The sequence below is a fragment of the Sphingomonas sanguinis genome (assembly GCF_019297835.1).
GTDB classification, from domain to species: Bacteria; Pseudomonadota; Alphaproteobacteria; order Sphingomonadales; family Sphingomonadaceae; genus Sphingomonas; species Sphingomonas sanguinis_D.
This window is the reverse complement of the sequence record NZ_CP079203.1, coordinates 115343-173013: the sequence shown is the minus strand read 5'-3', so window position 1 is coordinate 173013 and position 57671 is coordinate 115343. Positions and strand designations below refer to the sequence as shown.

Below are 57671 nucleotides of genomic sequence, written 5' to 3'. Positions count from 1 at the left end.
TCAGGACGAGAGTGGGTTGTGGCACACGCTGATCGTCGATCCGACCAGCTATCTGGAGGCATCCGCCACCGCCGGCTTCGCCTATGGCATCCTGAAGGCGGTGCGGAAGGGCTATCTGCCGCGCCACTATGAAGCCGTCGGGATCAAGGCGATCCGCGCCGTCCTCGCCAATATCGACGACAAGGGCGAGTTGAAGCAGGTCAGCTTCGGCACCGCGATGGGCGACACGATGCAGTTCTACAAGGACATCGCGCTGACCTCGATGCCCTATGGACAGAGCCTCGCCATCTGCGCGCTCGGCGAATTCCTGCGGACCTATATCTGATGTCCACCGCCGCCATCACCCCCGCCCGTCCGGTCCGCTGGTACAATTTCGCGGCCTATGGATCGAACGACATCCTCGGCGCTGGGTCGATGGCGGTCATCAGCACATGGGTGCTGTTCTTCTACACGACCTTTTGCGGCCTGTCGGCGGCACAGGCGACGCTGATCTTCGGCATCGCCCGCGTGCTCGACGCGGTAGCCAGCCCGACCATCGGCTATATTTCCGACCGGTTCGGCAACACCTGGGCGGGGCGCAAGTTCGGGCGGCGGCGGGCGTTCGTGCTGGCCGCCATCCCGCTGCTGCCGTCCTTTGCGATCATGTGGGTCGCGGGGCAGAGCTTCTGGTATTATCTCGTCACCTATGTCCTGTTCGAGCTGGTCTACGCGCTCGAGATCATTCCGTTCGAGACGCTGGCCGCCGAGATGGCCAGCGATTACCGGACCAAGGCCAAGTTCGCCGGTTGGCGGATCATGTGCGGGCAGATCTCGGCGATCCTTGCGGCCATCTTGCCCGGCCGTCTGATCGAGCATCTGGGCAAGGATTCGCCCGACACCTACCTCTATATGGGCATCCTGTTCTCCGTCCTGTTCATGGCCTCCGCGACGATGCTCTATCTCTTCAGCTGGGAGCGACCGCGCTCGGCCGAGACCATGGAACTGGCCCGCGAGCGGATGACGCCGCTGGCCGCGATCCGCGACCTGTATCGCAATCTGTTCTCGACCCTGCGCATCCGGGCGTTCCGACTGCATCTGGGCATGTATCTGGGTGGCTATATCAGCCAGGACATATTCAACGCGGCCTTTGCCTATTTCGTCGTCTTCGCGCTGGGCGGCACGACGCTGGCGGTGTCGAACCTGGCGGGTCTCACCTATGCGGTGCAGACGGTCGCGGTGTTGCTGGCGATCAACTTCGCGCTGCGTGCTTCCCCCGCCCGTGCCTATCGAATTGCGGTGGGTAGCTTCGCGCTGGGCGTGCTGCTGTTCCTGGGCCTCTGGTGGAGCGGACATGGTGCGAACGGCTGGATTTTCGCGCTACCGGTGGCCTTCGCCGGACTGGGCCGCGGGGCGCTCAACTACATCCCATGGGCGACCTATAATTACATGGCCGATGTCGACGAGATCGTCACCGGCCGCCGCCGCGAGGGGGCCTTTGCCGGGGTCATGACCTTCGTGCGCAAGATGTCGCAAGCCGCAGCGCTCATCATGGTCGGCCAGATCCTGCAAGCCTCGGGCTTCGTCACCGGTGCGACCAGCCAGTCGGCGCAGACCGTCCATGCGATCGTCATCGTCATGGTCGGGGGCACGCTGGCGCTGCTCGCCTTCGGCCTATGGGTGTCCCTGCGCTTCCGGCTCGATCCCGCGTCCCATGCGGTGCTGATGGACGAGATCGAGCGGCTGCGCGCGGGCGAACGCGAGCCCGCCAGCCCGCAGACACGCGAGGTGGTGGAGGACCTGTCGGGCTGGCGCTACGACCAGCTCTGGGGACGTAACCCGGTCCTTTGACCGGGTTACGTCGTCGCCCTCACTCCGCCTGATCGGACGGCTTGGTCATGCCCAGGTAGAAACCCGTATGCGGCGGCTGGTTATAGGCCGTGTTCTGCCACGCGATGCCCGCACGGTAGACCGGGTCCTGCAACAGCGTCGTGATCCGATGCGTCGTCGGCCACGGCGTGGTATAGATGTGCAACTCGCGATTGTCCGCGCTGCGCCACACCACCTCCTCGCGCCAGTCGCCGATCAGGTCGGCTTGCAGCGCTGGCGTCGCCTTGGTGCCGTTGTTCGACGCCGCACCTTCCGCGACCAGCAGCGGCTCGGCCTTGCCCGTCTTCCAGTTCCATTTGGAGATGGTCGTGCCGTCGAGCAGCTCGCGAAGCAGATCGCCGTCCCACCAGATAGCGAAATTGGTCTGCCTGGGATGCGGCCCGATGGCCTTGCCGTGCACGTCGTAAAGGTCGGGCTGGTTCGCGCCCCACATCTCCTCGCCGACATGACGCGGGTCGATATCGGCGCTAAGGCCGCGGCCCGTGTCCGTCTTGGCGGCCTTGGTCCACAGAATTTCGCCGGTCCGCGCGTCGAGCAGCGCCGAGCCGATCCCGCCATTATGCGCGATCTGTTCGTGCACGCCGAATTTCTCCAGTCCGGGCCGGGTCGGGTCGAGGTCGCCGACATGCATCGCATCGCCGTGATAGAGCGGCTGCGTCCATAGCCCCTTGCCATCGGCGCTGACCGCCATCGAGCCATAGATCACCTCGTCACGCCCATCGCCGTTCACATCGGCAATGCTCAACTGGTGATTGCCGCGATCGGCATAGTCCTGATTGCCCGGCTGGTCGGTGTCGAACAGCCAGCGCTCGGTCAGCTTGCCGTTCCGATAGTCCCAGGCGGCGATCGCGGTGCGGGCATAATAGCCCCGCCCGAAGATCATGCTCGGGTGCCGCCCGTCGAGATAGGCAACCCCGGCCAGGAACCGGTCGACCCGGTTGCCATAGGCATCGCCCCACAGCTTCGCCATCTGCGCAAAGCCGGGATCGTGGCGCGGCCCGCGCGGCGGATCATAGGGCGCGGTCGCCAGCGCGCGGCCCGTCAGCCCGTCGAATACCGTCAGATATTCCGGCCCGGTCAGGATACGCCCAGCGAGCTTGGCGACCATCCGCCCATCGGCGGTGACATGCGCCCCGGTCCTGTCGCCCTGCGGCACCTCGCCGCCATGTTCGCGCCAGTCGGCCTTCGCGTCACCGATCACCTGCCCCGTACCATCGATCGTGCCGTCGGCAGTCTTCATCGCCACCTCGGCGCGACCGTCCCCGTCGAAATCCTGCACCAGGAACTGGGTGTAATGCGCACCAGCGCGAATATTGATGCCCAGATTGATCCGCCACAGTCTCTTGCCGGCCAACGTATAGCCGTCGAGATAGACCGGCCCCGTATAGCCTGCCTGGCTGTTGTCATGGCTGTTGGTGGGGTCCCATTTCAGCACTAGATCCGGCTGCCCGTCACCATCCAGATCGCCCATCCCCACATCATTGGCGGTATAGCTATAGGCTTCGCCATCGGGGGTGACTCCACCCGGCGGCGGATCGAGCGGGATGGTCAGATAGCCCTTCGCCCAGACCGGCGCGTCGGGGGTGAGTGAGCCAGCAGCACCAGGTGCGATCATGCGCACCGCATAGCGACTGGCCGACGTGCCTGCCGTGTCCCTGAAATTGGTCGAATCGATGATGGGATGCGCCGTGATCTTTCGACCATCTCGATAGACGTCAAAGCCTATCCCCTTCACATCGGCCGCCAGCGACCGCCAGCTGATCAGGACGCCGCCACCCATGGCCGGAACCGCGACGACGCCCCGATCCAGCCTTTCGACCTGCCGGTTCTCATCGGGGGGCATCGCCATCAGGGGAAGCGCAGCAGCGATCGCAACCCATGACGCGATACCGCCGCGCAGCGCCTGTCCCATCCTCTTCCTCATCCGTCATCCTCCTAAAACGCTGTCTTTCCGGTCGCTTGCCACGCCATTTCGACCATGGACTCAAGGATAGCGACACCGAAGAAAATTCCAATCTATATGATTGCATTCCACATTGTGGTCATATACAAGTCTTTTATACGGTAAGGGGGCCCCAGAACCGTCAGCCGAGACACATCGGCGGCACCGGGGCGAGAGGGAGGACACCATGAACGGTTTCGTCGCCATCAGCGGATCGCATCAGGTCCATGGTCGGCCATTCCTGCGCGGCATGTTGCGGACATCGGCCTGGGGCGTCCTGGCCGCCGGGCTGGCGCTGGGCACTCCGGCCTTTGCGCAGAATGCCCAAGCAAACGGGCAGAGCGACAATAGCGGAACGAGCAGCCAGTCGTCCGACTCGCTGGGCGGCGCGAGCGCCGGCGACATCATCGTCGTCGGTACGCGCGCCTCGCTGCAATCCGCCATCGCACGCAAGCGCAATGCGGGGACCGTGGTCGACTCGATCGTCGCCGACGATATCGCCAGCTTCCCCGACAAGAATATCGGCGACAGCCTGGCCCGCGTCACCGGCGTGCAGCTCAGCCGCGAATTCGGCGAAGGCAATCAGATTTCGATCCGTGGTGTCGAGCCCGATCTCAACCGTGTCGAAATCAACGGCGTCGGCCAGTCCTCGGCGCTGGGAGCCCGCGCGGGCGACTTCCGCGAATTCGCCTCCGAACTCGTCAAGTCGATCGACGTCTACAAGGGCTATCAGGCCAAGCTGACCGAAGGCGGCTTGGGCGGCACCGTCCTGATCGAGACGCGCAAGCCGTTGGAGCTGAAAAAGGGGGTGGCGACGGTCAATCTGTCCGGCCAGCATCTGGAAACGACCAAGGATTGGCGCCCCCGTGCGACGCTGCTGGTGGGTACGCCCCATTTCCTCATCGACGGTCTCGGCGTCCTGGCCAATATCACCTACAGCGACGTGACCACGCGACAGGATTATGCCAGCAACACGAACTGGAGCCGCATCGCCGACTTCGACCGTTCGAACGAAAAGACGGTCGCCGATCCGAACTATTCCGCGTTCAACAGCTTTGCCAGCTGCGCTGGCGTCGGCGCGACGGCCAACCAGAGCGCGGCGACGCGTCGTACCGCCTGCGAAAGCCAGTTCTACGATTGGGCTCCGACCGTACCGCGCTATCGCAACCTCGTGCGTCGCGACAAGCGCCTGTCCGGCGACATCACGGCGCAGTATGAATTCGCGCACAACTTTCGCGCTTATGCCGAAGTGCAATGGAACAACCGCGACCAACGACTCCAGGATGTAAACTATTCGCTCGATATGGGCCGCATCCAGCGTTACCAATTGGCGGCGCCGAACACGGCGGTCATTCAGAACGGCACATCGACCGTCGATGCCAATCATGTCGTCACCAGCTATACGACGGCACTCAACTCGGTGAACATCGGCACCGCGGCCGTACCGAATTATAACGGCTCGTCCAACATTTTGGGAGTTCAGCGCCGCGACTTTCAGTACAACCAGAAGTCGCGTTACTACATCACCGGTTTCGAATGGATCGTCGATCGCCTGCGCTTGAAGGGGCTCGCCTCGCGCAGTGAGTCGCGCACGATCGGCAACACCAACCTGATTTCGCTCAGCACCGGCATCGCCGGCATGCAGGTCGATCGCAACAACGACCTAGGCGTGCCAGTCTTTATCTATCCCAGCAACGTCAACCCTGCCGATCCGAGCATCTATACCGACTACACGCGGACCGGAAACGTCATGCCCGCAGGCCCGACCGTCCAGTATCGTCCGAGCGATCAGGGCAATAGCGAGAACCAGCTGAAACTGGACGGGACCTACGACACCGATCTGGGGCCGCTGCGGAGCATCGATTTCGGCGGCCAGTTCCGCTGGGCGGACTATTACACCTATCAGGGCGGCGGCTCCCGCTTGCTGACGCCCGCGTCGGGTTCGACGCCCGCCGTTTATCAGACGAGCGCGAACGTGTCGTACAACACCCAGATCGTCGATGCGGCGACAGTGCCGCAGCGCTCGATCGGCAACACCTATTTCCTGACGCGCAACGAATATGCGAACCTCATCAGCGCGCTGGGTACGACGACCGGTGGCGCGCCGATGTTCACGGGCATTCAAGGCATTCCGTCCTCCATCCCGACCCGCCTGGCCTTTGCCAATTTCGATCCGAAGACCCTTGGGCAATTCTATGACCTGTCGGGCTTCAACCAGTCACTCGTGCGCCAGGCCAACGGCTTGCCGCAAATCCCGCAGGTGAAGATCAATGAGACGATCGCGGCGGGCTACGTCCAGGGCAATTTCGAACAGCAAGTGTTCGGCATGCGCCTGACCGGCAATGCCGGTGTCCGCTATATCTTTACCAAGGATGTCGGAACCGGGACCAATATCCGTCGCCAGACACGCCTGAACGCGGCAGGTCGGACCGAAACCGTGGTGCTCGGTGCGCAGCAGCTGTCGCTCGACAATAATTATGTCGACATCCTGCCCACCTTCAACCTTCAGCTGGCGATCACGCCCAACCTCGTTCTGCAGGGCAACTGGGCCAAGAACATGGCTCGGCCCAAGCCGACCAATCTCGTCCCCAACATCAACTGCCTCGACGATCTGACCATCGCCGCCGCGGACAGTGTCTGTTCCGCTGGCAACCCGGCGCTGCAACCTTACCGCGCCGATCAGTGGGAGGTGAACCTTGCCTGGTATCCCAACAAGGACACGCTGGTCAGCCTGGGCTATTACAAGAAGTATGAGAACAGCTTCGTCATCGAAAACATCGTACGCTCGGGCGTCGACCTGTTCCAGGACGGCGTAACCTATACCGTGCGACAGCCGGTAAACGGTTTTGGCGCACTGCTCGACGGGATCGAGGCGAGCGCGCAGACCGCTTTCACCTTCCTGCCCGCTCCGTTCGACGGATTGGGTGCTAGCGCGAACATGACCTATGCCCGTGCACTGCGCACCAATCTGACCAATGTCGCAACCGGTCAGCCGCTGAGCGATTATCCCGGCTTGTCGAAGTGGACGTGGAACGCCAGCATCTTCTACGACAAGGGATGGTTGAATGCCCGCCTGGCCTATAACTTCCGATCAGACTGGTTGCAGACGGTGGCCGATGCGAACAACGGCAACTTGCCCATCTATCGCAAGGGCGAAGGCTATCTCGACGCCAAGGTGACGTTCCGCTTCCCGCAATGGCATTACAGCCTGTTCATGGAAATGCAGAACATCAACAAGGAATTTGGCCGTACCTATATCAAGAATATCGGAACGTCCGAAGTCTTCTACCCGGGCCAGCGTTTCTTTGCTGGGCTCAGCCTGAAATTCTAAGATGGGAATGGCCGGATCAACGACGATCCGGCCATCCTTCGTTATCGGGGCAGCGGGGTGATCCGCATATGTCGCACCCGCAAATGGCTCCGCGTCGTGCGCAGGCCGAACCAGCCCTGGCGGTAGGGTGCAGCGTCCTGCATCGTGAACAACCGCCGCCCATCGCGCTCGACCGCGATATCGTTTCCGTTCGCGATCAGCCGGATATGCATCCAGCGATTGGGCACCAGCATCGCCGTCCTGTCGCCAAGATCATGTTCGGGCAGCAAAGGCCGGTCCCCTGCCCGTCCGACATAGCGGCGCATACGGGTGGTCGTGTTTCGGTTGCCGCCGATCCCGACATAATAGGTTTCCAGCCCATCATAGCTGGCAAAACGCCCATCGCGCGGGCGCGCCAGAACCGAGCCGCCGGATACCGCCGGGTCACGCGCCATCCAGAAGGCATTGACGTCACTGACCGCGTCATGTGGCCCACCGGCCTGCACCGCCATCACCTCATAGTCGATCGCCACCGGTCCGGTCAGCGCGCGGGCGTACCATAGGGTCACACCGTCCACGGCATCGATATCGAGGATGCCGTTTCGAGCGGAAATCCGTGCCCCCGGCTCCGCCTCGATCCGCCAGCGGGAAAGGTCGTTGCCCCGGAATCCATCCGCCTGCAAAGCCACGGGTGCCGCCACCGCGGCCAGTGCGAACAGGGGATGGATCACACGCTCCCCTCCAGCAAGGGTGCCAGCAGCACCAGATTGGCGGTCGCCGCCAGCCCCCATTGCGCGGCATCGTTTGTCGAGACATCGGCCAGTTCATCGACGGGCTTCAACACCGCAGGCGGCAGGATTTTCGTTACGCCCCGCCGCTGGTCGCGTCCAGCTCGGTCGCCCACGCCGGTGAACTCGGCCCAGGCGCGACGGGCGAGGACCGGATCGTGCCGCTGGACGGCAGCATAGGCGGTGTAGCGCGAATGCGCCTGGGTCAGCCCCCGCCCCTTGCCCGGCTCGCCCGTCTTTGCGCGGAACGCCGCCTCGGGCGCATTGTAGAAGGCGCAATAGTCGAGCCAGGCTTCGCGATAGGCGGGCACATCGACCAGTTCGAGTAGCTCAGCCATGGTCTCGAACACCCCGAACACGCCGTTCAGATGGCTCATGCTCACATGGTCTCCGCCGCCGATAAAGCGCCCGGACGCGAGGTCGAAGGGCGCCCCGCCCGCGAACCATTGTTTGGGCAAGGCGGCCAGCGACTGCATCCCCGCCACGATCCGGTCGCGCCAGCGTGTGTCGCGGGTGCGCTCCCACTCGGTCATCCATGCGGCGACCAGCGGCCCCCAAACCGTGCCGAACTGGACGAAGACCTGCCCCGGCGGCAACGGCTTGTCCGCGACGACCGCGCCCGTTCCGCCGGGCGGCGCGGCACCGCCCACGCGCGCCTCGACCTTGCGACCGATCTCGACATGGCGCAGCGTCTGGTCGCAATCGACCAATGCGTGCATCAGGTCGCCGCAACGCTCGTCGGCGGATATGTAATAGAAGATGCGCTTGAACGCGGCATTGGAGATGCGCGGCTGTTTCGAGCTGTCCCCCCAATGCTGCACGCCGTGGCGCGTGCCAAATCCCTTGAAACGGCCCAGGTGATAGACGTCGACCTCGCTCGTATGCCGGGTCATCGCCTCCGCCATGCGGAACACGTCCGCACGGCCGGTGCGCAGATAGGCGTACCAGAGCCAGAGATCGGTCGACAGTTCGCTATTGTCCCAGGCGAAGCCGCCAATGTCGTAGCGCCAGACATGGCGGTCGTCGTCATAGCTGTGCATGACGTCGCCGTAATTCCAGAACCCGTACCAGCGTCGCTGATCGACCTGCCCGATGTAGAAATCCAGCTCACGCGCCGCCCGCGCCTCGACCATACCACGCAGATCCGGCCCGACGGGACCCGCCCGGTCCCAGATGCCGAAGACTCCGGCGGCATGGATGGCGGCATTGGTGGGCACTATGCGCGGGGGTGTGGCGACCTGGGCCGCCATCTGGACCAGCCGTTCGCGCGACGGCGTGGCGGGCAGCGCCCAGAGCCGGAACTCGGTCGTCCGGGCGATCCCGGTCGCCTCCCCCCAACCCGGCTCATAATCCTCATAGGTGATGTCGAGGCCGAGATTCTGATGGGCATAGTCGGCCATACCCATCGTGTCGTGATAGAAGCGCAGGTCCATCGCCGGGGCGTCGGGCGCATGATACCACAGGCAGAAGCGCGCCGTGTCGCCCGTCGCACCCGTCACGTCCAGCCCGACCGGACAGCGCTGCCAGAAATCGTGCATGGCAAAGGCGACTCCGCCCCCCGCTCCACCGATATAGCCGAGGCCAGCCGCCCGTGCGCCTCCATCCACATCGATCCAGCCATGCCCCGATCCGGTCCGCTTGATGATCGCAAAGCCGTCGGCATTAGGCTGGCGCAGGCGGAAATCGCCCCAGGCTGGAATATAATCAAGCTTGTCGCGCACGGCGGGCGCCATGGTCGCGACGGGCGGAACGGCCCGCCCCTCGGTCTGCGCCTGCCGAAACGCCTTGCCCGGATCGCGCCGCAGCCCGGTCAGCGGCCGGACCGCCTCCGCCCATAGCCCCCCGTCCTGTCCGGCGAAGCGGACATGCCGATCGACCAATGCATCGCGCATCGGCACATCGCCTTGCAGGCCCAGCCCCCGGACGAACCGGCGTGCGGGATCGCCGTCGAAGATCAGGCTGTGGACGATCCGCACCGATGCCGCCCCGGCATGAAAATAAAGGCGTAGAGAAAAAGGCAGCCATTGCTCGCCTTCACCCTGATGCCGTCCCTCAAGGCGGATCACGGCACGGATCGGCCCGCTCTGTTCGGCCACCGCGCGCTCGATCTGCCCTGCATAGCGGAGCAACCGCGCCGGGTCCTCGCCGTCATCCTCCGACCGGTCGAGCGCCGTAGCGGTCAACGCGACGTTGCGCATCACGACGGTCCCGCCCGTCGTCGCCTGACGAATGATCGCCGAGCCCTGCCGCCCGACCGTCCAAATGGTGTCGCCGACGATGACGGTCAGCGCATCGGGCGTTTCGCTGACCTGCACCATGCTCGCCGATCCGCGCCCCCGCCCGGCTTCGACACGCAGTCCTTCAGCCCGCGCCGCATCGGCTGGCACCGCGTGGCCGGTCCATTTGATCGACCCGTCCGGCCACCATGCTAGGGGCCAACTCTGGAGCGCCTCCCCCGCTGCCAGCCGATAGTCACGCGCCATATGCGTACCGCGCGGCCAGGGCTGCCCCCAGGTTACACCTTCATGATGCTCCGGCGGTGCGCTGTCGAGCCAGGTCGCGCTCCCGATCAGTCCTGTCGTTTCGCGCACCGCCTTCGCGAGTGGTGCTGCGGCCGCGTTCCGCACAGGCATGACTAAAGCGGCCGAACTCGACATCAGGAATGCCCTGCGGCTCCAACCTATCATCGCCACACCTCCGCATTATGGAATGATTATTCAAAATATGAGAATTATTCCGGAGCGTCAAAGCGATACTTAAGGTTCAGCATCATGGCGTAATCCCAACGGGTCAGATGGCGCGGGCATACTGAAAACGCAGACGCGGCACCGCGCATTTTCAGACTATTTGAGCTGTACCGCTGTCGATGGCGAACTTGGTACCATCGAATGGCGGCGGCATGATTCGAGACCAGAAAGGCAACCCACTCAACAACGTCTGACGGCTCAGCGCCACGCCCTATTGAGATTCCACCGATCCACGCGATGACGGCGTGCCGCCCGTCCTCGTGCATGCCTTGCGCGACTAACCATTCCCCCGGTTTTAGCCCATCTTCAATGTCATGCGTCGGTCACCGATGAACCGCCGGGAATGAGCATCGACATCGGTCCTGCCATATTCGCATGTAAACATTGTCACATGGATGAAAAGTGCTGGTCATAAGGGGGCCTTCTTCCAACTCTCCCATGGAGGAATGCTTGAATAAGAACTGGACCGGCTTGGCCGGTATCGGTGGCGTGTGCCTGTGCGCCCTGATCCCTCAAATGGCATTTGCCCAAACGGCTGGCACCATCGCCGCCGAAGACCAGGCCAAGGACGATGTCATCGTGACTGCCGAGCGGGTGCGCAAGCCCGTGGTCATGGAACTGCCCAACTCGCCCAAAGCGCGGGCGATCGTCACGCAGGACTATATCGAGCACACCGTACCGGGACAGTCGATATTCAATGCGATCAACCTCGTACCGGGCGTCAACTATGTCGCGGGCGATCCTTATGGCGGCAATGGCGGCGGCATCCGCATGCGCGGCTTCGACGCCAGCCGTATCGCCTTCACCTTTGACGGCCTGCCGCTCAACGACGCGGGCAATTATGCCATCTATGCCAACCAGCAGATCGATCCCGAACTGGTCCAGTCGGTCAATGTCAATTTCGGGTCCACCGATGTGGACTCGCCGACGGCCAGTGCTGCGGGCGGTACGGTCAATTACCGCACGATCCTGCCGACCGAGACGCTGAGCGCAACAGCGGTCTATTCGCATGGCAGCGGCAACATGAACCGCGTCTTCGGCCTGATCAACACGGGCGATCTGACGTCCAGCGGAACGCGCGCTTGGGTTTCGGCCAGCAGCCAGAGCTACGACCTCTATCGCTACGCCAAGGTCCGCAAGAACCAGTATAATGCGCGGATCTATCAGCCGCTGGGCGGCAAGGATTTCCTGTCGCTGGCAGGTTTTTGGTATCAGCATCGCAATAACGGCTATGGCACGCCCTCGCTCGCCAATATCAACAGCGTGCTGGGTAATCCCTATCCGGCGTCCTCGAACGGACCGGTTCGAGTCGACCTGACCCGTGCCCAGTTCGACAAGCTGTTCGCCGACCAGACCAACAACTATCTCAACAGCGCCATCTGCGCGCTTCCGTCGCAGCTACAGGCCGCGAACGGCACGGTTCAGGATGACCGGTCGAGCTGCACCAATACGCGGCAGATCGGCCTGAACCCGGTCGATACTGGCAATATCCGGTTCAACAGTCTGTTCACCCTGACGGATCGTCTCACCTTCTCCATGGATGGCGGCTATACCTATACCCGCGCCAATGGCGGCGGCTCGACGGTATTTGCCGAAAGCGATGCCAATGCAGGCGCAAAGGGTGCCAATGGCAACCAGTTCGGGCGCATCGGCGCGGGCGTCGCCAACGGCCGCGATCTCAATGGCGATGGCGATACGCTGGACTATGTCCGTGCCTATTACCCGTCCAATACCATGACCCACCGCCTGATCGCGATCGCGGGCCTGCGGTACGACATCGATCCGAACAACCTCGTCCGCCTGGCTTATACTTGGGATCGCGCCCGGACGAAGCAGACCGGCGAGGCCAGCTATCTGCGCCCCGACGGCACGCCCTGGCTACCGTTCAGCGCCAGCGATGTCGACAATCCCCATGCGATGCTGGATGCCGCCGGGAATGTGCCCAACAAGCGCAATCGCCTGACCTATTCGATCCTGCATCAGCTGTCGGGCGAATATCGCGGCAAGCCGTTCGACGACTCCCTGTCGCTGACGGTCGGCCTGCGCGCGGCGCTGTTCCGGCGCAACATGAACAATTACTGCTACACCATTCCGGGTAGCAGCAACGAGGCCTATTGCACGTCGCAGACCCAGGCGCAGGTTCAGGCCGACAGCCGGACCCGGACTTTCGCGCCGCCCTATATGGGGCGCGTCAAGGAATATCGAGCGCTCCTGCCCAATGTCGGCCTGACCTGGCAGATGACGCCCGTGCTCAGCCTGTTCACCAGCTATACCAAGGGCTTCTCCGCGCCAAGCACCGAAGTCTATGCCTATGACGACAAGGTGATTCGCCCGCTCGGCGACGACGCGAAGCCCGAGCGAACCGACTCTTACGATCTGGGTCTTCGCTACACCATGGGGATTGCTCAGGCTCAGCTGGGCGGCTGGTACATCCGTTACGACAACCGCATCGTCAACGTGACCACCCCGGTCGAAGGCGGCGGGACGATCAGCATGGCCCGCAATGTCGGCGCGGTCGACAGCAAGGGTATCGACGCCTCGCTGTCGATCAGCCCGGCCCGCTGGTTGTCGCTCTACGGCTTCACCTCCTATATGACCGCGACGTTGAAGGATAATGTCCTGAACGCAGCGACGGGCCAGGTGGCCATCGCGACCAAGGGCAAGTCGCTGGTCGATACGCCCAACTGGCAATATGGCGGCCGGGCTCAGGTCAATCTGCCGTTCGGTGTCGTCGGCCTGTCGGCCAAGCATGTCGGCGACCGTTTCGTGACCGATGTCAACGACGTGAAGGTCGCGGGCTACACGCTGGTCGATTTGGACGCCCAGATCGGCATGGACTGGGTCGGCCTGAAGAAGACCTACGTCCAGATCAATGTCGTGAACCTGCTCAACAAGGCCTATTTTTCCAACTTGGGTACGACCACCAGCAATGGTGGCTTCTTCAATTTCGGCAATCCGCGCACGCTGATCGCCAGCGTTCATTTCCAGTTCTAATACAATCTTCGGAACTCCCCGGACGCAACGGAGCGAAAGCCTCGTCGCGTCCGGGCTTTGGCCATGAGGCGGAGGAACAGGTCATGACGCGCAAGGCGATACGGGGTGTGATGGCGATGCTGGCGGTCGGGCTCGCGCCAGCATCGTCCATGGCCGAACAGGCCAAGGCTCCGACGCTGGAACTGATCGGCGTCACAGCGATCCCCCATGACACCCGCTTTCAGGGTATCGCGGTAGGCGGACTGTCCGGACTCGATCGCCTGCCCGGAGGTAGCTATCTTGCCATTTCGGACGACAAGGGCGACGGGCGGCCGCCCCGTTTCTACCGGCTGTCGATTGCGCTCGATTCCAGGCGCCACCGAATGGAGGTAAAGGTGAATGCGCAGATATTGCTGCGTGACGCCCACGGCACGCCATTCCCCACCGATCGCTCGGTGGTCGATCCAGAAGCTATCCGTCATGCCCATGGGGACCATGTCTATTGGTCGTCGGAAGGAACCTGGAATGCGGACCCCGCCCGGCGCGTTCAGCCCGCCATCTATGAAAGCGATGCTGCTGGACGCATCCTGCGCAGTTTTTCGCTGCCGGCGACCTATCTCTATGTCGATAACCGAACACTCGGCGCGGTGTCCAACGGGGTGATCGAAGGATTGGCGGTCGGGCCGCGAGGGACGGTCTATGCGATCAACGAGGCCCCCGCCTATCAGGACGGCGCGACCGATGGCGGATCAGAGACGGTCATGCGCCACCGGCTGACCAGCTTCGACCCGAAGAGCGGCAAGCCGCTTCATCAATATATGTATGAGGTACCCGGCGGACGATATAGCGTATCCGAGTTGTTGGCGATCGATGACCGGCATTTCCTATCGATCGAGCGCATCGTTCCCTTTGACGCGCAGAAGGGTGTGATGGCCAGGATCGTTATGTCCGGCATCACCAATCGAACGACTGATATCCTGTCGTGTTCGGCCCTGACATCCTGCCCGGCTGTCCCAATGACCCGCACGGTGCTGCTCGACCTGCCGGAGCGGTATCAGGGCATTAAAATCGACAATCTCGAGGGTATGGCCTGGGGCCCGAGACTGCGGGATGGTCGCCGAACTCTCATCGTTGAGGCAGACGACAATTTCAGCAAGGCCGAGGTTTCCCAGTTCCTTGCATTCACGTTGAGCAACTAGGTTTGGAACCTATGCAAGCTGTTGAAGAAAAGATGCAAATACCGGCCTCTGATGCGTTCGGACACGAGCAGCTATGGCACGGCATCTGTTTTGGCTATCTGATGAGGCATGGGCGGCGATCGAGCCGCATCTCCCGCATGGCCGCCCCGGCAAGCCTCGCGTCGAGGATCGGACAGTGATCTTGAGCATTCCGCATGTTCTCAAGACAGGCTGCCGGTTGCGCGATGTTCCGGCGGCCTATGGACCGCCGTCCACCATCTACAATCGTTATAATCGATGGGCGTCACGCGGCATCTGGCAGCGGTTGTTCGAAAAGATCGCTGGTGCCGGGCCGGTGTCGAATGAATTGTCGATCGACGGCACACATGTGAAGGCCCACTGGCCAGCGGCCAGCCTGCCCAAAAAGGGTTTCTTTGCCGATGTATCGGGCGCACCAGGGGCGGTCTGAACTCCAAGCTGTATGCCATCTGCGATGATCGGGGCGCCCGCGCGTCATGCCGCTCACCGGGGGACAGATGAGCGGCTACAAGGGCACAGCCCTCATGTTCGAGGCGATACCGCCCGCTCCCATTCCGCCCGCCGATCCCGCATGATACCGCCCTCTAGCAGCGTCGCCACAGGATCGAGAACATGTTCGGCCGCCTCAAGGACTGGCGACGCGTCGCAACCCGCTACGATCGCTGCCCCACGGCGTTCTTCTCCGCCATCGCACTCGCTGCCACCGTCATCTTCTGGCTGTGATCAATGAGTCATCGTGTAATTTGTGGCTGCTTCCCCGGGCCGGCTGAGCGGCGCACCTTCTGGTTGTCGGACCTAAAGGAAGGAAGCAGCTATGAAGCACTATGCCGGAATAGACCTGTCGATGGAAACGTCGCACGTCTGCATTGTCGATGCCGAAGGGCGCAAGGTCGCAGCGCAATGCGTGGACAGCACGCCGGAAGCGATCGCCGCGCTGCTGGAACGCCATGGTCCGATGGAACGCGTGGTGATCGAGACCGGCCGGATGACGCCATGGGTTACGCGTGGCCTGCACGAGCTGGGCGTCGCGATAGTGTGCATCGACGCGCGCCAGGCCCACCAGAGTCTCAAGGCGATGAAGGCGAACAAGACTGATCTACATGATGCGGCGGGCCTCGCACAGTTGGCCCGGACAGGCTTTTACAAGGAGGTGCACGTCAAATTGCCGACGTCGCATGGGGTGCGCTCGGTGATCACCGCCCGCGCGCATCTGGTCGAAGCACGTGTCCGGCTCGACAACACCAGCCGCGGCCTCTGCGCCACCTTCGGGATCAGGCCGGGTGCCGGCCAGGGCGAGCGGTTCCTCGCGCGGGTGCAAGCCGCCATTGCTGTCCCGGGTCTCGGCGAGGCGGTGGCCGCACTGCTCCGGGCGCGGGTCGGCCTAGTTGATGAGATCCGCCAAATGGATCGCGAACTCAAGGCGATCAGCATCGCCTCTCCGGCCTGTCAGGCCCTGATGAGCATCCCTGGCGTCGGCGTGCAGACCTCGGCTGCGTTCGCTGCCGCCGTCGATGAGGCGGGCCGGTTCAAGCGGTCGCGCACGGCTGGTGCCTATTTTGGCCTCGTCCCGCGCCGGCGCCAGTCCGGCGAACTCGACTGGACAGGCCGGATCACCAAGCGGGGCGATGGCACCGTCCGCAAGCTGCTCTACGAAGCGGCCAACTCGATCCTGACGCGCACGCGCCAGACCTTCGCGCTGAAGACTTGGGCGCTGAAGATCGCCAAGCGACGCGGTCCCAAGAAGGCCTGGGTCGCGCTCGCCCGCCGCCTTGCCGTCATCATGCACGCCATGTTGCGCGACGGCACCTTGTTCGAGGCCTGAAAAGAGGTAAGCTCCCTTCGCCAGCGGTGATGCTCTCCAGCTGACCCGATGGCGGTGTCCCGCGAGGGAACGCAGGGACGGATGATCTGCGAAGGTTATCAGATGGGCTGCCAAGCCCGCTTCGGGTCAATGCAACGTCCGGCCTTGTGAGACCCGATACAGCACCACCGACCAACAGGTTGGTGAGTGCGGACATATCCTTGAGACCTTCAAGGGACAACCGCCGAGCGGAAGCAAATTACAGATCCTGAGCCTAAGGCAGAAGGCATTCAATAAAACTGTGCATTCTCACACGGCCTGATGGAGCCAACGGATTGATCCATCTGTTGAACGGCTATGAATGGAGCACGCATACCTACCGCTGTCGAAGAGGCCGACCATAGAATCACCTCAGAAGTGAACGACAAGCGCGATAGCTGGCCAGTGCGGCTGGTTGGCGCCGCCAGCGAGATCGGTGATCAGCCACAGATGCGGATGATCTGCGCTGCCGCGATCGCGGATGGTATTGCGCGACGGGATCTGCATCTGACCAGGACCGGCTTCAGAATGTTTGCGGCTCACACGCTTGCGACCTGGGTCAAGAGCCGCATCAAAGCCGTGATCAACCGTAGGCGCCCGAAAGACGGTGATGATCCACGCGTGCGGGAAGGTGATAGCGACCGTCACGAAGACAATTCGTTCCCGTCTGGGCACAGCGCCGGTGCGGTCGGGGTCGGAGAGGCGATTGCGCGGGCATATCCTGATCATGCGGTAGCTGCCCGTGGTGCGGCATTGTCAGTTTCCATCGTGCAGGTGCCCCGCGGGACGCATTATGCTGGTGATGTTCTAGCTGGGATAGCCATTGGCCTAATCGCTGAACGCGTGAGCGATGCGGCGATCGATTTAGCGGCGCGATGGGTGAGGCGTGCGCTTGCAGAGCCGCAGCATTCGATCGGTGGCGACGCCGGTCACTTGTCTTGCAGTGGTGCTGTCGTCGCCTCGGCTTCAGCACGATAGCAAGGACATGGGATCATCCCAATCGCGCTTTATTGACCTGAGTTTATTGCATTAACACACACTTGCGGCCCTTATGCCTCATGATGCGATGTACCCGCGAGGATCGAGCTATATGACGTCGTGCCTACACGTCTGCGAGACAAAATGGCTCGATGAGCTAGATGGGTGATACCGATCTGCCTGACGGCATCAAGGAGCGCCATGTGGCACCCGTTCGAGGGCTTCGGGCGCACGCCAGCCCACTCGCGTTCATCGTGCTAGGTACGGCTATGGCATTTGCGGCGACTGGACTTCTTGGCGGTGCACCTGCGCCCGTGACGTCTGTCTCTGCTCCCGCCGCTTCGTTGGAACTGAAGATCGCCCGGCCACTACGCAGCGGCTTGTTCTTCGAGACCCACATCCGGGTCACAGCGCGACAAGCCATTGCCAAGCCGGTGATCGGGGTGGACGCATCCCTATGGCGCGATTTGACCATCAACAGCCAAGTCCCAGCCCCCGCCAACGAGAGCTTCAAGGACGGGCAGTATTGCTTTGAGTATGGTTCCTTGAAGGCGGGGGAGACGTTGGAGGTCAAAATAGACGGCCAGACGAATCCGCCGTTGATCGGGCGCGTAGCAGGAAACGTCACGCTTCTGGACGACGATGCGCCGCTGACCAAGGCCCATGTCACCATCCCGGTCCTGCCATAATGGACATCGTCCTACGGGCTTCCGTCACATTCGCGGCGCTCTACCTGTTGCTGAGGCTGCTGGGGAAACGCGAGATCGGCCAGCTGACGCCATTCGAATTGGTGGTCATCGTGGTGATGGGCGATCTGGTTCAGCAAGGTGTCACGCATAACGACTTCAGCCTCACCGGATCGATCCTGGCGATCGCCACGTTCGCGTTCTGGGCCTTGGTAATGAGCTGGGCGACCTATCTCTCGCCCAGGCTGGAGACGCTCTTGGACGGTCGGCCGCAGGTCATCATTCGGGATGGCGAACTGATCAAGGCGAATCTCCGCCGCGACCGCATCACGCGCGCAGAGGTCGAAGCCGAGATGCGCCTAGCGGGCATCGCCCACATGAATCAGGTCGCCTGGGCAATCCTGGAGACACAGGGCAAGATCAGTTTCATTCGCAAAGATGGTGGTGAGGTGAAGCCCGACGACGACAACGCTGCTACTGCGTAACGCGATGCACGCCGTCACGATGGTGGAAACCCCGTCTCGGATAAATCGTTCGGCGGGGGTGTAGGAGAAGACCGATCGCCCATGCCAGCAATGTCGTCTATTGCGACGGACCGAACAGCCCCCACGCTTTCGACATCATCCCGCTTCAGCCGCGAAACGGGAACCTGGATGCGAAATGCCCGATTTGCCGGGGGTACGGGCAATGGAACACCGAGATCGATCTGGTCAGCTTCCGGTGCAAGCGGGCAATCTGCGATTATTGCCACGGGGCGGGGTGGATAGAGACCGGCAACGACCCGGTAGGGCATGCCGACATCACCGTGTCACCGGAAGGTTATCCGCAATGGGTGATCGCATACGAGCCGCATCAAGATCCGGATCGGCCTATCTCCGATCCGGCAGGTCCGCTATCGCCTAACCAGATCGATCGCCAAGCTGTCAAAGGGGGCTCCCGAGGCGGAAGACGAGACGTATTGGCGCATAGTCACATTCTTACAGAAAAGGGCAAGTCGGAGCCTTAAAGCCATACCGCCTAGATGGCATTACGAAGGTGCCCAAGTCTCGGTGGAAGTAGAACGACCAGATTTGGGCTTAAATGGCCGCCCTTCCCTTTTGTCGCACAGATCCAGAAACGGTCGTTCAGTGGCAGAGGGCCGCTTCCCACTTCCGCCGCTTGTTCATCCCGCCTCTATGGTCCTTCAGCGCGGATGCCGCGCTGAATGCGTCGTCGCGGGCCGCCTCACGCGGAAGGCGCCGTTATTCGACCTGCTACCGGAGTCAATTCGATCCGAGCTCGTTGGGCGAGCTCAAATTTGGCATATGCCCGCGATCGTCTTCAGCACTGTTATCATTCTCACGATGGACTATTGCTGCCGCGCTCCCACTCATCGCCGCGCCCGCATCGGGGGCAAAGCGGCTGTTCCAGATGATCGCCGAGGTGGAGATCACCGCCACCACCACGAAGGCGGCCGAGAAGCTGCCCAGCGTCGGCCCGTCCTTCCCCTCGACCAGCGTCCGCAGTTCCAGCACGGTCGCGGCGGTACAGATGCCTAGAGGCAACGTCAGTTGCTGGAAGGTGGCATAGAAGCTGGTCGCGGCGCTCGTCCGCTCCTTCTCGACATCGGCATAGGCGATCGCGTTGAACCCGGCGAACTGAAACGAGGTGAAGAAGCCCGACAGGGCCAGCACGAAGGTGATGAGCGGGGGCGGCCAGTCGGGACGGAACAGAACAGCACGCATGTCGCATAGCCCGCGCTGCTCACCGGCCCCGAGACGATCAGGCTGCGCCGAAAGCCCCAGCGGCGCAGGACACGCGGCGCGAGCGCCTTAATCGCCAGCGCCCCGACCGCGCCTGCGATGGTGATCGTTCCCGTCTTGGCCGCGCTGCGGCCGAAGCCGAGCTGGAACATGAGCGGCAGCAGGAATGGCTGCGCCCCTTGAGTGATCCGCGTCAGCGATCCGCCGATCACCGACAGGCGAAAGGTTGGCACGCTCCTCAGCGTGGGGTCCAGGATCGGATCATGCGTATGCCGCGCGTGACGGATATACAGCCAGCCGGACACCGCACCGATGATGAGCCGGACCAGCGCGATCCAGCCCGTCCCCGGACGGCTCGCCGGCTCGAACCCGAACAACAGGCGGCCCAGCGACACGCCCGACAGGACGAAGCCCGACACGTCGAACCGCGACCGCGCATCGCCGCGCACCTCGGGCACCGGCATCCAGGTATCGATGATCCCGATCGGGATGTTAAGGTAGAAGAACCAGCGCCAGTCTAGCCAGGTGACGATGAAACCACCCAGCGGCGGCCCCAGGATCGCCCCGGCAAGCGCAGGCATGACCAGCCAGGACAGCGCCTGGACCATATCCTCCTTGGCGACGCTGCGCAGCAGGACGAGCCGCCCGACCGGCACCATCATCGCCCCGCCAATTCCTTGCAGGAAGCGGGCGGCGATCAGGGTCGACAGCGACCCCGACTGGGCACACAGGATGGAGCCGAGCAGGAAGATGCCGATCGCCGATGAGAAGATGGTGCGTGATCCGACCTTGTCGGCCAACGTCCCGCTCGCCGCGATGAACCGCGCCGAGGCAACGACGAGCGCAATCACCCCGTAGCCGCGGGGCTAGGCGGACTGCGACCGGGGCGCGCCGCTGGCCACCGCCTCGACGCCGGGGGCCAGACCAGGTACTCCCAACTGCATCGCGTTCCATTCGTCATGAGATGGCTAGAATGCGATCTGCGCACGACCGAGCAGAGTTTGGCCATGATCCTTGACCGGTCGCTGGGCGACCGGGTTGGCTACCGACCAATCGATCGCGTTGAGCTGCAGGCGCACAAAGTTATTCAGGTACCAATTCACCCCCAGCGTCAGGGCAGTACCGCGTCCTGCGGTCGGATTGTCGCTGTAATCCAGTTCCTCGTAGCGGGTAGCGAACTCGACGGCCCCGCTACCGCCCGAGGTGAAGGGGCGAAGCACGCGAGGTCGACTCCACACGCCGCCCCGCGTCAGATAGGGAGGGGTTTCACCAGTCAGAAACCAACCGCCCTGCACCGCCCAGGCCCTCTGTTCGGTCGAGGCCCCCACGACATCGTGCAGCGTCCGCGCTCCATATTCGCCATAGGCCCAGAATTGCTTGTGGAAGGTCCCGAGTTCAAACCCATATCCATCACCCGACGCAGCGTTCGGGAATGATCCCGGCGCTATGCGCAGATTGTCGTTGAAGAAGCCACCCACCGCGATGCTGCGAGTGGGGCGGCTGGCGTCTGCGGCGATGCTCTCATGAAAGCCCCACAATCCCAGATGGACCAGCCAGTTCGACGTCTTTACCGGGTTCCAGTGCGCACGGGCGGCGATCGTCAGGCCGTCGCTCTGGGTACCGGGGTTGCTTATGTCGTCGCCCGACACCTGAACGCCGACATGCCAGTCATCGCCGTACACGCGTGCCGCGGCGCCCAATCCGAAGAAGCCGCGAACGGGAATGATGCCTTGGCCGACGAAATTCCGCTCCATAAAGGGAACCGAGATCGTTCCACTCGATCCGTCCAGGCCGCGATCATTCAGCCGGTTACCCAGTGCGAATTCCGTCTGCTGCCCCATGAACCGGGTGGTCCAGGCGACATAGGCCGACTTGATGGCCGGATCATTGTCGGCGAAATCCCCCTCGAGCAGATAGGAGAGATGTTTGCCGATCGCGCCCTCGAACCCGATCCGCAGTGATCGGGCCTGGGTCGCGACGATATTGCGCGTCGGTACCGCACTGCCCGTCGTACCCGCCCAGTCGACCAGGATACGTCCGCGCGGTCGGAAGGAGAATTTCCCATCGGCACTGGTGAATTCGGGCGTGCCCTTTGACCAGTCGACATGCACCTCATCCTTGCGCGCCTGCTCGATCCTGGCAAGCCGGGCTTCCAGCGAAGGGGGATGAGATTCGGACGGAAGCGCTTGGCCCAGCGGGAGAGGATTTCGTTGCGGTGCGACGGTCAACCTGGCGGAATTTGCAGGCAAGGCAGGTGGCGGCGGTGCAGCAGCCTGCCCCTCGACCGCAGCCAGGCGCGCCTCCAGCCGAGCGATCTGCGCCTGCTGCTGCTCGACCAGCCGGGTCAGCCTGCCGATATCGTCCTGTCCCGTCTGTTCGGCTGCGACGGGCATGGCGGTGCACAGGCCCATGGCAAGCATGGCTCCTCGATACATGATGGCATCCTCTCCTGGGGTGGGCGTGCGGATCGCGGCCGCCGCCTCATCGTTGGTCGCCGCGCCCGCCCGTCCGGATCGCGGCGACCGGTCGGCCCTTAGTTGGCCTCGCGCCTGGTCAGGCGCGATCCGATGACCAGCGCCAGCAGTGACAGCAGGGCAGCGGCGGCGCACCATGCGCCAGGGATCGCCTTGTCACCCGTCACCCCGATCAGCGCGGTGCTGATCGCCGGGGTGAAGCCACCGAAGATCGCGGTTGCCAGGCTATAGGCCAGACTGAAACCGACGGTACGGACATGCGCCGGAATGACCTCGGTCAAATAGACGATGAACGCGCCGTTATAGGTGGCGTAGATGGCGGCGAGCAGCAGCTCGACCGTCAACAGCCGCCCAAAGCTGGGCGCAGCGACCAGCCAGCTCATCAGCGGATAGGCAAGCAACGCGCCAAGGACCGTTGCGGCGATGAGCAGCGGTCGACGTCCTATCCGATCGGACAATGCGCCCATGACCGGAAGCAACACGAAGTTGGTCACGCCCACGCATGCGGTGACGAATAGTGCCGAGCCCGGCGTCAGCGACAGGACCTTGTTGCCGAAGGTCGGGGTATAGGCGGTGATCATGTAGAAGAAGACGGTCGTCATCACCGCCATCAGCGCACCCTGGAGCACGACACCCCAATTGCCGCCGATGGTCCGGATGATCTGCGATAGCTGGGGATGCTCCTTGCGCTGCAGGAAGACCTCCGTCTCTTCCATGTGACGGCGGATGACGAACAGGAACGGGATCATCACGCAGCCGATGATGAACGGAATGCGCCAGCCCCAGGCCTGCATCGTGGCGGGATCGAGACTGCTCGACACGATGAGCCCGATCACGGCAGCGAAGACCACCGCCGCCTGTTGGCTGGCCGACTGCCACGAACAGAAGAAGCCCTTCTTGTCGGGCGGCGCGATCTCATTGAGATAAACCGATACGCCGCCAACCTCGACGCCCGCCGACAGGCCCTGTACCAGCCGACCAAGCAGGATGATGACCGGCGCGGCGAGACCGATCTGGGCATATGTCGGCGTGGCGGCAATCGCGAGCGTACCGAAAGCCATCAGGCCTAGCGTCAGCAGCAATCCCTGACGCCGCCCATGCTTGTCGATATACGCCCCCAGCACCAGCGCACCGACCGGGCGCATCAGGAAGCCCGCGCCGAAGGTCATCAGGGTGAGCATCAGCGACGCGAAATCACTCCCCGTCGGAAAGAATGCCTTCGAGATGTAGGTGGCGTAATAACCGAACACCATGAAGTCGAACATCTCCAGGAAGTTGCCGCTGGCAACGATGAAGATCGACTTGAACGCCGACTTGCGGCGCGCATCGGAAACAGAGGCCACTGCGGGAGCAGCGGCCGTAGCGGCGATTGCCTGTGTCATGGCTTGGCCTTTTGCGATGGGGGTTCCAGTCCGCTGTCGCGGATGATTGGATGAGCTTTGGCCGAGGCGAGATAGGCGATCAGCGCCCTGGCCTCGGTTTGATGCGGGGAATAGGCGACGACGCCCGCGGAGAAAGGCGTGACCTTCTGGAGCGAAGCGGGAAGCAGACCAACTATGCGGATGCCCCGGACCGGCTTCAACTCGCTCAATTGCTGGAAGCCGATCTCGGCTTGGCCTCGAGCGACGATACGACCGACAGGCGTGGCGGGGATCATCCGGCCCTTGGGACGAACCTGATCGGCGATGCCCAGCTTATCGAGCATCGTCGACTGGATATAGACGCCCGACGCGCTATCGGACCATGCGACCGACTTGGCATGGATCAGCGTGTCGCGAACCGCGTCCGGCGTACTGATATTCGGAACTGGCGCGCCCGCCTTCACGGCGACCGCAATCTTGGACAGGCCGAGATCGGTCACCGTGTCGGCAGTCACGGTGCCGGCATGGGCCAGCTTGTCGAGGCCACTACGCGCCAGGATAACGACGTCGGCATCCTCACGTCGAGCAAGCCGGGCGGGGATCGCCTGCGGCGTGTCGCCCATGGACGGCCCATGTTCGGTAACGATATGGACGCCCGTTTCTCGCTCATATTGCTTGGCCAGCGCGGCGAACGCCGTGGTGAAGCCGCCCGAGGTCACGACGTGAAGCTCATGTATCGTGGCTGGCTTGGTATCCCGCGCGAAGGACGGACCGGTCAGCGTCGCAAGGCTCAGCAAGAGCGCGGTTCGGAGGCCCCTGCGTCGCACGCCGTATGGCGCAACCCCTGCCCAGGGCGCAAATCTTTCAAATCTCATCGGAACACCTCTCGTCCGCCCCGCTTGGCGCGGGTTCTCTGTTCGGTGGAGGCTTGAGCCACCACGCCTTGCGCGCCAATAAGCATTACCGGCGGTCAACCGATCAAATGCAATGATCGGTTCGTCTTATGCGTTAGGCGCATAATTAGGAGATTAACGTGCGCCTGTTCCGTCACCTGTACGTCCAGATGCTGCTGGGCATAGTCGCGGGGACAGCGATCGGATATCTCGCCCCGGTCTTCGGCCGCGACCTTGGCCCCTTAGGGATCGCCTTCGTCAAGGCGATGCGGATGATGGTGCCGCCGGTCCTATTCTGCACCATCGTTGAGGGGATCGTCCGGCACGGGGCCGCACGTGACACCGGCACGACGGTGCTCCGCAGTCTGATCGTCTTCCTTGGCATAACAATCGTAGCGCTCGGCATCGGACTGGCCGTGACACTGGTCATGCAGCCCGGTCGCGGACTCCCCCTTCCACCTTATGGAGATGCCGCTGGCGAGGTGCAGCGGCAACTCGCGGGAAAGCACGTTGCTGGCCCTGGCGATTTCCTGGTTCGGATGGTCCCCGATACGCTGTTTTCTGCCTTCACCGCAGGCGATGTCCTGCCGGTGCTGTTCGTCGCGGGGCTGGTCGGCTTCGGGCTGCTTCGCATTGGCGAGGTCGGCGCGCCGATCATGCGTGGGGTCGAGGCGCTGACGCGGTTGCAGTTCGCGATCTTCGGCTTCCTTATCCGCGCCGCCCCGGTCGGGGCGTTTGGTGCTATCGCCTATACCGTCGGCACCTATGGCATCGGCTTCATCGGTTCGCTCGGGCTTCTGTTCGCAACGCTTGCGGTGGCATGCGGCGCACTGATCGTCGGACTTGTCATCACCGTGCGGGTTGTGACGGGATTGAGTGGCGGCACGTTGCTGCGCACCTTCCGCGAAGAAATTCTAATCGTCCTCGGCACATCGTCGACCGAGGTCGTTCTGCCCCGCCTGATCGAGAAGTTGGAAGGGCTGGGCTGTCCACGCAGTATCGTCGGGCTCACCATACCGCTCGGCTATTCCCTCAACCTGGCGGGTACGGCCGTCTATCTGATCGTCGCAACCCTGTTTCTGGGCGAGGCGCTGAACGTCGCCCTCTCGCCTGAGCGCATCCTGGTCTACATGAGTGTCATGCTGATCACGTCTAAGGCCGCAGCAGGGGTGACCGGCAGCGGCTTTTCGGCGTTGCTGCTTACCCTGTCACTCCTTCCCGACATACCGATCGGGGCCTCCGCCATGTTGATCGCGATCGACCGCTTCCTGTCCGAAATTCGGGCTCTGACGAGCGGAACGGCAAACGTCGCGGCGTCGCTCCTCGTTACCCGGTGGAGCGGCAGGCGGCTATCGGTTGCCCCAGGCAGCGGCGAGCAACGCCATTAACCTCGATGCCGTCGGCGACAATGGCACCGAGGCGCGCCGCAATACGCCGATCGTCCTCACCACTTCCGCCCCCTTCAGAGGCCGCCAGACGAGATCACGCGGATCAGGCCCCTGACAGGCAAGCTGCGGCAGCACCGACTGCCCCAGCCCAGCCTGCACAAGTGCGAGCGCGGAAGTCAGACGCGTCACCTCATAGAACCAGCGTAAATCGATGCCGGCACGCGCTAGTCCGGCATCGAGCGTCGTTCGATTCCCACTGCCCATGTGAACTGTCACAAGCCGCAAATCGCTCAGATCAGACCAACTGGGGTCGGCCAAATCCGCAAGTGGATCGTCGCGGCGGCAGACCAGCCCATAGGGATCGTCCGTCAAAGGCTCGAAGGTAAGGTCTCCGTCGGATGTCACAGGCAGCGTGATGCCGAACTCCGCCTCACCTGTTCGAACCGCTTCGGCGCATTCGGTGGCGGATAGATCGAGTACGCGAACACGTACATTGCGATACTCGCGCCCGAATAGTTCGAGCACCTCTGGCAAGAAACGAACGGTCGCACTCGGGATACTGGCGATTGTCAGTCGGCCAGCTTGCCTCTCGCCCAAAGCCATCAGGCCAAGAAGGGAAGTGTCGAGTTCTTCAAGCAAACGACGCAATAACGGGACGACCTCCTCCCCGGCTGGGGTCAGTCTCACACTACGGGTCGTACGTTCCAGCAACGCCGTGCCGACCGTCAGCTCCAGCTTCTGGATACGACGGCTGACCGCAGGCTGAGACAGATTCAGCTGATCCGCCGCGCGCTGAAAGCTCTTCCCATCGGCGATCGCAATGATGGCTCGCAGATCGAGTATTTCGCAGTTCAGAGGAACCATGACTTGTCCGTCAGCTGAAATTGGCAAAATCGCAAGGCAAGAATCATCCCCCGGCCTCACAATCGCAAACAGCGTCCAAAATCGAGCTGAGAACCGAGATCAGTAGTCAGAGGAATACAAAAGGGTTGAGCATGCCCCACCGCCTGAGCGGACGTCCGCTTATCGCTTTCGGCACGCGGAGGCAGCCATTCCGCTATTCGCCACCGGCGGGCGCTGAAATTCCCTGCCCTGACGCCTGAACGAAGGTCCGCTTCTCCGCGATTGCTACTCGAAAGCGGCCATTCCAATTCCCTGAAGAGTTTCGGATGCCGGCAGGCGTACGAAAGTCTTGGAAGCCCGAACCCGCGGGCCGCAAGCGGTGCGCTATGGGGTTTTCGGTTTCCGGCCTGCTGGGGTGCGCAGCAACACGGCATATGTGGACGCGCCCCTGAAGGTGGACCGTCCGGAATCGGGTGAGCAGGATGGGTTCACCGGCGGGGACAGCCCGGTAACAGTCGACGTGGCCAGCGCTCTGGCGGCGGTCGGCGCGGATGGCACCGTCTCCGCGAGCACCGGCGCTGCGGGGTATGTTGCTCTCGGGCCGTGCCGGGTCACGACGCCTGCATCCCGGATAGAAGAGCATGGGCCGGCGGAGCGCGGGGCTGGCATTGGCGCTCGAAGGTTTCGACGACGACCATACGCCCGCCGCAACACGGGCATGGCGGTCGGATGTCGTCCGGTTCGACCGGAGCATCGGGCGCGACAGGCTGCACAACCCCAAGCAGTTCGCGGGCACGTTCGAGATGCGCCTTGCGGGTGGCGCCGGCGAGCAGGCCGTAGTGGCGGATGCGGTGGAAGCCCTTGGGCAGGACGTGGAGCAGGAACCGACGGATGAACTCCTCGGCGGCCAGCGTCATGACCTGCTGTCGTTCAGCACCACCCCGGCGGTAATCCTTGTAGCGGAAGGTGACGCCGGTCTCGTCTAAGCGCAGCAGCCGACTGTTCGAGATCGCAACGCGGTGGGTGTAGCGCGACAGATAGGCGAGCACCGTCTCCGGTCCGGCAAACGGCGGCTTGGCGTAGACCACCCAGCGCTTCTTCCGGATCGGTGCCATGTGGCGCAGGAACGCCCGCCGGTCGGCGAGGTGCGCGAGGCTGCCATGGAAGGCGAGCCGCCCGGCGTCGTGCAGGGCCATCAGCCGGGTCAGGAACAGGCGGCGGAAGAGCTTTCCCAGCACGCGCACCGGCAGCAGAAACGCCGGGCGTGACGACACCCAGCGGCTGCCGTCCGGCGACAGCCCGCCACCCGGCACAATCATGTGGATGTGCGGATGATGGGTCATCGCCGAGCCCCACGTATGGAGCACCGCGGTGATGCCGATACGGGCACCCAGATGCTTCGGGTCCGCAGCGATGGTCGTCATCGTCCCGGACGCCGCCTGGAACAGCAGCCCATAGACCGCCGCCTTGTTCTGGAGCGCAATGTCGGCGACCTCGGCCGGCAGCGTGAAGACGACATGGAAATAGCCGACCGGCAGCAGGTCGGCTTCGCGCTCGGCAAGCCACGTCCGCGCGGCCGCGCCCTGGCATCGCGGGCAGTGCCGGTTGCGGCAGGAGTTATAGGCAACCCGCCAGTGCCCGCAGTCGGTACAGGCTTCGACGTGCCCGCCCATGACGGCGGTGCGGCAATGTTCGATGGCCGACATGACCTTGAGCTGGTCGAGGCTCAGATGCCCGGCGCGGGCAGCCCGGTACGCAGGACCTGCGGCACGGAAGATGTCGGCGACCTCGATGGAGGCGCGCATGCCCGCTCAGCCGCTCGACGCCCTTGCTTCTCTGGCGGTTGCCGCCAGCCGGTCGAATGGGCTGGTGACGTTGCGCAACACCCGGGTGGCGACCTGCGTGTAATAGGCGGTGGTCTCCAGCTTCGCGTGCCCCAGCAGCGTCTGGATGATGCGGACGTCGATACCATCCTCGAGAAGATGCGTGGCGAAGCAGTGCCGCAGCGTGTGCGGCCCAACCCGCTTGCCGATGCCCGCCGCCACGCTCGCCTCGACGACGATACGGTGCAACTGCCGGGTGCTGACTGGCTTGAGATAGTGCTGGCCGGGGAACAGCCAGCCATCGACGTGCAACACACCCTCCCGCCGACCGACCCGCCACCATTCCCGCAGCAACGCCAGCAGCCCGGCCGGGAGCATGGCGTTCCGGTACCGTCCGCCCTTGCCGCGCTCGACCCGGAGCAGCATGCGCTCGCTGTCGATGTCGCGGACCTTGAGCGCGGCGATCTCGGACGCGCGCAACCCCGCGCCATAGGCGACGGACAACGCCGCCTGATGCTTCAGGCACGTGGTCGCCGCGAGCAGCCGCGCCACCTCGTCCTGGCTCAGCACCACCGGCAGCTTGCGCACGTGCCGCATGCGGACCAGCTTGCGCGCCAGGTCCGGCCGGTCGAGCGTCTGCGTGAAGAAGAACCGCAGCGCCGACACGATGGCGTTCATGGTCGGTGCCGGCACGCCCAGGTCACATTGCTCGATCTGGAAGCGCCGGACATCCTCCGCCGTTGCCGTGTCCGGCGGGCGCCCGAGGAACGTGGCGAACCGGCCGACATCGCGGATGTAGTTACGCTGCGTCTCGTGACCGAAACGGCGCATATCCATCTCGTCGATGAGACGCTGGCGTAGCGGGCTGACGGCAACAACCGGGGCAATAATGGTCATGGCAGGGCTCCTTTCGTGGAACCCCGATGCTCTGCCTCTCGCCCGCAGGGCTCAACCGGCGCGCAACGCCCGTTGTATCACCTCAACCATGCCCCGCACGCCCCTCCCGCGCAGCGGGTTCGTGCAACCACCATGGTTCGATCGAGATGCCTCATGGAATGCCCGCCTTCGGCATTTCTATCAATTCAGGGGATTTTAGGATTTGGTTACTTAGTGGCCGTTCGGCTGCGCTTCAGGGTTGGTCCCCACTTTGACGTCTTCGCCATTATTTACCATTTCCGATCCAACGATCCTGGCTGCCATCCAATTAGGCACAGGCCAGCTAGCGGGAAGCGACCGGGCAATCGCACCGGGCAGTATCGACCAGAGTAATATTGTCGCCAACGCGCTCAGCCGCTCGAAATAATCGACGAACGCCAGATTGGCGGCCGAGTGGTTCTCGACATCGTACGGCGTCGATCGCTGCAGGTGCACACCTCCGCCAGACTCTCCTCGTACATCGCCTTGGCGATCGCCTGGAGTTCCTGCTCGGTGATATCGGTCTTCTGCTTGGCCCGCCTGTCGAGCATCTCCAGCACCCTCGGCGTCACCCCCGTGAGCGCCGCCCCCATGTTGCGCGCTGCCTTCCGGTCGGTGGTCCGCAGCGACAGCCGGACATCTAGGGTGCCATTATCCAATAAACGGTGAATTCGGCGTCGCAAGAAAATGTGCCCGCGCCGATATACATGTTGAAGACAGTCAAAAACCGCGGCCTTCCCGGCCAGCGCGTTGGCACAATCCGATGCACAATTGTGCAGGTGCCAACGGCCGACCCTGATAATCAACCAGCGTCTTCAGATACTTAGCAGACAATTGGCTGGGATTTTAGGCAGATGGCTGGGGCGGCAGGATTCCCGTCCCGACGCATCTGCGAGCTAAGTACTTGATTCCACCAGCGCGCAGGTACCGCCTGCACAGCCCATTGCTACAGTGGATTGGCACAATTTTCAATTGCGATTTGGACGGTATTGGGCGCTAGCAAGAGACGTGTCGGCGCAGTGGTGCATGCAGGAACGCTTGTCCGTCGATGGCTGGTCCTTCCTGGCCGAAACAGCGAGGCACGCGGACCGAAGCGCGGTTTTAAGTTTAGCGGTTCGTCCCGGCACCTATGCCGGCAACAGCCCCACCGCGCGGTAGCTGGCGATCATCGTGTCGAAGAGCGCGATGTCCGATCGCCCCCTTGCGAAGAGTTGCGCGCCCGCCACCGCTGCATAGATGGCGCGTGCCCGGACTTCGCTTTCGGCCGGTTCGACAACCTTGGCGTCGATCAGCAGCTTACCCAGCCAGGCGACGTTAACGTCGGCAAAGCACTGAACCTCGGTTTTCACAGGCTCGGGAAGATCGTCATATTCGGCCGCCATGAAGCTCGACAGGCAGATGCGGTTGTCGTTCGACAGCGAAGCCCGGAAAATCTCCGGATAGCGGCGCAGAGCGGCAAGCGGCTCGGGCGCTTCGTCCTCGATCGCCGCCAGTTGCGCCACCGTGTCCTCCCAATAGCGCCGCGCCACCGCCGCACCGAGATCGGCCTTCGTCGCGAAGTGATGATGGATGCTGGGCGCCTTGATCCCGACTTCAGCCGCGATGTCACGGAAGTTGAGGCCGTTATAGCCATGCGCCATCGCGGTCCGCCGTGCGGCGGCCAGCACCGCTTCCCTGGATGTTGAAACCGCCATTGCTCCACCCGTCCCGCCAACCCGACCAAGTGGTAGATAGACCTTGACGCCCAGCACGCAAGCGCGCACTTGCCTGCCTACCGATCACTTGGTAGGTGAAGTTATGATGTCGCAATCCCCGCCGCCCACGAAGCTCCGCCTGTTCACGTCTCCCTCCGCCTTCCCCAATCCACAGCGCCTGCGCATCTTCGTGCAGGAGAAAGGCATTGCCGACCGCCTCGACGAGCAGGTCTACAATATGGCGCCGGTCGGCGAGCAGCGGCAGTGGAAGCATCTGAAGATGAACCCATGGGGTGAAACCCCGACGCTCGAACTGTCGGACGGCAGTTTCATCTCGGAAACCGCCGCGGTCGTACGCTATCTAGACCAGTCATTTCCGGGCCGCCAGATCATGGGCGAGACGGCCGAGGAGCAAGGGCTCGACGCCATGTGGGACAACCGCATCTGGGTGCACATCCTCTACCGCATCACGACCGCGTTCCATGTCCTGCACCAGGGACTTGGCCCCAAGCTTGAACTGACCTCGAACCCGACATGGGGCGAGCATTGCCGCAAGGAAGCGCTGGCGCATACCGCGCTGGTCGACCGGCATCTGGCCGATGGCCGCGACTGGCTGCTCGGCGGTGCGGAGCCGACCTTTGCGGACATCACGCTGGCGACCGCGATCGCCTTTTCCAAGTTCGAGGTGAACGCGATGCCGCTCGACGAACGCTACGAACATATCGAGGCGTTCTGGCAGCGGTGGCAGCGCCGCCCGACCTTCCTCGCCGCCTATGCCGATCGCAGCAGCGGCGTGCCCGAACTGGATAACCGCCCGTAGCAACCGCGCGACCCGGACGCGGTTTATGTCCGTGGAAAACACTCTGAGCAGGAGAGAATGACGTGCTGTTTCACACGATGGTCGGATCGAACGATATTGAACGATCGAAGCGTTTCTACGACGAGGTACTGGGCACGCTCGGCGTCGGCGAACCGGCGCGGAATATCGCCGACAGCGGCCATACCCGGCTCATCTACAATAACGGCAACGGGACCAACTTCATCGTCAGTCAGCCGATTAACGACGAACCGGCGACCGTCGCGAATGGCAGCACAGTCGCCTTTTCATGCGACTCGCCCGAGCAGGTGAAGCAGCTTCACGATACGGCGATTGCCAATGGCGGCACCTCTATCGAAGCTCCGCCCGGCCCGCGTCAGACCGCGTCCATGGGTACGATCGAGCTCGCCTATTTTCGCGACCCCGATGGCAACAAGCTTTGCGGGATTCATTTCCCCAAATAACCGGGCGTACCGCATAGCGGTCTGACCGTGTTGCCCGTCCTTGTCATGGCGGGCAGCGCTTGGTCGATCTGGCGCGGCGTGGATCAGAAGAGTCCGCCCGCCGGGTCGGCGGATCAGATCAAGCGCAACAATGCTTATGCTTCTTTCCCGATGCGCAGCGGCATGGATCGTTGCGCCCGGTCTTTGCCGTCACAAGCACCTCCACGGTGATCGGCATTGCCTCGCCGACACCCGCACGGGCCGCGTAGAGGCGCTGGACGGTGTCCGTCAGCTCGGCGACCGCACGATCTTGAAACGCGTTGACCTCGACTCTGTCGAGATCGCTCTCGTTGCGTGCGATTGCGATCAGTGCCAGCAGGCGGTGCCATGGATCGGCCCATTCGGCGTCGGCGGCCGCCGCGTCCCACGCGTCCGGTCGCAACGCGATCGCGTCGGAGAAACCGTCGACCCAATATTCCCACAGGACCTCGCCATCCCGCTCGTCGACATCGAGGATCGGCTGCAACTTCCCGCGGGACAGGTCACGCGCGATCTCGTCGCGGCGCGCCGCGACCGCTTTGACGAACCATTGCACGTCGAGGGGATCGTCGAAGGGCGGAACGCCATCCACCTCGACGCCCCATATGACCGTCATCCACTTATCCGCGGGGATCGGCTCGGGACAGACGATAAGCCCAGTCAGGAAACCGTCGAGCTCGGTGAGCAGCATCGGCTCTTCGACCGGCAGGTCCGCCAGCGCCCCATCGAGACGCCGGAAGCGGGATGGCATTTTCCTCACAAGCTGACGCCGCGCCGACGCATCTGATCCTCCGCCATGACACGCAGCGGCGTCTGATCGCCCGCGGCGAAAATGTCGGCGAAGTCGAGCAGGTCCTCATCGCCCAACGCGGCCACCGCCGCCTCGATGGCAGCGATGCGCTGAAGCTCGTGTTCCGTCCTGGCGGCGATGCGCTTCATGCGGGTTTTCAGCATAGCGGTCCGTTAACAGGATCGGTCGGCTTTGGCACCGCCCCCGTGAATGTCCCCAGGGCATGATCTTGACGGACATGGACCGAATACCGACGTCCATCGGCGTCAGGAGACGCATGATGGTGGAAGCAAAATGGAACGGCGTACGGATCGCCGATAGCGATGATACGGTCATCGTCGAGGGCAACCACTATTTCCCCGAGCAGAGCGTAGACACCTCGCTCTTGCGACCGAGCAGCACGACGACGGTTTGCCCGTGGAAGGGAACGGCGCATTATTACAGCCTGCACGTTGCGGGCGCCGACAATCCCGACGCCGCCTGGTACTACCCCGATCCCAAGCCCGAGGCGGAGAACATCCGCGGACGCATCGCCTTTTGGAAGGGAGTCGCAGTCGGCTGAACTGGCTGCGCCGCAACGGCTGCACGCAGCGTCACGAACCGGAACTTGGGCCGATGCGCTGTATCGAACGTTGATCACCGCATGAAGACGATCCGCTTTACCGACGGTACGACCGTCCCCGCGCTTGGCCAGGGCACCTGGATGATGGCCGAAGACCCTGCCCACCGATCGGACGAGATCGCCGCCCTTCGCGAGGGGCTATCGCTCGGCCTGAACCTGATCGATACCGCGGAGATGTATGCCGATGGCGAGTCCGAGCGCCTCGTCGGCGAAGCAATCGCAGGCGTGCGCGACGACGTGTTCCTTGTTAGCAAGGCCTACCCGCAGAATGCTTCACGCGACCGACTCCAGGACGCCTGCGAAGCGAGCCTGGACCGGCTCGGGACCGACCGGCTCGACCTGTACTTGCTGCATTGGCGTGGGCGCGTGCCGCTGACCGAAACGGTCGAGGCAATGAAGCGACTGGTCGCGTCCGGCAAGATCCTGCGCTGGGGCGTCAGCAACCTCGACACCGAAGACATGGAGGAACTTGTCGCGAGCGGCGGCGAAGGGTGCCAGACCGACCAAATCCTCTACAACCTGACCCGGCGTGGTCCCGAATATGACCTGATCCCGTGGCTGGCGCAGCATCGCATGCCGGTCATGGCCTATAGCCCGGTCGAGCAGGGTCGCTTGGTGGCGCATCCCGACCTTGCCGGCATGGCCAAGGAGCGCGACATCACTCCCGCGCAGCTCGCCTTGGCTTGGCTGCTGGCACGGGATGGTGTCTTGCCCATCCCCAAGGCCGGATCGATCGCCCATGTGCGGGACAATCGCGCCGCATTGGACATCACGCTGTCCGAAGCCGAGTTGCGCCGCTTCGACACGCTCTTTCCGCCCCCGCGCGGTCCAGAACCGCTCGCGATGCTTTAGCCGCGAATGTAATCGACGAACGCGCGCAGCGGCGGCGGCACGAGGCGGCGGCCCGAATAATAGAGGAACGGGCCGGAGAAGGATTGCCACCAGTCGGGCAGCACCGATTCGAGCGCGCCGCTCGCCAGCGCCGGTGCGAGCCAATCCTCGAACAGGTGGATAATCCCGCTGCCCGCCACCGCCACGTCGACCAGCAGATCCACCGCGCCGGCGACGCTGGCGATCAGCGGGCCCTGCGGCTCGATCCGCACGATCTCGCCGTCGCGCTCGAACTCCCAGGGGCTGGTCAGCACACCGCTGGTGAAGCGGCCGCGCAGGCAGGCATGGTCGAGCAGATCGCGCGGGTGCGCCGGCCGGCCACGCGCCTCGAGATAGGCCGGCGCCGCGGCGGTCGCGAAACGCTGCACCCGCGGACCGATCGGCACCGCGACCATGTCCTGCTCCAGCCGTTCGTCGTAGCGGATGCCCGCGTCGCAGCCCGACGCCACCATATCGACGAGGATATCCTCGGCGACGATCTCGACCTGAATGTCGGGATAGGCGGCGAGGAAGCCGGGCAGGATCGCCGGCAGCACCAGCCGTGCCGCGCTGACCGGTACGTTGAGCTTGAGCGTGCCCGCTGGGCCGTCGCGGAACAGGTTCACGACGTCGAGCGCCGCCTCCACCGCGCCCAGCGCTGGTGCCAGCCGCTCGATCAATCGCGTCCCCGCCTCGGTCGGCACCACGCTGCGGGTGGTGCGATGGAGCAGCCGAACGCCCAATTGCGTTTCCAGCCGCCGCACCGCTTCACTGAGCGTAGACGCGCTCGATCCGACGGTACGCGCAGCATCGCGAAACCCCCGCGCCTTCGCGACCGCCAAGAACGCGTTTAGATCGGCAAGGTGCGCTTTCATTGTTCGGAATTCCGTACAGCCCGTGCGGATCACTCCGGCTTATCGCGATGATCCGCAAGCCGTATCTCGCTCCCAGCACAGGAGATAAGACAATGATGATCGATCAAGCGGGCACCTATTCCTTCGCCGGACGCGCCGTGAAGCGGCTCGGCTACGGCGCGATGCAACTTGCTGGCTCTGGCGTGTTCGGGCCGCCGCGGGACCATGATGCGGCGCTTGCCGTTCTCCGTGCCGCCGTCGAGGCAGGCGTGAACCACATCGACACCAGCGACTTTTACGGCCCGCACGTCACCAACCGGGTGATCCGTGAGGCGCTATCCCCCTACCCCAACGACCTGCTGATCGTGACCAAGATCGGTGCGCGGCGCGGCGACGACGCCTCATGGCTGCCCGCGTTCGAACCGGACGAACTGACCCGCGCCGTCGAGGACAATCTGACGAACCTTGGGCTGGAGACGCTCGACGTCGTCAACCTGCGCCTGATGTTCGACGTCCACGGCCCGGCCGAGGGATCGCTCGCGGCGCCGCTCAAGGCGGTGGCGGACCTGCAGCGCCAAGGGCTGGTGCGCCATATCGGTCTCAGCAACGTGACGCCGACGCAGTTGGGCGAAGCGCGCGGCATCGCCGAGATCGTCTGCGTCCAGAACCAGTACAACCTCGCGCACCGCGACGACGACACCTTCATCGACACGCTGGCGGCGGAGGGCATCGCCTATGTCCCCTTCTTCCCGCTCGGCGGGTTCAGCCCGCTCCAGTCCGCGGCGCTGTCCGACGTGGCGGCACGGCTGGAGGCGACACCGATGCAGGTGGCGCTGGCCTGGCTGCTCCAGCGCTCGCCCAACACCCTGTTGATCCCCGGCACCTCGTCGGTCGCGCACCTCCACGAAAACCTTGCCGCAGCCTCGCTGACGCTGCCCAACGATGCGGTGGCCGAACTCGAAGCGATCGGCAGGTAATCAGGCCGTCCGATTGGCGAGCACCGCGTCGAGCAGGCCGGGAAAGCGCCGGTCGAATGCATCCCGGCGCAGCGTGTTGATCATCTCGCGCCCGATCTGCGTAGTCTCGCTCAGTCCGGCCGCACGCAACAGCTTCAAATGGTTGGACAGCGTGCTCTTCGGAATGGACTCGCACGGCGCGGCGTCGGTGCAACTCAGCCGTTCGGTCGCGGCGAGCCGCGCCACCATGCCCAGCCGATTGGGATCGGCCAGCGCGTGGAGCGCCAGATCGAGCGGCACGTCCTCCAGCCGGGGATGGGTGAAGCGGGGCATGCGACAGATATAGGGCGCTACGTTAAATTTAATAGTTCGGGATTATTGAACTGTTGAAGCGTCACCCCATTTCCCGCCTGCCGACAGCACACGACGCCGTGATCGCGGGCTCAATTTTTGGAGAATGCACATGTCAGTTCAGGGCAAGACCGCGCTCATCACCGGCGGATCGCGTGGCATCGGCTCGGCCATCGCCAAGCGTCTCGCAGCCGATGGCGCGACCGTCGCGATCACCTATGCCGGCAACAAGGCCGCGGCCGACGCGACCGTGGCGGCGATCGAGAGCGCCGGCGGCACGGCCTTCGCCTTCCAGGCCGATGCCGCCGATCCAGCCTCGCAGCGCGCGGGCGTCGAACAGGCCGCCGCCGCTTTGGGCGGGATCGACATTCTGGTTCACAACGCCGGCGTAGCCGAATTCTCCACCGTCACCGAGGATACCGACGACACCTACGACCGCCAGTTCGCCGTCAACGTGAAGGGCCTCCACGTCGGCACCCGCGCCGCCCTGCCGCATCTCCGCGACGGCGGCCGCATCATCCTGATCGGTAGCATCTCGGGCGAGATGGCCTTCCCCGCGACCACAGTCTACAGCGCGACCAAGGCGGCGGTGGCGGCACTGGCGCGCGGCTGGGCCAAGGACCTCGCGCCGCGTAACATCCTGGTCAACACCGTCCAGCCGGGGCCGATCGACACCGACATGAACCCGGCCGACAGCGAATTTGCGGGACAGGTGCTGCACGCGATCCCGCTCGGCCGCTATGGCAAGGTCGAGGAGATCGCGGGCGCGGTCGCGTTCCTCGCTGGCCCCGATGCGAGCTACATCACCGGCACCACGCTCAACATCGATGGCGGTGCGACGGCCTGAGGAATACCACGGGCGTGCCGGCCGCAAAAGCCGGCACGCCGACGCCGTTACATGTCCGCTGCGGTCGGGCGAACGATCACCTCGTTGATGTCGACACCCTCGGGCTGCTCCAGTGCATAACGGACCGCCCGCGCGATCGCATCCGGGGTCAGCGCTTTCTTTCGCCATCCCGTCAGAGCCGTTGCGATGTCGGGATCGGTGATGTCGTGGCCCAGTTCCGTGGCGACCACGCCCGGCGAGATGAGGGTCGACCGGATCTCGTCATGCTCCTGCCGCAACCCCTCGGTGATGGCGCGCACTGCATGTTTGGTGCCGCAATAGACTGCGGCGGTGGGCATCACCATGTGCGCGGCGACCGAGGCGACGTTGACGATATGGCCGCCCTTCTGCGCCACGAACCGGGGCAACACGGCGGCGATGCCGTTGAGGACGCCGTGGATATTGACGTCGACCATCCGTTTCCACTCGTCCCGCTTCAGCGCGGCGAGCGGCGACAGCGGCATCACGCCGGCATTGTTGACCAGCACGTCGACGCGCCCGAACCGCGCTTCGGCAGCCTCCACGAAGGCGTCGAAGTCGGCGCCGTCCGTCACGTCGAGCGTGCGCCACGCGACGGTCTCGCCCAGTTCCTCGGCCAGTGCCTGCAACCGTTCCCCGCGCCGCGCGCCGATGAAGAGGCACGCGCCGGTTGCCGTCAGTTCGCGCGCCGTCGCCTCGCCGATCCCGCTCGAAGCCCCGGTGATGAGGACGACCTTGTCGATGCTGGCTGTCATGATGCTTTCCTTGCCTTGAAGTGACGGCCAGCAAGATGGTGCCGCAGCGTCGACCAGCGGTAGAGCGATCGTCCAAACGCTTTGCACGATCCTCCAGAACCCGCTCTGCCCGCTTGCGCATGTCGACGGGCTGACGGATGACGGTCGGCATGGACCGGATCACCGAACTTGCTGCCGTCATCGATCGTCATGTCGCCGGATCAGGCATTTGCACTACCGCCATGCCGAGCGTGTCACTGATCCGCGCCGATCGACCGAGTACCCCGACCCCGGCCGTCTATGAGGCATCGCTTTGCCTGATAGCCCAGGGATCGAAGCGCGTCTCGATCGGCGACCACAGCGTCGTCTACGACGCCGCGCATCATCTCTTGGTCTCCATCGACCTGCCTCTGGTCGGTCACGTGATCGATGCCAGCCCCGATCGCCCTTATCTCTGCTGCAAGATCGACCTCGATCCCGCGATGCTGTCCGATCTGATGGTCGCGGAGGGGGGAACTGTGCCCTATACCGACCTGCCGGTACTGGCCGTCTATCCTAGCGACCCCGATTTGATCGATGCCGCATGCCGGCTGGTCGGACTGCTCGACCGACCGGACACGATCCGCGTCCTGGCGCCACTGATCGAGCGCGAGATCCTCTACCGCCTGCTCACCGGGCCGCACGGACCGATGCTTCGCCACCTCGTGACAGCAGGTAGTCACCTCAACCAGATCAGCCGCGCTATCGCCGCTATCCGTCGGCGGTTCGACGCGCCGATCCGCATCGACGAGGTCGCCGCCGAGGCGGGCATGAGCCCCTCCTCGCTCCATGCGCATTTCAAGGCGATCACGCGCATGACCCCGCTCGAATATCAAAAGCAGTTGCGCCTGCAGGAAGCGCGCCGGCTGATGCTGGTCGGCGGCGCTACGGCGGGCACGGCGGGCTTCGCGGTCGGCTATGAAAGCCCGTCGCAGTTCAGCCGCGAATATCGCCGCCTGTTCGGCGCACCGCCGCGCCAGGACATCGAACGGCTGCACGCTGCCCCTTCGGCGGAGATCGCCCTCTGATTTTGGTCAAAGCTGGCAACCCTTCGTTGCGGCAACTGCGCCGAATGAGGCGCTCCGCTGGCGTTCGTCGCCGCAACAGGCAAGACGACCCAGAATTGGTCATTCGCATGCCCTTCCCCGCTTCCCGACTGCAGACATTCGTTCATTTCCGCGTGAACTGTTTTTGGTGCATGATTGTCTGCCATTAATGATCCCCCCTCCTGACCCTAAGTTGCACGCGTCTTAGTGCGGCGGTGCTCGTTCAGGCAGAGCGCTAACGCGACCAACGCGATCGATTGGCGGAGGAGGGGACGCCGGTTTGGCAATGCTAACCGGAACTGCTGTTAGCCGCGGCGGAACTTCGAGGGGCGCTGGCGGGATAACGAGCAATAACACCAAAGCGAGCAATGCGATCGCCGAATGGGGCATGAAAACGTGGGGCCACCGCATCAGCGATGAAATCCGACCGTAGCCACCCGCTGCTCTGAAAGCGGCTTCCCAAGCCGCCCCGATCTGCAAAGGCTTTCGCCGCTCACCTCCCGAAAAGTGAATCTCGATCTCGCCGATACGATGGTAATACGCTTGCTGGTTCGCCTTAAGAAGTGCTTCCATCACCCAAAATGCGAGCGAGGATACCAAGGCGACCAATAGAATGACGCGCTCGTGCTTATCGTAGGCGAAGCCGATGGCCGCGGCGCTGAAGGTCACGCTCCATGCCTTTACCGTAAGTGTCTTGGTATCATAGTCCTCTATGACTTTTTGAAGATGAAAGTATTCCTGGCCCAGAAGATCCTCATCGGAAGCCACGCACCACCCCCTTGCTAAGCGGGCGATGTGCCCAGCGCGTCAATCGATATGGCAACCGGTCAATTCATGCAACGATAGCCTCACTCCTATCTAAAAACCGCACGACTCAGCAAAGAGCGTTGGTGTGATGTAGATAGTAATTGCGTGAATAGCTTGCCCTACAATCAGTCACTCGGGCGCCCTATTAGATACCCCAGTTCGGACGTTGGCTCATCATCGCTCCCTTGACCCATGCAAATAAACATCTCTGCCGTGCCCCGGCACGTAACCGCTCATCGACCGTTCCCTGATCACTCCATGAGCAGGAATTGATATGACCGACGATCCGAGCATCAGCCATCCGACAAGCTTTCCTGACGAGCCGCAACAGCCGCGTCCCGGCCTTACGACAGAGATGCGGACCAAGCCCGATCACGGCGAGGAGAGCTATGCCGGCAAGGGATTGCTCAAGGACAGAATCGCGCTGATCACCGGCGGTGACTCAGGCATCGGACGGGCCGTGGCGATCGCCTATGCTCGCGAAGGTGCAGATGTCGCGATATCCTACCTCCCCGATGAGCAGGTGGATGCGGAGGAGACCAGGACCTGGGTCGAGAAAGCCGGGCGGCGTTGTCTCTTGCTTCCGGGAGACATTCGTGACCGGGATCATTGCGCGAGCATTGTCGAACGCACGGTCGCCGAGCTGGGAGGCGTCGACGTGCTCGTCAACAATGCCGCGGCTCAGACTATGAACGAGGGGTTGGACAGCATCGACGACGATGAGATGCAAGGCGCCTTCGCTGCCAACGTCTTCGCCATGATCCGCCTCGCGAAGGCAGCCGCGCCGCACATGAAGCCGGGCTCTGCGATCATCAACACGACCAGCGAGCAGGCCAAGGTCGCGAACAAGACCATGATCGTGTACGCTGCCACGAAGGGCGCCATATCGAGCCTCACGGTGGGACTATCCAACCTTCTTTCCAGTGACGGGATCCGCGTGAATGCGGTGGCGCCTGGCCCCATCTGGACTCCCATTCAGCCGATCGCCAAATCGCCGGAGGAACTGGAAACGCTGGGCCAGGATACGCCGACGGGGCGTGCCGGACAACCGGGGGAGCTTGCTCCCGCATATGTGCTGCTCGCCTCACCTGAGGGTAGCTACATGTCTGGCAACGTCGTCGCTGTTACGGGCGGCGTTCCCATTTCCTAAAACTGAGGCTCAATCTCAGCCGCCGCCAACGCGATGGCGGCTGAGGTCGGCAACTCACCAGCCCGACAGCCATTTCGACCCAAAACCAGTCGTTCAAGGCGCTATGCCACCGTCCCGGCTTCTGCCTTTTGTTCACCTTTATCCCGGAGAGCCAAAGCCTTAGTCTCCATCGTCGAGCATGCCGCACGTGATGCAGCGCGCGCCGTTCCAACCGGTGACGCCGCAGTTCGGACAGTTCCAGCTCGGATCAAGACGATCCGCCTTGGGACGAACTCCTACCAGCCCGCCAGGACCGCGCAGGGTCAGCATGTGGTCCGTCTCCGCGACCACCTCAAGCCACCCGGCGAGGAACAGCGGCTCGCCGCGCCGCTCCACCTCCCGGCTCCCCTCGTGGTCCCGCGCGATCGCCTCGACCAGCGGAGCCATTTTGCGACGGTGACCCTCGTCGATGCTGCCAGCCTCGTGCGCAGCGAGGAGCTCGTTGATTGCCATACTGATCTTGCGATTCGTTACATAGCCGTCGTGCAGTTTCTCCGCACGGGCCGCCTTTCCGACCGCCTTCTGGAGCACCATCTGGATCAGCGGACTGGGCTGGAAAACCGTGTCTGACTTGAACCGATTGCACCGACGGTGAGCCGGCATCCAATTTCCAAATTGGTTAAGGTCGAAGCTCGCTGGTAGACCGAGTAGTTTCAGAGCCTCCGCCAGTTCCGGCGTGCCCGCCAGCGACTCGGGGACCACGTGATCGACCTCCATGTCCAATAGCCCGACTGGCTCCCCGCAGAGCCAGCACCGCTCGGCATGGACCGTGAACACGGCATAGCGCTCGGCATTCGAAAACCTGTAAGTGGACATCTAGGACGCCATAGCACCATGCGATTGTAACGTCAGCGGTGCCTCACTTCGTCGTCGCCCCGGCGAGGATTGACCCAGTACCGGTCATTAGAGGCCGTCAAACCGCTTCCCGCTTTCTGCCATTCGTTCATCTCGCGGTAGCGGATAATAACAGCAACGCTTGGCGCTGATTGTCACCTATAGGGGGATGCAGATCAGTCCCCTTTGCGTCATCAACTTCAGCGCACACCCCGACGGCATCAGGGATCAGTACGACCCTGGATAGCCTGCGCACCAAACCATACAGTCACTTGAGCTGCAGCGGAGGAGACATGCCGGATAGCAGGGTAGCGCAGGCAAGGACGGGGTAACTTTATTTCTGAAGAGAGGACGGACGAGATTGTCCGTTCCGTCTAAACGAGACTAACCTTCATCATCGGATCCCGCCTGACTCCGTCAGCGGGTGACATCCTTGAATTTGGAGACAGTCATTTGTCGCGCCTCTTGCTTGTCGTGTCGTCGATCGCACTTGGCCTCGGTGGAACAGCCTATGGCCAGGCAACCAAGTCCAACGATGCGCCGGCGCGGCAGGTTCTGCCGAGAAACGAACGCCCGGGCGTCTGGCAGCCACCCGAGCGCGGTGTTCAGATTCCGCTGTGGCCCGCAACTACGCCGCTCGCCAAGCCCGATTCCGGTGATCGTCCGGAGGGACTTGGCAACGGCACTGGCCTCGTGGGCGGGCGGACATGGAATTGGGCGAGTTACGTCACCCGCCCGACGATGACGATCTTCCGGCCTAAGGGGCACAATAGCAGTGCTGCCTTGCTCGTGCTTCCCGGGGGCGGCTTTGAAGTGCTTGCGCTCGACCTCGAGGGAACGGAAATCTGTGATTGGGCGGTGCAGCAGGGAATGACCTGCGCCGTGCTGAAGTACCGCGTGCCGCAAGTATGGCCGAGAGAAAACGACAAGCAAGTGCGCCCGAAGGTAATTCTGGGTCTGGAGGATGCCCAGCGTGCCATGGGGCTGCTTCGCCAGCAGGCTTCGTCCTACGGGATCGGCCCGAACAAGATCGGCGTGATCGGATTTTCAGCCGGCGCCTATCTGGCCGCAGCGATGAGCAATACCGAAGAGCGGACATATCCACTCGCGGACGCGGCAGACCGTCAATCACCGCGGCCCAATTTTTCGATCGTAGCCTATACGGCCCGTATGTTGGACGACAGCAAGGGCAGGAATAGTCTCGAACTCAAACCGTGGGTCACCATCAGCCCCAATGCACCGCCGACGCTGATCCTTCACGCCATGAACGATCCAACGGACAAGGTTCGGCAGCCGTTGGCCTATGCGCTGGCGCTTAGCGATGCAGGTGTGCCGGTCGACATGCGCATCTATTCCAAAGGCGGCCATGCGTTCGGCATGCGGCCAACAGCCGATCCGATCTCCCGCGAATGGCCTGGACAGGTCAAGCAGTGGCTGCAGAATCTCGGTATCCTCTAAGCCCCCGGTTCGCCTGATTGTCTCGCTTTACAGAATGCCGATATGGTCCGAGCATCACCGCTTACTTCGCCAGCACGCGTGAAAGCGGGTCGCCTATTTCGGCAGGATCGGCTGATCCTGACGAATACGATCCGTGCGACGTTCGGAGGTTGGCACGACCGCGCGATTGCCGCGCTCATGCTGCTGGCGGCGTTGGCGGCCGTCCATGCATGGTTTGCCGATCGTCCTTGGCGGATTGCGGCATGGGCGGCTGTCGTTATGGGACTGTCGTCGGGTATCGGCGCGGGGCGCCTTGTCGGCGCGCGCCTCGCCTTCCAGGCGTTCGATGGACTGCTCGCAGCCGATGCCCTGCACCCGCCCACACGCAAGCGTTACATGGCAGCCTGGCTTGGCATCGGGCTGGGACTACTGGTCGTCCTCGTCCTGATTACCCGTTCGTCCCTCCTCGTCGCCAGCGTGCCGGCCTATCTTGTTGGCGCACTGGTCGCCGGGCTGACGGGCGGCGTCAGGCTGCCGCGGCGGATCGCCGGCACGGCGCGACTAGGCTGGACGCTTCGTGCATGGTTGCGCCGACCGATCGCCGGAATGCTGGCTGCGATCGTTCTGCTCCTCCTGTTGTTGCCCGCACGCCCGCTGGGCATCAACGCGCTGATGGCGGTGATCGGCGTCGGCACATTGCTGTCCGCGCTGGCGCTGACTCCCGTTGATGACGCCGTCGTCCGCTTCATGACGATCGCCGGACTCGGATCGCGGCGCATCCTCCTTCACCACGCCAAGAGCATGATGGCATTTCTGGTCATCGCCGTGCCGGGATGCTGGGTCTGGTCCGGCCCGGTGGCGGGCTGTGTCGTCTTTGCGACCGGCACGGCCATCGTGCTTCTGATGACGCTGCGCATCTTCGCCTACCGGCTGCACGGCAAGCGGTTCGCCGATGTCCTCGTCTCCATTTTCGCAGGATTGCTTATGCTGGCCGCCTACGCGATGCCCGTGGCCTTGCCCATCATCGCGCCCGTCATGCTCTGGCAGCTACACCGCCGGGGGCAGGCCAAGACGTGGCTACTGGCATGAACCTCGCCGTCGAGCTGACAGGCGTAGCCGTCGATCGCGGCCGACAGCGCGTCGTGCAGGATGTCGATCTGACCGTCACGACCGGAGCGTGGTTCGGCCTCATCGGCGCGAACGGATCGGGGAAGACCAGCCTCCTCCGGGCGCTGGCGGGTCGGCTGCCCTTCGCCGGCGGTTCATGCCGGATCGGTGGCGGGGAACTGGCGGACGATCGTGCCGCTCGAGCGCACCGCTTCGGTTTCTCCTCTCCGGCCGACAAGCTGCCTGATGCGATACATGGCCGCGACGTTCTCGAACTTGTCGGCGGGAGCATGGACAACGTCCGTCTCCGTCTGGGCAAGCTGCATGAGACGCTGGGCCTGGCTCCGCTGCTCGACCGCTGGATCGGCGACTGCTCGGCCGGTATGCGGCAGCGGATCGCCATCGCTGCGGCGTTCGCAGGCGGTCACCCCCTCGTGATCCTCGACGAGCCGTTCAACTGGCTCGATCCCGTCGCAATCTTCGACCTGCGGGAGGTTCTCCGCGCAATGGTCGATGACGGCCTGACGCTCATCACCGCCCTTCACGATCTCGGTACGCTCGCCTCGGCATGCGATACCGGTCTCATGCTCGCCGATGGCAAGGTCGCTTTGGCGCTGGACGAGAATGCGATGCGGATTGCCGCCCAAGACCCGCAGGCGTTCGAGCGGCAGACGATCGATCGCCTGCGATCGGGATCGACCGGGCAGCGATAGGGCCAAGCGGTTTTCGGAAGGGAACCATCCGGTTCGTCTCTTTGGTATGTTGAAGGTTGAGTGGCTGTAGTAGCGATATCGAACACGACATGACCTTGCATCCCAATCGCCGATCGCTGCTCGGGGGGCTTGCCTCTATTGGCCTTGCCGCAGCAGGTCCGGCATTTGGCGTGGCCCGGGGTAACCGCCGGCCCGGCATTGCGATCACGATCGACGATTTCGACTTGTCCGACACCGCTCTGATGACCGGTGAAGCGCGCGATACAATCATCCGTGCCGCTCTGAAGCGTCACAAGATCAAGGCCGGCGGTTTCATCGCCGGAAAGTATGTGAATGCTGCGCTCAGCCCGCGTATCCTGTCCGCCTGGTCGAAGGACGGCCACCTCCTCGGCAACCACAGCTTCTCTCATCGGTACTTCAGCGGCACTGATCCGAGCGGCCTGATGGCGGACATCGTAAAATGCGAGCCATTGCTGTCGGGCTATCCCGGCTTCCGCAAGCTATTTCGATTCCCCTATCTGGCAGAGGGCCGGACAGCGGAAGGGCGCGACGCGATGCGCGCGCTGCTGAAGCAGCGTGGCTATGCGAATGCGCATGTGACAATCGACACGTCGGACTGGTTTATCGACAACCGACTAAAGGCACGATTGAAAACCGAGCCGTCGACATCGCTCGCCCCGTACAGGCGCTTCTACCTCGATCACATATGGGACCGCGCGACCTTCTACGACGGTCTGGCGCAGGCGCTGTTCGGCCACTCGATCGACCATACGATCCTGCTTCACCATCGACTGACCACCGGACTTTTCCTCGACGACATGCTGTCGATGTTCAAAAAGCGCGGGTGGCGGCTGATCGATGCGCAGACGGCATTTGTTTCGCCGATTTTCGAGATGGAACCCGACGTTCTACCAGCCGGACAAAGCGTCGTCTGGTCCCTGGCAAAGGCGGATAGTCGATTTGACGAGCTCTTGCGTTTTCCGGGGGAAGACGGGGAGTACGAAGCGCCGAAAATGGACGCTGCCAGGCTGTGACCTTCAAACCCCGGTCAGCGGCTAACGCTGAAGAATTTTCGTGAGCAGCGCGTGATCTTAACCTGGGCGGGAGCTATCGCGTCTCCACGGACCCAATCGCGGTCGTCAAGCGCCCCCTACCCGCTTCCCGACTTCCGACATTCGTTCATGTAAATATTTCATGGCAGCGAACGCTTGGCGCAGCCACAGAGCGCCGAAGATAGGTCGAGCTAGCCATTCGCCTTTGGGGAAAGCGGAGGCTGCGGCATCGGAATAAAAAACCTCCGCCTCGGCGCACTTTGCGCTTGCACAATGCTGTTCGCAGTTGCAGCATGATAACGCCTTTCAGGCATCCTCTCCTAATGCCTTCGGGTCGGCTTGCGCCGCCCCTTTTTTTGTTAGGCAAGAGGCTGAGGGCACGGCGTTAAACGTCCGCTCACGCCAAATCCCTGGGCGTCTGTTTTCAGCTAGCGCGGCCACCCCGCCCTTCCACGGCGATGGCCCACTACCGGACATTCAGGAGGCCTTATCCGCTTCCCAATTCCAGACGCTCGTTCACGTGCATCGTAGGCGTTAGTGGACGGAGTATATGGGTCGGTTGACGTTCACAGAGGCTGTATTGCGTCTGCTATCATGCTTGAGTAGCACAAGTTCGGACTGATCTTCCACCGACCATTTCCCAGAGCCAGCAAGAAGGGCAACCAGTCAGATCCTTTCGAGAACGCTGTATATGATCCTGAACAGGGCGTGGTGTAGGTCATCAAGCCTCTAAGAGAACACCGCCAAGAAAAAGTATGACGGCACGCTCAATAACACGCTGCAATCCGGTATCATTCGGTGGATCTGACAAGCCAAGCGCGGCGTCGCGCAAGATATCGGCCACGACCATCGAAACCAGCATCATCGCGGTGCCGTCCGGGTCGTCAATGGTCATCCGTCCTGCCGACGCATAGGCGGCAAGTTGATTGGCGAGCGGCCTGATCCCATAGGTCTTGATTGTCTCGATATAGATACGAGCAACATCGGGGAACTGCGCGCCCTCGCTCATGACGAGGCGGTAGGAGGTTATGCCTTCGTCGGAGAAGGCGAGATGGCAGAACGCCGTCAGATAGCCAGTCAGCCATTCCCGGGGCGGCGCATCGGGGTTGGGCGGTCCGGCCGTCGCGGCCAGTTCGCCAACGACAGAGCGGATCACTGCGAACAGCAACGCCTCCTTCGAGGCCACATGGCGATAGATCGTCTTTTTCGACATCATCGCGGCCGCCGCAATCCGCCCGACATTGGCCTTGGCAAAACCGTGACGGCCAAATTCCGCGCGTGCGCTTTCCAAGAGGCGGGGCGGCAGACGGTCGGTCAGAGGCGCTTCATTCATTCTCGTCCGATACGCCTATTTCGACAAAAAGAGCACCTTGGAAACCGATGGGTTTCCAAATCTTGCGGGGGCTCCTACATAGCGGATGAGGAGCAAACCGATGGGTCGTCGACACGATCGTCCGAACGCTGGGTCGATCACCGATGCCGCCATCATCATCTGGAGGCACTGAACGATGGCCACCATTCCGCAACCCAAAGGCTATCCCCTGATCGGCAACATCGCCGTGCTCGATCCCAAGGCGCCGGTGCAGAGCCTGATGCGGCTGGCGCGTGAGCATGGCCCGCTGTTCCGCATCGAGATGTTCGGACGCGGTCTGGTGATCGTCGGCAGCCAGGCCCTGACCGAGGAGTTGTGCGACGAGACACGCTTCAAGAAGGCGCTGCACCGCCCCTTGCAGGAGGCACGCTATGTCGGCGGAGACGGCCTGTTCACTGCGCATGACGAGGAGCCGAACTGGGGCAAGGCACACCGCCTGCTGATGCCCGCTTTCGGTCCGCTCGGGCTGCGATCGATGTTCGACCGCATGTACGATATCGCGGAACAGATGATGGTGCGGTGGGAGCGGTTCGGCGAGGGCGCCACCATCGACGTGGCCGACAATATGACCCGGCTGACACTCGACACGATCGCGTTGTGCGCTTTCGATTATCGTTTCAACAGCTTCTATCAGGACGCGATGCACCCCTTCGTTGCGGCGATGGTGGGCGCACTTGAGGAATCGGGGCGACGGTCACGGCTGCCGCCGGGCGCGGGCAAGCTGATGCTGCTGCGCAATCGCCGGTTCGACGCCGATATCAGGATCCTGCGCGACGTGTCCAACCGGTTGATCGCGGAGCGCCATGGCGACCCGCACCTGGGCGAACGTGGCGACCTGCTGGACCGGATGCTGACGGCGCGCGATCCCGAGACGGGCGAGATGCTGAGCCGCGAAAATATCGGCTATCAGATGATCACCTTCCTGGTGGCCGGGCATGAGACGACCAGCGGATTGCTCAGCTTCGCCACCTGGCTGCTGCTCACCCATCCGGAAGCGCTCGCCAAGGCGCAGGCGCATGTCGACGACGTGCTCGGCGGCCATGTGCCGACAATCGACGATATCGGACGGCTGACCTATGTCGAGCAGGTCCTGCAGGAGACGCTGCGGCTCTGGCCCACCGCGCCGGCCTTCGGCGTCCATCCACGCGAGGCGACGAAGATCGGCGGCCGCTATGCTGTCAGCCCGGATGACACGCTGCTCATCCTGACGCCTGTCCTTCACCGCGACCCGACCGTCTGGGACGAGCCGGAAGCGTTCCGCCCCGAGCGGTTCGCGCCCGAGGCCGCCGCCAAGCTGCCGCCCCATGCCTGGAAGCCGTTCGGGAATGGCCAGCGTGCTTGCATCGGGCGCGGCTTTGCCATGCAGGAGGCGATCTTGGTCATGGCGCTGACGCTCCAGCGCTTCGACATCAGCCTGGCCGACCGCGACTATAAGCTCGTGGTGAGCGAGACGCTGACCCTGAAGCCCGCCAACCTCCATATCCATGCGCGTCGCCGGGACGGAGCGACGGCACCGCCGCGCAGCACGGCGCAAGACGCCCTGACACGTCCGCTGACCGTGCCGACAGAACCGAGCTCGGGCGACAATGGGCCCCTTCTCGTCCTTTACGGCAGCAACACCGGCACCAGCGAAGCCTTCGCCCAGCGGATCGGCGCCGATGCCGCCGCGCAGGGCTATGCCGTGACCGTCGCGCCGCTCGACGATTACGCCTCCGGACTGCCCGAGGGCGTGCCCCTGATCGTCGCCACCGCCTCCTATGAAGGGCGCCCGCCCGACAATGCGACGCGCTTCGTCACATGGGTCGAGGGCCTGCCCGACCATGCGCTGGACGGACGACGTTACGCGGTGTTCGGGTGCGGCAATCGGCAATGGGCCCGCACCTGGCAGGCGATCCCCAGGCGCGTCGAGGCCGCACTGGCCAAGGCCGGCGCGCAAGCCTTCCATTCGCGCGGCGAAGGCGATGCCGCCGGCGACCTGTTCGGCGCTTTCGAGAATTGGTATGCTGGTCTCTGGCCGTCGCTCGCGGCATCGGAGGGACGCAAACCGGCTGTCCAGGCGCAGCCCCGGATCGATGTGGAGGTGCGGCGCGGGACCCGCGAACGCGTGCTCAAGCTCGACGAGATGCAACGCGGCACCGTCCTCCTCAATCGCGAGCTGGTCGACATGCACCGCCCCGGTGCGCGCTCGAAACGGCATATCGAGATCGCCCTGCCCAACGGCATGACCTATCGCGCCGGTGACTATCTGGCGGTGTTGCCTAGCAATCCGCCCGAAACGGTGCGCCGCGCCCTTGCCCGCTTTGGCCTGGAGCCGGACACGGAGGTGATCGTCCACGGCGCGCCTGGTGTGCCCTCTGCCCTGCCCGTTGACCGGCCCGTCATGGCCGAGATGCTGTTCGGCGACTATCTGGAGTTGCAGCAGCCCGCGACGCGGGGGCAGATTTCTGCGCTCGCCGCGACCATAGCCTGCCCGCCGGAGCGCAAGGAGGCCGAGCGGCTGGCACAGGAGGAGGTCTATGCCGCGGAGATATTGGCACGGCGGGTGACGCTGCTCGACCTGCTGGAGCGCTTCGCATCGGCCGACATGGCGCTTGGCACGTTCATCGCTGCCCTTCCTCCGATGCGCGCCCGCCAATATTCGATCGCCTCGTCACCGCTTGTTGATCCAAATCGGTGTGCGCTCACGGTATCGGTGCTGGAGGCGCCGGCACTGGGCGCCGATCGGTTGCACCAAGGCGTCGCCTCGACCTTCCTCGCCCGGCTGAAGGAAGGCACGACGCTCGGCGTGGCAGTGCGACCCAGTCAGGCGGGATTTCATCTGCCTGCCGATCTGGTGACGCCAGTGATCATGGTCTGCGCCGGCAGCGGCATCGCACCGTTTCGCGGTTTTCTTCAGGAACGAGCCCTGCGAAAGGCCGGTGGCGAGCCGCTCGGTCCGGCCCTGCTCTTCTTCGGCGTGCGCAATCCCGATGGCGATTTTCTGTATCGCGAGGAACTAGAGGGTTGGCAGGATACGGAAGTCGTTAACCTGCGGATGGCCTTTTCCGCGACGGGTCAGGGTGGCATCGTTCACGTCCAGGATGCCATCTGGCGAGATCGCGAGGAGATCGCCGCCCTGTTCCGCGCGGGGGCACGAATCCTCCTCTGCGGCGATGGCGAGCACATGGCACCGGCCGTGCGCGAAGTCTTCATTCGTATCTACGAGGCGGAAACCAATGCCAGTCACGCCGAAGCGCTGGCCTGGGCGGAGCGGATCGAGCGGGAGGGCGTACGCTATGTCGCCGACATATATGCATGATGTCACGTCGAGCGCCCTTCTCCGACAGGTGCATGCCTCGCCGGGCACTTAAACGGCCTACCCCAATCCCGGTCGTTCATAGAATTCCTAGGCGGTGCCTGAAACCGACCGCTCGTTCAGCATGACCACCGGCCAATCAACCACGTTTCCGAACGATCGGTTTACCCCGCCTGCGTAAGCTCCTTTGGCAATTTGGCCCGATGGAGATGATCAATGGGTCATTCGTCGATGGACCCTGCCTTTCACGAACTTCGGCCTTGGAATGAGGGCCGGCTGATCGGTGCGAAGCGCGCTCTGAAACAGCAACAGGTATGGGCTATTCGCTTCTGGCTCGACCAGCATAAACGACTGCGCGACCGCGCGTTGTTCGACTTCGCCATCGACAGCAAGCTGCGCGGCTGCGACGTGGTCAGGGTGCGGATCGGAGATGTAGTTTCTGGCGGGCGCGTCCGTGACCGAGCCATCGTGGTTCAGCAGAAGACCAGACGGCCAGTCCAGTTCGAACTGATGGGCACGGCACGCAAGACGATGCGGGCATGGCTGGAGCGTCGTGGCGGGACACTGAACGACTTCGTCTTTCCGAGCCGAAACGACTATATGGCCCATATGAGCACCCGGCAATATGCCCGCCTCGTACACGAATGGATGGTCGGCATCGGCCTTCCAGCTCAAGATTATGGCACACACTCGCTTCGGCGCACGAAAGCATCGATCATCTACAAGGCGACCGGCAATCTTCGCGCCGTTCAGATTCTCCTCGGCCATGCCAAGATCGACAGCACGGTGCGCTACTTGGGCGTTGACGTTGAAGACGCTTTGGAACTGGCCGAACGCACTGAGGTCTGAGCCGACCCACATCCGGTCATTCGCGCCATCTTCGTGATTTCCCGACTTCAGACATTCATTCATGTTCTGAGCGGGGGTCGTGCAGCCAGCATCATCGCGAGACGAGCGGCCGTTAGCAGTCCCGAAAATGATCGAGATACGGGAAACATCACGGGACAGGCTATTCCCGTTACCGAGCGGAAGGGCCATCACCGAACACCCATTCGGCAAACAGCGGGCGCAAGTCCCGGCCGCTCGACGCCTCCATCGCTCGCTCCAGATCAATACTCGTAACCGTCCCGCCCGCACGGTCACGGGTGTAGCGACGCAGGCCAGACCAGAACGCGGCATCGCCGAGCGTAACTCGCAGCTGCGCCATGAACAGCGCGCCCTTGCTGTACTGGATCGCGCGCCGGACGCCCAATGTCGGGTAGCTGCCATCCCAGGCCAGCGGCTTGTCGAAGCCCATCGCCTGCGCCTTTTCAAGCCGGCTCCTGGCGACATCGAGTTCGGCATTGTAGGCGACGCGGCCGTAGCGGTGCTCCTTCCACACAGCCGTCATGAAGGTCGTGATACCTTCGTTCAGCCAGAAATCCTTGAGCGTCTCGCACGTTACGAGATTGCCCCACCATTGATGGGTGAGTTCGTGCACGATGGCCCAATCCTCCGACGGATCATCTGGCTTCGCCGGCAACGCATCGGTGCCGAGGACGGAGTATGTCGCCGCCTCCTGCGCCTCATCGCCTTCGACCAGAAGCTGGCTGTAGTCGGCGACAGGAAGCGGCATGCCGGCCTTGGTGGACAGAAAGGCGACCATCTCCCTTGTCCCTGCCAAGCGTCGTTTCAGCTCGCCCCCGTCGGCAGTGTCGCTCAAATAGGTGAGCCTTTTCGATCCGGCCCGTTCGCTGACCCGCGTGAACCGACCCACCGCGAAGCCGTAAAGATAGGCCGAGTAGGGCCGGGGAGCTTTCCAGCAATGGATCTCACTGCCGTCCGGTCCCGGTCGCCGCGCCATCATGCGGCCAACAGACAGGCTGGTCATCCCGCGCGGGACACGCAGATCAAGCGAGAAGGCCGCCTTCTCGCCGAACTTGTTCTGGGAACAGACCATCCAGTCGCATGCGAAATAGCTGGTGTAGAGCGTTGTCGCCGAGCCCGCGAACCCACGTGCGGGGCGGCCATGATAGGACAATTCGAGCTTCACGGTGAGTCCGCGCCGAAGCGGCCGGGGCAGGTCGAAGCCCAGCACATCGCCTTCCACGGTGTGGGCGAGCGCCACGCCATCGAGGGTTGCGCTGTCGATGGCAAGAGCATTGGCGGTGAAGTTCAGGCGCCGGACGCCATCCACCGTTGCGCGCAGCGTGATCGCCTCACGCCCTGCGACGGTCCTGTTCTGGATGTCAGGGGTAAGCGCGAGCCTGTAGCTCGCCACTTCAAATCCATCGCCAGGCCTGTTGGCGGCGAGCGCAGGGCTGCACAGTAACCCCAGAGTGGTTCCGGCCAACAATGGTGCCAAAATTCTGCGGATCACTGACGCCCCTTCCTATGGTTTAGCCATCGAGCCAACCTATGGCTTCTATCGATGAGGGCCAACACTGAGGACCGGTCGCGCCGTTTGTCCTGCAAGGGATGGTTAAATGGGAAACGTGCACGCTGTTGCCTAACCTGCTAGAAGAGCGACCATCGCGAGGTGAAGGATGACGACGGACCAATCCACTGGCTGGGAGGCAGTCTCAGACCAGTTTGTGGCCATTCGCTCGCAGGTCGGCACGGCGTTGGTTCGATCGTGGGCGAAAGATCGCCTGCCCCGGTCGGCTGCAATCTTGGACATTGGGTGCGGCTCCGGCGTGCCAATCGCCCAATGGCTGGTGAACGACGGTTTTTCAGTATGGGGCGTCGATGCATCGCCTTCGTTGATTTCGGCATACCGGCAAAACCTTCCCGACATGCCTGCTGTGTGCGAAGCGGCTCAGAACAGCTCCTTTTTCGACAGAACCTTTGTTGGCGTGGTCTCGATCGGGCTTATCTTTCTGCTTGGCAAGGGTGACCAGCGGAAACTTCTTAATAGCGTTGCCAACGTGCTGGAACCCGGCGGACAATTCCTGTTCAGCGCCCCGCGCGAGGTCTGCCGTTGGAAGGATACGCTAACGGGCCGTGCGTCTATGTCGCTGGGGGCGGATGCCTATGCTGCGCACCTTACTAGCGTTGGGCTGCGGTTAGACGACTGCCGATCCGACGAAGGCGGGAACAACTACTACGAGGCGGTCAAACCCATCTGACGCGCAAACATAGGCATTCCCACAAACGAACCCACAGCGGGGAGGTGGCTCTGCTGATAGCGCCGAGAGGCGACCGGAGCATCAGCTTTCCCAAAATCTGTTCCCGATTGCTATTTCCCGAAATTGGCTTTCGAGCATGGGGAAACAGGAATGGTGGGGTTAAACAAATGGCCGCTTTCGGGAAGAGCGATGGCCCGCCTGAGCGGCCAAGTTTGGGCGTTAGCGGCCGCCCTGCCCTTCAGTCATGACGACCCAGTTCCGGTCACCCGCGGCTTACTTTCGCCTTCCCACATTCAGCCATTCGTTCATCTCAACAGCTACAGCCAGCCCAGGCAGGCATGAGCCTTTGGCAGCCACACCCCCTCTTCCCGAGAACGATGCAGACTGTGCGGAAACTCGCTGTTGGCTGATGCCACGCTTGGGATCCGCTGAATGAACGTCAGGATGTTGGCTGATTTTTATGGGTGGCACAGTGTCGCCGGAAGGGCGGCCATCGGCTGCGGGCGACGGCCGGGGAGCGTTTGAACGTCGGATCAGGTTTGCAAGGCCCGGATCAATCCCTGTACGCCGACTAGGTTTATCGCCCGTCTCAGGTTATAGGCAAACGCCGTCAGACTGAATTCGGCCCGCACCTTGTCGAGACCGCGCATCAGGAAAGTGCCCTGGTTCATCCATTGCTTGATCGAACCGAAAGGGTGCTCGACCGTCTCGCGCCGGATGTCGAGAATGTCGGGCCGGGCGGCGAGGCGTATCGCCATGCGATCGAGCACCGCCTCGCCTTCCCACCGCGTGATGCGACGGAAGTTTCCACGGGCGCACTGCGCCTTGAGTTCGCATCCGTCACAAGCGCGCGGGTTTGAATACTGCACGATGATGTGACCGCCCTGAAGCCATCGGTACCGTGTATCAAGGCGCTGGTCGCCGGGGCAGTGGTAGCAATCCGCGGCTTCATCATAGCGGAACCGCTCCTTGGGAAAGCGCCCGTCGCCAACGGCCGTGCCGCGCTGGGGGCGGGCGACATAGGGCGTGATGCCGGCTCGCTCGCACGCGGCGATGTCCTCGCCCATGTAATACCCCATGTCGGCGACCACATCGATCCGGTCGACGTCGAGAAGGTCCTTCGCCGCGCCGGCTGTCTCAGCCAGGAAACCCAGATCGCTGCCCGCGTTGGTGACATGCTGTTCGACGATCAGCTTGTGCTTTGCATCGACCGCGACCTGCGCGTTGTAGCCGACGCCGACCTTGGGATGCGCCGCCATCGCGCGAGCGTCCGGGTCGGTGAGCGAAATCTGGCTCTCGCCGCTGGCCTTCAGCTGTTCCAGCAGCGCCTGGTTGACCTGACGCTGTTCGCGCACCTTCACGATCTTCGCCGCCAGTGCATCGCTCCGTCTGGTTGTGCCTGCCTCCTCGCCGCGGTCGGCATCATCGAGCTGTGCGAGATACTTCTCGAGCCGCTCGTCAGCGGACCTGATATACTTGTCTAGCTTGGCCTTCGTGAAGTTGCGCGTCCGGCTGTTCACCGCCTTCAGCCGCGTGCCATCCACCGCCAGCAGCTCGCGCCCGAACAGGTCGAGCTTGCGACATAGCACCACGAACGCGCGGAACACCGCCTTGAACGCGGAGCGGTTGTCACGGCGGAAGTCGGCGATGGTCTTGAAGTCGGGCCGCAGCCCGCGCAGCAGCCAGATCAGCTCGAGATTGCGTGTCGCCTCGGCTTCCAGGCGCCGGCTCGACCGCGTTCGGTTGAGATAGCCGTACAGGTACAGCTTCAGCATGTCGCCCGGGTGATAGCCCGGCCGTCCGGTGGCCTTCGGCTGCGAACGATGGAAACCGGCCTCGCCGAGATCAAGATCGTCGACGAAGGCATCGATGAAGCGCACTGGGTTGTCTGCCGATACGTAATCCTCAACCGATGCCGGCAGCAGCAGCGCCTGGTCGCGCGCGTGACCCTCGATATACGCCATGCCCAAAGCATACGCCGACCCGCGGCCCGGCGGAATCGCAGACGCAACTTTTCACACGCTCTGGATGGTGAAACGGAAATCTGTGGATTGCGGCGCGGGATGAGCGGAAGCGGAAAAGCCGCTTGCCTCACCGGAGGATCAGGCGCAGTGTGTTATGTAAATAATACGCGGAGATTTAGGGCGTGAGTAAATCATTCCGGGCGGCGTACATCATGACTCTGTTGCCCATCCCCGTAGCGGCTCAGAAGGCCGCTCCCACGCCGTCGAAGATCGTGACGGTCGAGCAGGGGCTGACGTCGGCTGTCGTCTTGGCGGGAGTGCCAAGCCCGCGCCGCACGATCGCAGCGGAGATGCGCCGACTGAATGTGCCCGGAGTTAGCGTCGCCGTTTTGCATGGCGGCACGATCGAGTGGTCGAAGGGATACGGATTCACGCGCGCGGGCGGTGCGTCCGTGACGCCCGATACGCTGTTTCAGGCCGGCTCGATCAGCAAGCCGGTCACGGCGCTGGCAGCGTTGCGCCTCGTTCAGCAGCACCGTTTGACGCTGGACGGCGATGTCAACGCGCAGCTCAAGGGATGGAAGCTGCCGACGCCACCCGGCGCGCACGTCACGCTGCGCGAGTTGCTGTCTCACACGGCGGGAACGACGGTGCATGGTTTCCCCGGCTACGCTGCTGGGGTCGCGGTGCCGAGCGTGAACGACGTGCTTGCCGGACGCGCGCCGGCAAACACCAAGCCGGTCGTCGTGGATACCAAACCGGGGACGATCTGGCGTTATTCCGGCGGTGGCTACACGGTTATTCAGAAGCTGATCGGTGATGTGACAGGCAGGCCGTTTGCCGAGGTTCTTCGGAATGAGGTGCTTCAGCCCGCCGGCATGACGCTCA

48 protein-coding genes and 1 pseudogene (2 of these 49 running past the window's edge) are annotated in these 57671 nt (G+C 63.2%); 27 read left to right on the top strand and 22 right to left on the bottom strand.

What is annotated here, in order from left to right; translation table 11 throughout:
* Both bglB and KV697_RS00750 read left to right on the top strand, forming a co-directional pair.
* Window positions 1-325, top strand: partial view of a beta-galactosidase BglB gene (gene bglB / locus KV697_RS00755; RefSeq protein ID WP_219019699.1) — the 3' portion only. The gene continues 788 nt to the left of window position 1, outside the view; 325 of the gene's 1113 nt are visible here — the last part of the coding sequence; the start codon falls outside the window, past its left edge; it ends in the stop codon at window positions 323-325.
* Complete coding sequence (locus tag KV697_RS00750) at window positions 325-1827, top strand: MFS transporter (protein WP_219019698.1); 1503 nt, start codon at window positions 325-327, stop codon at window positions 1825-1827. Before bglB ends, KV697_RS00750 begins: the two co-directional genes overlap by 1 nt.
* Window positions 1828-1846: 19 nt before the next feature.
* Here the strand turns inward: KV697_RS00750 and KV697_RS00745 are convergent, their stop codons facing one another.
* The gene (locus tag KV697_RS00745; protein WP_374011378.1) at window positions 1847-3790 is read right to left on the bottom strand and encodes a rhamnogalacturonan lyase; all 1944 of its coding nucleotides are present in this window, start codon (window positions 3788-3790) and stop codon (window positions 1847-1849) included.
* A gap of 205 nt (window positions 3791-3995) precedes the next feature.
* On the opposite strand from KV697_RS00745, the gene KV697_RS00740 reads away from it, so the two are divergent.
* Window positions 3996-7139, top strand: a complete 3144-nt coding sequence (locus KV697_RS00740; RefSeq protein ID WP_257575489.1) for a TonB-dependent receptor — start codon at window positions 3996-3998, stop codon at window positions 7137-7139.
* A 41-nt stretch (window positions 7140-7180) separates the two neighbouring features.
* On the opposite strand, the gene KV697_RS00735 is transcribed toward KV697_RS00740, so the two are convergent.
* Both KV697_RS00735 and KV697_RS00730 read right to left on the bottom strand, forming a co-directional pair.
* Entirely contained in the window at window positions 7181-7849 is a 669-nt protein-coding gene (locus KV697_RS00735) for a DUF6250 domain-containing protein (protein WP_219019697.1), read from the bottom strand.
* A complete protein-coding gene (locus KV697_RS00730) occupies window positions 7846-10539 on the bottom strand; it encodes an exo-rhamnogalacturonan lyase family protein (protein ID WP_257575486.1) in 2694 nt (897 codons plus the stop codon). Before KV697_RS00730 ends, KV697_RS00735 begins: the two co-directional genes overlap by 4 nt.
* A gap of 630 nt (window positions 10540-11169) precedes the next feature.
* On the opposite strand from KV697_RS00730, the gene KV697_RS00725 reads away from it, so the two are divergent.
* The 7 genes and pseudogenes from KV697_RS00725 to KV697_RS00695 all read left to right on the top strand — a co-directional run bounded on the left by KV697_RS00725 (window position 11170) and on the right by KV697_RS00695 (window position 18832).
* Window positions 11170-13647 (top strand): TonB-dependent receptor, encoded by a 2478-nt coding sequence (locus tag KV697_RS00725; RefSeq protein ID WP_257575484.1) that lies wholly within the window; start codon window positions 11170-11172, stop codon window positions 13645-13647.
* A gap of 149 nt (window positions 13648-13796) precedes the next feature.
* Window positions 13797-14825 carry an esterase-like activity of phytase family protein gene (locus tag KV697_RS00720; RefSeq protein WP_257575482.1) on the top strand — a complete coding sequence of 343 codons (1029 nt, stop codon included), beginning with the start codon at window positions 13797-13799 and terminating at the stop codon, window positions 14823-14825.
* Window positions 14826-14898: 73 nt separating this feature from the next.
* Window positions 14899-15566: pseudogene (locus KV697_RS00715) on the top strand (IS5 family transposase).
* 91 nt (window positions 15567-15657) lie between these two features.
* Complete coding sequence (locus KV697_RS00710; RefSeq protein WP_219019694.1) at window positions 15658-16665, top strand: IS110 family transposase; 1008 nt, start codon at window positions 15658-15660, stop codon at window positions 16663-16665.
* A gap of 336 nt (window positions 16666-17001) precedes the next feature.
* A complete protein-coding gene (locus KV697_RS20290; RefSeq protein WP_219019693.1) occupies window positions 17002-17661 on the top strand; it encodes a phosphatase PAP2 family protein in 660 nt (219 codons plus the stop codon).
* A gap of 161 nt (window positions 17662-17822) precedes the next feature.
* A complete protein-coding gene (locus KV697_RS00700) occupies window positions 17823-18350 on the top strand; it encodes a hypothetical protein (protein ID WP_219019692.1) in 528 nt (175 codons plus the stop codon).
* Complete coding sequence (locus KV697_RS00695) at window positions 18350-18832, top strand: DUF421 domain-containing protein (protein WP_219019691.1); 483 nt, start codon at window positions 18350-18352, stop codon at window positions 18830-18832. Before KV697_RS00700 ends, KV697_RS00695 begins: the two co-directional genes overlap by 1 nt.
* A gap of 1061 nt (window positions 18833-19893) precedes the next feature.
* On the opposite strand, the gene KV697_RS00690 is transcribed toward KV697_RS00695, so the two are convergent.
* The 4 genes from KV697_RS00690 to KV697_RS00675 form a co-directional block, all read right to left on the bottom strand.
* Window positions 19894-20940 carry an MFS transporter gene (locus tag KV697_RS00690; protein WP_257575478.1) on the bottom strand — a complete coding sequence of 349 codons (1047 nt, stop codon included), beginning with the start codon at window positions 20938-20940 and terminating at the stop codon, window positions 19894-19896.
* Between the two features lie 117 nt (window positions 20941-21057).
* Window positions 21058-22524: an OprO/OprP family phosphate-selective porin gene (locus KV697_RS00685; RefSeq protein WP_219019690.1), complete on the bottom strand. Its 1467-nt coding sequence runs from the start codon at window positions 22522-22524 to the stop codon at window positions 21058-21060.
* A 98-nt stretch (window positions 22525-22622) separates the two neighbouring features.
* Entirely contained in the window at window positions 22623-23945 is a 1323-nt protein-coding gene (locus tag KV697_RS00680) for an MFS transporter (RefSeq protein WP_257575477.1), read from the bottom strand.
* Window positions 23942-24721 (bottom strand): substrate-binding domain-containing protein, encoded by a 780-nt coding sequence (locus tag KV697_RS00675; protein ID WP_257575476.1) that lies wholly within the window; start codon window positions 24719-24721, stop codon window positions 23942-23944. The genes KV697_RS00680 and KV697_RS00675 overlap by 4 nt, the downstream gene beginning before the upstream one ends.
* A gap of 236 nt (window positions 24722-24957) precedes the next feature.
* Here KV697_RS00675 and KV697_RS00670 point away from each other — a divergent pair, with 236 nt between their 5' ends.
* The gene (locus tag KV697_RS00670; RefSeq protein WP_219019688.1) at window positions 24958-26205 is read left to right on the top strand and encodes a cation:dicarboxylate symporter family transporter; all 1248 of its coding nucleotides are present in this window, start codon (window positions 24958-24960) and stop codon (window positions 26203-26205) included.
* Here KV697_RS00670 and KV697_RS00665 read toward each other — a convergent pair.
* The 5 genes from KV697_RS00665 to KV697_RS00645 all read right to left on the bottom strand — a co-directional run bounded on the left by KV697_RS00665 (window position 26167) and on the right by KV697_RS00645 (window position 31480).
* Complete coding sequence (locus KV697_RS00665; protein ID WP_219019687.1) at window positions 26167-27069, bottom strand: LysR family transcriptional regulator; 903 nt, start codon at window positions 27067-27069, stop codon at window positions 26167-26169. The two genes, KV697_RS00670 and KV697_RS00665, sit on opposite strands and share 39 nt — an antisense overlap.
* 590 nt (window positions 27070-27659) lie before the next feature.
* The gene (locus KV697_RS00660) at window positions 27660-28853 is read right to left on the bottom strand and encodes an IS91 family transposase (protein ID WP_058734536.1); all 1194 of its coding nucleotides are present in this window, start codon (window positions 28851-28853) and stop codon (window positions 27660-27662) included.
* A 6-nt stretch (window positions 28854-28859) separates the two neighbouring features.
* Window positions 28860-29768, bottom strand: a complete 909-nt coding sequence (locus tag KV697_RS00655; protein WP_219019162.1) for a tyrosine-type recombinase/integrase — start codon at window positions 29766-29768, stop codon at window positions 28860-28862.
* A 389-nt stretch (window positions 29769-30157) separates the two neighbouring features.
* Window positions 30158-30445 (bottom strand): hypothetical protein, encoded by a 288-nt coding sequence (locus KV697_RS00650; protein ID WP_219019686.1) that lies wholly within the window; start codon window positions 30443-30445, stop codon window positions 30158-30160.
* Between the two features lie 468 nt (window positions 30446-30913).
* Window positions 30914-31480, bottom strand: a complete 567-nt coding sequence (locus KV697_RS00645) for a TetR/AcrR family transcriptional regulator (RefSeq protein ID WP_219019685.1) — start codon at window positions 31478-31480, stop codon at window positions 30914-30916.
* Window positions 31481-31586: 106 nt separating this feature from the next.
* On the opposite strand from KV697_RS00645, the gene KV697_RS00640 reads away from it, so the two are divergent.
* Together KV697_RS00640 and KV697_RS00635 are read left to right on the top strand one after the other, a co-directional pair.
* The gene (locus KV697_RS00640) at window positions 31587-32300 is read left to right on the top strand and encodes a glutathione S-transferase family protein (RefSeq protein ID WP_219019684.1); all 714 of its coding nucleotides are present in this window, start codon (window positions 31587-31589) and stop codon (window positions 32298-32300) included.
* Between the two features lie 62 nt (window positions 32301-32362).
* Window positions 32363-32761: a VOC family protein gene (locus KV697_RS00635; protein ID WP_257575475.1), complete on the top strand. Its 399-nt coding sequence runs from the start codon at window positions 32363-32365 to the stop codon at window positions 32759-32761.
* Between the two features lie 118 nt (window positions 32762-32879).
* Here KV697_RS00635 and KV697_RS00630 read toward each other — a convergent pair whose 3' ends face one another.
* Together KV697_RS00630 and KV697_RS00625 are read right to left on the bottom strand one after the other, a co-directional pair.
* The gene (locus KV697_RS00630) at window positions 32880-33470 is read right to left on the bottom strand and encodes a UPF0149 family protein (RefSeq protein ID WP_257575474.1); all 591 of its coding nucleotides are present in this window, start codon (window positions 33468-33470) and stop codon (window positions 32880-32882) included.
* A gap of 65 nt (window positions 33471-33535) precedes the next feature.
* Window positions 33536-33718, bottom strand: a complete 183-nt coding sequence (locus tag KV697_RS00625) for a hypothetical protein (protein ID WP_219019682.1) — start codon at window positions 33716-33718, stop codon at window positions 33536-33538.
* A 131-nt stretch (window positions 33719-33849) separates the two neighbouring features.
* On the opposite strand from KV697_RS00625, the gene KV697_RS00620 reads away from it, so the two are divergent.
* Together KV697_RS00620 and KV697_RS00615 are read left to right on the top strand one after the other, a co-directional pair.
* Window positions 33850-34131: a DUF427 domain-containing protein gene (locus KV697_RS00620; RefSeq protein ID WP_219021139.1), complete on the top strand. Its 282-nt coding sequence runs from the start codon at window positions 33850-33852 to the stop codon at window positions 34129-34131.
* An 81-nt stretch (window positions 34132-34212) separates the two neighbouring features.
* Complete coding sequence (locus tag KV697_RS00615) at window positions 34213-35043, top strand: aldo/keto reductase (RefSeq protein ID WP_219019681.1); 831 nt, start codon at window positions 34213-34215, stop codon at window positions 35041-35043.
* On the opposite strand, the gene KV697_RS00610 is transcribed toward KV697_RS00615, so the two are convergent.
* On the bottom strand, window positions 35040-35936 hold the full coding sequence (locus tag KV697_RS00610) for a LysR family transcriptional regulator (protein WP_219019680.1): 897 nt from the start codon (window positions 35934-35936) through the stop codon (window positions 35040-35042). The two genes, KV697_RS00615 and KV697_RS00610, sit on opposite strands and share 4 nt — an antisense overlap.
* Window positions 35937-36031: 95 nt before the next feature.
* Here KV697_RS00610 and KV697_RS00605 point away from each other — a divergent pair, with 95 nt between their 5' ends.
* Complete coding sequence (locus KV697_RS00605; RefSeq protein WP_374011418.1) at window positions 36032-36892, top strand: aldo/keto reductase family oxidoreductase; 861 nt, start codon at window positions 36032-36034, stop codon at window positions 36890-36892.
* Here KV697_RS00605 and KV697_RS00600 read toward each other — a convergent pair whose 3' ends face one another.
* Window positions 36893-37204, bottom strand: coding sequence for an ArsR/SmtB family transcription factor (locus KV697_RS00600; RefSeq protein WP_219019678.1), 312 nt, complete (start codon window positions 37202-37204; stop codon window positions 36893-36895). It abuts the gene before it with no gap.
* A 130-nt stretch (window positions 37205-37334) separates the two neighbouring features.
* On the opposite strand from KV697_RS00600, the gene KV697_RS00595 reads away from it, so the two are divergent.
* A complete protein-coding gene (locus KV697_RS00595; RefSeq protein WP_219019677.1) occupies window positions 37335-38069 on the top strand; it encodes an SDR family oxidoreductase in 735 nt (244 codons plus the stop codon).
* Between the two features lie 47 nt (window positions 38070-38116).
* Here KV697_RS00595 and KV697_RS00590 read toward each other — a convergent pair whose 3' ends face one another.
* Window positions 38117-38842 carry an SDR family oxidoreductase gene (locus tag KV697_RS00590; RefSeq protein WP_219019676.1) on the bottom strand — a complete coding sequence of 242 codons (726 nt, stop codon included), beginning with the start codon at window positions 38840-38842 and terminating at the stop codon, window positions 38117-38119.
* 149 nt (window positions 38843-38991) lie between these two features.
* On the opposite strand from KV697_RS00590, the gene KV697_RS00585 reads away from it, so the two are divergent.
* Window positions 38992-39888, top strand: coding sequence for an AraC family transcriptional regulator (locus tag KV697_RS00585; RefSeq protein WP_219019675.1), 897 nt, complete (start codon window positions 38992-38994; stop codon window positions 39886-39888).
* Between the two features lie 222 nt (window positions 39889-40110).
* Here the strand turns inward: KV697_RS00585 and KV697_RS00580 are convergent, their stop codons facing one another.
* Window positions 40111-40674: a hypothetical protein gene (locus KV697_RS00580; protein ID WP_219019674.1), complete on the bottom strand. Its 564-nt coding sequence runs from the start codon at window positions 40672-40674 to the stop codon at window positions 40111-40113.
* Between the two features lie 313 nt (window positions 40675-40987).
* Between KV697_RS00580 and KV697_RS00575 the strand changes: the two genes are divergently transcribed.
* On the top strand, window positions 40988-41863 hold the full coding sequence (locus KV697_RS00575) for an SDR family oxidoreductase (protein ID WP_219019673.1): 876 nt from the start codon (window positions 40988-40990) through the stop codon (window positions 41861-41863).
* Window positions 41864-42022: 159 nt separating this feature from the next.
* Here KV697_RS00575 and KV697_RS00570 read toward each other — a convergent pair whose 3' ends face one another.
* On the bottom strand, window positions 42023-42718 hold the full coding sequence (locus KV697_RS00570; RefSeq protein WP_219019672.1) for an HNH endonuclease: 696 nt from the start codon (window positions 42716-42718) through the stop codon (window positions 42023-42025).
* Between the two features lie 471 nt (window positions 42719-43189).
* Between KV697_RS00570 and KV697_RS00565 the strand changes: the two genes are divergently transcribed.
* From KV697_RS00565 to KV697_RS00550, 4 genes are all read left to right on the top strand, one after another.
* The gene (locus tag KV697_RS00565; protein ID WP_219019671.1) at window positions 43190-44194 is read left to right on the top strand and encodes an alpha/beta hydrolase; all 1005 of its coding nucleotides are present in this window, start codon (window positions 43190-43192) and stop codon (window positions 44192-44194) included.
* A gap of 78 nt (window positions 44195-44272) precedes the next feature.
* Window positions 44273-45262, top strand: coding sequence for a hypothetical protein (locus KV697_RS00560; RefSeq protein ID WP_257575473.1), 990 nt, complete (start codon window positions 44273-44275; stop codon window positions 45260-45262).
* On the top strand, window positions 45259-45993 hold the full coding sequence (locus KV697_RS00555) for an ATP-binding cassette domain-containing protein (protein ID WP_219019670.1): 735 nt from the start codon (window positions 45259-45261) through the stop codon (window positions 45991-45993). Before KV697_RS00560 ends, KV697_RS00555 begins: the two co-directional genes overlap by 4 nt.
* A gap of 89 nt (window positions 45994-46082) precedes the next feature.
* On the top strand, window positions 46083-47027 hold the full coding sequence (locus KV697_RS00550) for a polysaccharide deacetylase family protein (protein WP_219019669.1): 945 nt from the start codon (window positions 46083-46085) through the stop codon (window positions 47025-47027).
* A 739-nt stretch (window positions 47028-47766) separates the two neighbouring features.
* On the opposite strand, the gene KV697_RS00545 is transcribed toward KV697_RS00550, so the two are convergent.
* Window positions 47767-48378 (bottom strand): TetR/AcrR family transcriptional regulator, encoded by a 612-nt coding sequence (locus KV697_RS00545; protein WP_219019668.1) that lies wholly within the window; start codon window positions 48376-48378, stop codon window positions 47767-47769.
* A 175-nt stretch (window positions 48379-48553) separates the two neighbouring features.
* Here KV697_RS00545 and KV697_RS00540 point away from each other — a divergent pair, with 175 nt between their 5' ends.
* Both KV697_RS00540 and KV697_RS00535 read left to right on the top strand, forming a co-directional pair.
* Window positions 48554-51715, top strand: coding sequence for a bifunctional cytochrome P450/NADPH--P450 reductase (locus tag KV697_RS00540; RefSeq protein WP_219019667.1), 3162 nt, complete (start codon window positions 48554-48556; stop codon window positions 51713-51715).
* Between the two features lie 213 nt (window positions 51716-51928).
* Entirely contained in the window at window positions 51929-52561 is a 633-nt protein-coding gene (locus KV697_RS00535) for a tyrosine-type recombinase/integrase (protein ID WP_219019666.1), read from the top strand.
* A 169-nt stretch (window positions 52562-52730) separates the two neighbouring features.
* Here KV697_RS00535 and KV697_RS00530 read toward each other — a convergent pair whose 3' ends face one another.
* Window positions 52731-54071, bottom strand: coding sequence for a M1 family aminopeptidase (locus tag KV697_RS00530; protein ID WP_257575392.1), 1341 nt, complete (start codon window positions 54069-54071; stop codon window positions 52731-52733).
* A gap of 166 nt (window positions 54072-54237) precedes the next feature.
* On the opposite strand from KV697_RS00530, the gene KV697_RS00525 reads away from it, so the two are divergent.
* Window positions 54238-54819 carry a class I SAM-dependent methyltransferase gene (locus tag KV697_RS00525; protein WP_219019665.1) on the top strand — a complete coding sequence of 194 codons (582 nt, stop codon included), beginning with the start codon at window positions 54238-54240 and terminating at the stop codon, window positions 54817-54819.
* A gap of 533 nt (window positions 54820-55352) precedes the next feature.
* Here the strand turns inward: KV697_RS00525 and KV697_RS00520 are convergent.
* Window positions 55353-56783: an IS1182 family transposase gene (locus KV697_RS00520; RefSeq protein ID WP_219018345.1), complete on the bottom strand. Its 1431-nt coding sequence runs from the start codon at window positions 56781-56783 to the stop codon at window positions 55353-55355.
* Window positions 56784-56995: 212 nt separating this feature from the next.
* Here KV697_RS00520 and KV697_RS00515 point away from each other — a divergent pair, with 212 nt between their 5' ends.
* On the top strand, window positions 56996-57671 hold the start of the coding sequence (locus KV697_RS00515; protein ID WP_219019664.1) for a serine hydrolase domain-containing protein. It continues 746 nt past the right edge of the window; the window shows 676 of its 1422 coding nt (coding positions 1-676); its start codon is at window positions 56996-56998; its stop codon lies beyond the right edge, outside the window.

What these genes read in the sequence shown, in the direction of transcription:
- KV697_RS00750 (WP_219019698.1), top strand. Translation starts at nt 325, where the DNA reads ATGTCCACCGCCGCCATCACCCCCGCCCGTCCGGTCCGCTGGTACAAT.
- KV697_RS00745 (WP_374011378.1), bottom strand. Translation starts at nt 3,790, where the DNA reads ATGAGGAAGAGGATGGGACAGGCGCTGCGCGGCGGTATCGCGTCATGG.
- KV697_RS00740 (WP_257575489.1), top strand. Translation starts at nt 3,996, where the DNA reads ATGAACGGTTTCGTCGCCATCAGCGGATCGCATCAGGTCCATGGTCGG.
- KV697_RS00730 (WP_257575486.1), bottom strand. Translation starts at nt 10,539, where the DNA reads ATGCCTGTGCGGAACGCGGCCGCAGCACCACTCGCGAAGGCGGTGCGC.
- KV697_RS00725 (WP_257575484.1), top strand. Translation starts at nt 11,170, where the DNA reads ATGGCATTTGCCCAAACGGCTGGCACCATCGCCGCCGAAGACCAGGCC.
- KV697_RS00720 (WP_257575482.1), top strand. Translation starts at nt 13,797, where the DNA reads ATGGCCGAACAGGCCAAGGCTCCGACGCTGGAACTGATCGGCGTCACA.
- KV697_RS00710 (WP_219019694.1), top strand. Translation starts at nt 15,658, where the DNA reads ATGAAGCACTATGCCGGAATAGACCTGTCGATGGAAACGTCGCACGTC.
- KV697_RS20290 (WP_219019693.1), top strand. Translation starts at nt 17,002, where the DNA reads ATGAATGGAGCACGCATACCTACCGCTGTCGAAGAGGCCGACCATAGA.
- KV697_RS00700 (WP_219019692.1), top strand. Translation starts at nt 17,823, where the DNA reads ATGGGTGATACCGATCTGCCTGACGGCATCAAGGAGCGCCATGTGGCA.
- KV697_RS00695 (WP_219019691.1), top strand. Translation starts at nt 18,350, where the DNA reads ATGGACATCGTCCTACGGGCTTCCGTCACATTCGCGGCGCTCTACCTG.
- KV697_RS00685 (WP_219019690.1), bottom strand. Translation starts at nt 22,524, where the DNA reads ATGTATCGAGGAGCCATGCTTGCCATGGGCCTGTGCACCGCCATGCCC.
- KV697_RS00680 (WP_257575477.1), bottom strand. Translation starts at nt 23,945, where the DNA reads ATGACACAGGCAATCGCCGCTACGGCCGCTGCTCCCGCAGTGGCCTCT.
- KV697_RS00665 (WP_219019687.1), bottom strand. Translation starts at nt 27,069, where the DNA reads ATGGTTCCTCTGAACTGCGAAATACTCGATCTGCGAGCCATCATTGCG.
- KV697_RS00660 (WP_058734536.1), bottom strand. Translation starts at nt 28,853, where the DNA reads ATGCGCGCCTCCATCGAGGTCGCCGACATCTTCCGTGCCGCAGGTCCT.
- KV697_RS00655 (WP_219019162.1), bottom strand. Translation starts at nt 29,768, where the DNA reads ATGACCATTATTGCCCCGGTTGTTGCCGTCAGCCCGCTACGCCAGCGT.
- KV697_RS00645 (WP_219019685.1), bottom strand. Translation starts at nt 31,480, where the DNA reads ATGGCGGTTTCAACATCCAGGGAAGCGGTGCTGGCCGCCGCACGGCGG.
- KV697_RS00640 (WP_219019684.1), top strand. Translation starts at nt 31,587, where the DNA reads ATGTCGCAATCCCCGCCGCCCACGAAGCTCCGCCTGTTCACGTCTCCC.
- KV697_RS00630 (WP_257575474.1), bottom strand. Translation starts at nt 33,470, where the DNA reads ATGCTGCTCACCGAGCTCGACGGTTTCCTGACTGGGCTTATCGTCTGT.
- KV697_RS00625 (WP_219019682.1), bottom strand. Translation starts at nt 33,718, where the DNA reads ATGAAGCGCATCGCCGCCAGGACGGAACACGAGCTTCAGCGCATCGCT.
- KV697_RS00620 (WP_219021139.1), top strand. Translation starts at nt 33,850, where the DNA reads ATGGTGGAAGCAAAATGGAACGGCGTACGGATCGCCGATAGCGATGAT.
- KV697_RS00615 (WP_219019681.1), top strand. Translation starts at nt 34,213, where the DNA reads ATGAAGACGATCCGCTTTACCGACGGTACGACCGTCCCCGCGCTTGGC.
- KV697_RS00610 (WP_219019680.1), bottom strand. Translation starts at nt 35,936, where the DNA reads ATGAAAGCGCACCTTGCCGATCTAAACGCGTTCTTGGCGGTCGCGAAG.
- KV697_RS00605 (WP_374011418.1), top strand. Translation starts at nt 36,032, where the DNA reads ATGATCGATCAAGCGGGCACCTATTCCTTCGCCGGACGCGCCGTGAAG.
- KV697_RS00600 (WP_219019678.1), bottom strand. Translation starts at nt 37,204, where the DNA reads ATGCCCCGCTTCACCCATCCCCGGCTGGAGGACGTGCCGCTCGATCTG.
- KV697_RS00595 (WP_219019677.1), top strand. Translation starts at nt 37,335, where the DNA reads ATGTCAGTTCAGGGCAAGACCGCGCTCATCACCGGCGGATCGCGTGGC.
- KV697_RS00590 (WP_219019676.1), bottom strand. Translation starts at nt 38,842, where the DNA reads ATGACAGCCAGCATCGACAAGGTCGTCCTCATCACCGGGGCTTCGAGC.
- KV697_RS00585 (WP_219019675.1), top strand. Translation starts at nt 38,992, where the DNA reads ATGGACCGGATCACCGAACTTGCTGCCGTCATCGATCGTCATGTCGCC.
- KV697_RS00575 (WP_219019673.1), top strand. Translation starts at nt 40,988, where the DNA reads ATGACCGACGATCCGAGCATCAGCCATCCGACAAGCTTTCCTGACGAG.
- KV697_RS00570 (WP_219019672.1), bottom strand. Translation starts at nt 42,718, where the DNA reads ATGTCCACTTACAGGTTTTCGAATGCCGAGCGCTATGCCGTGTTCACG.
- KV697_RS00555 (WP_219019670.1), top strand. Translation starts at nt 45,259, where the DNA reads ATGAACCTCGCCGTCGAGCTGACAGGCGTAGCCGTCGATCGCGGCCGA.
- KV697_RS00550 (WP_219019669.1), top strand. Translation starts at nt 46,083, where the DNA reads ATGACCTTGCATCCCAATCGCCGATCGCTGCTCGGGGGGCTTGCCTCT.
- KV697_RS00545 (WP_219019668.1), bottom strand. Translation starts at nt 48,378, where the DNA reads ATGAATGAAGCGCCTCTGACCGACCGTCTGCCGCCCCGCCTCTTGGAA.
- KV697_RS00540 (WP_219019667.1), top strand. Translation starts at nt 48,554, where the DNA reads ATGGCCACCATTCCGCAACCCAAAGGCTATCCCCTGATCGGCAACATC.
- KV697_RS00535 (WP_219019666.1), top strand. Translation starts at nt 51,929, where the DNA reads ATGGGTCATTCGTCGATGGACCCTGCCTTTCACGAACTTCGGCCTTGG.
- KV697_RS00525 (WP_219019665.1), top strand. Translation starts at nt 54,238, where the DNA reads ATGACGACGGACCAATCCACTGGCTGGGAGGCAGTCTCAGACCAGTTT.
- KV697_RS00520 (WP_219018345.1), bottom strand. Translation starts at nt 56,783, where the DNA reads ATGGCGTATATCGAGGGTCACGCGCGCGACCAGGCGCTGCTGCTGCCG.